The organism is Streptomyces sp. NPDC093598 (genome assembly GCF_044764825.1).
GTDB lineage: Bacteria > Actinomycetota > Actinomycetes > Streptomycetales > Streptomycetaceae > Streptomyces.
In genome coordinates, this window is sequence record NZ_JBIWIV010000021.1 from 57672 (window position 1) to 114730 (window position 57059).

General features: G+C 69.0%; 48 protein-coding genes and 5 pseudogenes (1 of these 53 only partly in view). 15 read left to right on the plus strand and 38 right to left on the minus strand.

Annotated features, from left to right (window positions below; all coding sequences use genetic code 11):
- Positions 1-89: 89 nt before the first annotated feature.
- From ACIRDU_RS35760 to ACIRDU_RS35780, 5 genes are all read right to left on the minus strand, one after another.
- Complete coding sequence (locus ACIRDU_RS35760) at positions 90-842, minus strand: hypothetical protein (RefSeq protein WP_403587771.1); 753 nt, start codon at positions 840-842, stop codon at positions 90-92.
- Positions 843-1481: 639 nt separating this feature from the next.
- Positions 1482-1790: a hypothetical protein gene (locus ACIRDU_RS35765; RefSeq protein WP_403587774.1), complete on the minus strand. Its 309-nt coding sequence runs from the start codon at positions 1788-1790 to the stop codon at positions 1482-1484.
- Positions 1791-1794: 4 nt separating this feature from the next.
- Positions 1795-2712: a RimK family alpha-L-glutamate ligase gene (locus tag ACIRDU_RS35770; RefSeq protein WP_403587776.1), complete on the minus strand. Its 918-nt coding sequence runs from the start codon at positions 2710-2712 to the stop codon at positions 1795-1797.
- Positions 2709-3545, minus strand: a complete 837-nt coding sequence (locus ACIRDU_RS35775) for a hypothetical protein (RefSeq protein ID WP_403587778.1) — start codon at positions 3543-3545, stop codon at positions 2709-2711. The genes ACIRDU_RS35770 and ACIRDU_RS35775 overlap by 4 nt, the downstream gene beginning before the upstream one ends.
- Positions 3542-5296: a M6 family metalloprotease domain-containing protein gene (locus ACIRDU_RS35780; protein ID WP_403587781.1), complete on the minus strand. Its 1755-nt coding sequence runs from the start codon at positions 5294-5296 to the stop codon at positions 3542-3544. Before ACIRDU_RS35780 ends, ACIRDU_RS35775 begins: the two co-directional genes overlap by 4 nt.
- Positions 5297-6571: 1275 nt before the next feature.
- Between ACIRDU_RS35780 and ACIRDU_RS35785 the strand changes: the two genes are divergently transcribed.
- Together ACIRDU_RS35785 and ACIRDU_RS35790 are read left to right on the plus strand one after the other, a co-directional pair.
- Positions 6572-6805, plus strand: a complete 234-nt coding sequence (locus ACIRDU_RS35785) for a hypothetical protein (protein ID WP_403587784.1) — start codon at positions 6572-6574, stop codon at positions 6803-6805.
- Positions 6805-7078, plus strand: a pseudogene (locus tag ACIRDU_RS35790) (hypothetical protein). Before ACIRDU_RS35785 ends, ACIRDU_RS35790 begins: the two are co-directional and overlap by 1 nt.
- A gap of 442 nt (positions 7079-7520) precedes the next feature.
- Here ACIRDU_RS35790 and ACIRDU_RS35795 read toward each other — a convergent pair.
- From ACIRDU_RS35795 to ACIRDU_RS35885, 19 genes and pseudogenes are all read right to left on the minus strand, one after another.
- A pseudogene (locus tag ACIRDU_RS35795) lies at positions 7521-8095 on the minus strand (Tn3 family transposase); the annotation flags it as partial.
- Positions 8096-8152: 57 nt separating this feature from the next.
- A pseudogene (locus ACIRDU_RS35800) lies at positions 8153-8368 on the minus strand (transposase); the annotation flags it as partial.
- A gap of 37 nt (positions 8369-8405) precedes the next feature.
- The gene (locus ACIRDU_RS35805; RefSeq protein WP_403587787.1) at positions 8406-10466 is read right to left on the minus strand and encodes a hypothetical protein; all 2061 of its coding nucleotides are present in this window, start codon (positions 10464-10466) and stop codon (positions 8406-8408) included.
- Positions 10467-10495: 29 nt separating this feature from the next.
- Entirely contained in the window at positions 10496-11065 is a 570-nt protein-coding gene (locus ACIRDU_RS35810) for a hypothetical protein (RefSeq protein WP_403587789.1), read from the minus strand.
- A complete protein-coding gene (locus tag ACIRDU_RS35815) occupies positions 11058-15299 on the minus strand; it encodes a LamG-like jellyroll fold domain-containing protein (protein WP_403587791.1) in 4242 nt (1413 codons plus the stop codon). Before ACIRDU_RS35815 ends, ACIRDU_RS35810 begins: the two co-directional genes overlap by 8 nt.
- Positions 15296-16627 (minus strand): baseplate J/gp47 family protein, encoded by a 1332-nt coding sequence (locus ACIRDU_RS35820; protein WP_403587794.1) that lies wholly within the window; start codon positions 16625-16627, stop codon positions 15296-15298. Before ACIRDU_RS35820 ends, ACIRDU_RS35815 begins: the two co-directional genes overlap by 4 nt.
- Positions 16624-17262 (minus strand): hypothetical protein, encoded by a 639-nt coding sequence (locus ACIRDU_RS35825; RefSeq protein WP_403587797.1) that lies wholly within the window; start codon positions 17260-17262, stop codon positions 16624-16626. Before ACIRDU_RS35825 ends, ACIRDU_RS35820 begins: the two co-directional genes overlap by 4 nt.
- Positions 17262-17621, minus strand: a complete 360-nt coding sequence (locus tag ACIRDU_RS35830) for a hypothetical protein (RefSeq protein ID WP_403587799.1) — start codon at positions 17619-17621, stop codon at positions 17262-17264. The genes ACIRDU_RS35825 and ACIRDU_RS35830 overlap by 1 nt, the downstream gene beginning before the upstream one ends.
- Positions 17621-19369: a hypothetical protein gene (locus tag ACIRDU_RS35835; RefSeq protein WP_403587802.1), complete on the minus strand. Its 1749-nt coding sequence runs from the start codon at positions 19367-19369 to the stop codon at positions 17621-17623. Before ACIRDU_RS35835 ends, ACIRDU_RS35830 begins: the two co-directional genes overlap by 1 nt.
- Positions 19360-19785, minus strand: coding sequence for a hypothetical protein (locus tag ACIRDU_RS35840; protein ID WP_403587804.1), 426 nt, complete (start codon positions 19783-19785; stop codon positions 19360-19362). The genes ACIRDU_RS35835 and ACIRDU_RS35840 overlap by 10 nt, the downstream gene beginning before the upstream one ends.
- Positions 19782-20291, minus strand: coding sequence for a hypothetical protein (locus ACIRDU_RS35845; RefSeq protein WP_403587806.1), 510 nt, complete (start codon positions 20289-20291; stop codon positions 19782-19784). Before ACIRDU_RS35845 ends, ACIRDU_RS35840 begins: the two co-directional genes overlap by 4 nt.
- 22 nt (positions 20292-20313) lie before the next feature.
- Complete coding sequence (locus tag ACIRDU_RS35850) at positions 20314-24492, minus strand: AHH domain-containing protein (RefSeq protein ID WP_403587809.1); 4179 nt, start codon at positions 24490-24492, stop codon at positions 20314-20316.
- The gene (locus ACIRDU_RS35855; RefSeq protein WP_403587812.1) at positions 24489-24689 is read right to left on the minus strand and encodes a hypothetical protein; all 201 of its coding nucleotides are present in this window, start codon (positions 24687-24689) and stop codon (positions 24489-24491) included. The genes ACIRDU_RS35850 and ACIRDU_RS35855 overlap by 4 nt, the downstream gene beginning before the upstream one ends.
- Before the next feature lie 21 nt (positions 24690-24710).
- Positions 24711-24908, minus strand: a complete 198-nt coding sequence (locus tag ACIRDU_RS35860) for a hypothetical protein (RefSeq protein ID WP_403587813.1) — start codon at positions 24906-24908, stop codon at positions 24711-24713.
- A gap of 19 nt (positions 24909-24927) precedes the next feature.
- Positions 24928-25326: a hypothetical protein gene (locus tag ACIRDU_RS35865; RefSeq protein WP_403587814.1), complete on the minus strand. Its 399-nt coding sequence runs from the start codon at positions 25324-25326 to the stop codon at positions 24928-24930.
- Positions 25327-25337: 11 nt separating this feature from the next.
- Complete coding sequence (locus ACIRDU_RS35870) at positions 25338-26657, minus strand: hypothetical protein (RefSeq protein ID WP_403587816.1); 1320 nt, start codon at positions 26655-26657, stop codon at positions 25338-25340.
- Between the two features lie 68 nt (positions 26658-26725).
- The gene (locus tag ACIRDU_RS35875) at positions 26726-27484 is read right to left on the minus strand and encodes a hypothetical protein (protein ID WP_403587818.1); all 759 of its coding nucleotides are present in this window, start codon (positions 27482-27484) and stop codon (positions 26726-26728) included.
- Positions 27485-27534: 50 nt separating this feature from the next.
- Positions 27535-30321 (minus strand): hypothetical protein, encoded by a 2787-nt coding sequence (locus ACIRDU_RS35880; RefSeq protein WP_403587820.1) that lies wholly within the window; start codon positions 30319-30321, stop codon positions 27535-27537.
- Positions 30322-30392: 71 nt separating this feature from the next.
- Positions 30393-30839, minus strand: coding sequence for a hypothetical protein (locus ACIRDU_RS35885; RefSeq protein WP_403587823.1), 447 nt, complete (start codon positions 30837-30839; stop codon positions 30393-30395).
- 173 nt (positions 30840-31012) lie between these two features.
- On the opposite strand from ACIRDU_RS35885, the gene ACIRDU_RS35890 reads away from it, so the two are divergent.
- Positions 31013-31228: a hypothetical protein gene (locus ACIRDU_RS35890; protein WP_403587826.1), complete on the plus strand. Its 216-nt coding sequence runs from the start codon at positions 31013-31015 to the stop codon at positions 31226-31228.
- A gap of 469 nt (positions 31229-31697) precedes the next feature.
- Positions 31698-32102, plus strand: coding sequence for a helix-turn-helix domain-containing protein (locus ACIRDU_RS35895; protein ID WP_403587829.1), 405 nt, complete (start codon positions 31698-31700; stop codon positions 32100-32102).
- A 421-nt stretch (positions 32103-32523) separates the two neighbouring features.
- Here the strand turns inward: ACIRDU_RS35895 and ACIRDU_RS35900 are convergent, their stop codons facing one another.
- The gene (locus ACIRDU_RS35900) at positions 32524-32997 is read right to left on the minus strand and encodes a hypothetical protein (RefSeq protein WP_403587832.1); all 474 of its coding nucleotides are present in this window, start codon (positions 32995-32997) and stop codon (positions 32524-32526) included.
- On the opposite strand from ACIRDU_RS35900, the gene ACIRDU_RS35905 reads away from it, so the two are divergent.
- Both ACIRDU_RS35905 and ACIRDU_RS35910 read left to right on the plus strand, forming a co-directional pair.
- Positions 32987-33202, plus strand: coding sequence for a hypothetical protein (locus tag ACIRDU_RS35905; RefSeq protein WP_403587835.1), 216 nt, complete (start codon positions 32987-32989; stop codon positions 33200-33202). The two genes, ACIRDU_RS35900 and ACIRDU_RS35905, sit on opposite strands and share 11 nt — an antisense overlap.
- Positions 33203-33223: 21 nt before the next feature.
- The gene (locus tag ACIRDU_RS35910; RefSeq protein ID WP_403587838.1) at positions 33224-33430 is read left to right on the plus strand and encodes a hypothetical protein; all 207 of its coding nucleotides are present in this window, start codon (positions 33224-33226) and stop codon (positions 33428-33430) included.
- A 24-nt stretch (positions 33431-33454) separates the two neighbouring features.
- Here the strand turns inward: ACIRDU_RS35910 and ACIRDU_RS35915 are convergent.
- The 5 genes and pseudogenes from ACIRDU_RS35915 to ACIRDU_RS35935 form a co-directional block, all read right to left on the minus strand.
- A pseudogene (locus tag ACIRDU_RS35915) lies at positions 33455-33697 on the minus strand (transposase); the annotation flags it as partial.
- 213 nt (positions 33698-33910) lie between these two features.
- Positions 33911-34123, minus strand: coding sequence for a hypothetical protein (locus tag ACIRDU_RS35920; RefSeq protein WP_403587841.1), 213 nt, complete (start codon positions 34121-34123; stop codon positions 33911-33913).
- The gene (locus ACIRDU_RS35925) at positions 34120-34554 is read right to left on the minus strand and encodes a YncE family protein (RefSeq protein ID WP_403587843.1); all 435 of its coding nucleotides are present in this window, start codon (positions 34552-34554) and stop codon (positions 34120-34122) included. Before ACIRDU_RS35925 ends, ACIRDU_RS35920 begins: the two co-directional genes overlap by 4 nt.
- A 54-nt stretch (positions 34555-34608) precedes the next feature.
- The gene (locus ACIRDU_RS35930; RefSeq protein WP_403587845.1) at positions 34609-35028 is read right to left on the minus strand and encodes a HEAT repeat domain-containing protein; all 420 of its coding nucleotides are present in this window, start codon (positions 35026-35028) and stop codon (positions 34609-34611) included.
- Positions 35029-35048: 20 nt separating this feature from the next.
- Entirely contained in the window at positions 35049-35888 is an 840-nt protein-coding gene (locus ACIRDU_RS35935; RefSeq protein WP_403587848.1) for a tachylectin-related carbohydrate-binding protein, read from the minus strand.
- Positions 35889-36145: 257 nt separating this feature from the next.
- Between ACIRDU_RS35935 and ACIRDU_RS35940 the strand changes: the two genes are divergently transcribed.
- The 3 genes from ACIRDU_RS35940 (at position 36146) to ACIRDU_RS35950 (ending at position 38333) form a co-directional block, all read left to right on the plus strand.
- Positions 36146-36706, plus strand: coding sequence for a hypothetical protein (locus ACIRDU_RS35940; protein ID WP_403587851.1), 561 nt, complete (start codon positions 36146-36148; stop codon positions 36704-36706).
- A gap of 508 nt (positions 36707-37214) precedes the next feature.
- Entirely contained in the window at positions 37215-37718 is a 504-nt protein-coding gene (locus ACIRDU_RS35945) for a hypothetical protein (protein ID WP_403587854.1), read from the plus strand.
- A gap of 330 nt (positions 37719-38048) precedes the next feature.
- On the plus strand, positions 38049-38333 hold the full coding sequence (locus tag ACIRDU_RS35950) for a hypothetical protein (RefSeq protein ID WP_403587857.1): 285 nt from the start codon (positions 38049-38051) through the stop codon (positions 38331-38333).
- A gap of 10 nt (positions 38334-38343) precedes the next feature.
- Here ACIRDU_RS35950 and ACIRDU_RS35955 read toward each other — a convergent pair whose 3' ends face one another.
- The gene (locus ACIRDU_RS35955) at positions 38344-38547 is read right to left on the minus strand and encodes a hypothetical protein (RefSeq protein WP_403587860.1); all 204 of its coding nucleotides are present in this window, start codon (positions 38545-38547) and stop codon (positions 38344-38346) included.
- Positions 38548-39009: 462 nt separating this feature from the next.
- On the opposite strand from ACIRDU_RS35955, the gene ACIRDU_RS35960 reads away from it, so the two are divergent.
- Entirely contained in the window at positions 39010-39171 is a 162-nt protein-coding gene (locus ACIRDU_RS35960; protein WP_403587920.1) for a DUF6233 domain-containing protein, read from the plus strand.
- On the opposite strand, the gene ACIRDU_RS35965 is transcribed toward ACIRDU_RS35960, so the two are convergent.
- Positions 39168-39908 carry a Ku protein gene (locus ACIRDU_RS35965; protein ID WP_403587863.1) on the minus strand — a complete coding sequence of 247 codons (741 nt, stop codon included), beginning with the start codon at positions 39906-39908 and terminating at the stop codon, positions 39168-39170. The genes ACIRDU_RS35960 and ACIRDU_RS35965 overlap by 4 nt on opposite strands.
- 181 nt (positions 39909-40089) lie before the next feature.
- Between ACIRDU_RS35965 and ACIRDU_RS35970 the strand changes: the two genes are divergently transcribed.
- The 3 genes from ACIRDU_RS35970 to ACIRDU_RS35980 all read left to right on the plus strand — a co-directional run bounded on the left by ACIRDU_RS35970 (position 40090) and on the right by ACIRDU_RS35980 (position 44599).
- On the plus strand, positions 40090-42570 hold the full coding sequence (locus tag ACIRDU_RS35970; RefSeq protein WP_403587866.1) for a DUF3376 domain-containing protein: 2481 nt from the start codon (positions 40090-40092) through the stop codon (positions 42568-42570).
- Between the two features lie 1026 nt (positions 42571-43596).
- Complete coding sequence (locus ACIRDU_RS35975) at positions 43597-44157, plus strand: hypothetical protein (RefSeq protein WP_403587869.1); 561 nt, start codon at positions 43597-43599, stop codon at positions 44155-44157.
- A gap of 55 nt (positions 44158-44212) precedes the next feature.
- Positions 44213-44599: a hypothetical protein gene (locus ACIRDU_RS35980; protein WP_403587872.1), complete on the plus strand. Its 387-nt coding sequence runs from the start codon at positions 44213-44215 to the stop codon at positions 44597-44599.
- A gap of 531 nt (positions 44600-45130) precedes the next feature.
- On the opposite strand, the gene ACIRDU_RS35985 is transcribed toward ACIRDU_RS35980, so the two are convergent.
- On the minus strand, positions 45131-45793 hold the full coding sequence (locus tag ACIRDU_RS35985; protein ID WP_403587875.1) for a hypothetical protein: 663 nt from the start codon (positions 45791-45793) through the stop codon (positions 45131-45133).
- 22 nt (positions 45794-45815) lie between these two features.
- On the opposite strand from ACIRDU_RS35985, the pseudogene ACIRDU_RS35990 reads away from it, so the two are divergent.
- A pseudogene (locus ACIRDU_RS35990) lies at positions 45816-46573 on the plus strand (IS5 family transposase); the annotation flags it as partial.
- A 33-nt stretch (positions 46574-46606) separates the two neighbouring features.
- The gene (locus ACIRDU_RS35995) at positions 46607-46864 is read left to right on the plus strand and encodes a DUF6221 family protein (RefSeq protein WP_403587878.1); all 258 of its coding nucleotides are present in this window, start codon (positions 46607-46609) and stop codon (positions 46862-46864) included.
- A gap of 213 nt (positions 46865-47077) precedes the next feature.
- On the opposite strand, the gene ACIRDU_RS36000 is transcribed toward ACIRDU_RS35995, so the two are convergent.
- The 5 genes from ACIRDU_RS36000 to ACIRDU_RS36020 form a co-directional block, all read right to left on the minus strand.
- A complete protein-coding gene (locus tag ACIRDU_RS36000) occupies positions 47078-47965 on the minus strand; it encodes a Dyp-type peroxidase (RefSeq protein ID WP_403587880.1) in 888 nt (295 codons plus the stop codon).
- Between the two features lie 325 nt (positions 47966-48290).
- Positions 48291-48680: a hypothetical protein gene (locus ACIRDU_RS36005; protein ID WP_403587883.1), complete on the minus strand. Its 390-nt coding sequence runs from the start codon at positions 48678-48680 to the stop codon at positions 48291-48293.
- Between the two features lie 41 nt (positions 48681-48721).
- Complete coding sequence (locus tag ACIRDU_RS36010; protein ID WP_403587886.1) at positions 48722-55726, minus strand: polymorphic toxin-type HINT domain-containing protein; 7005 nt, start codon at positions 55724-55726, stop codon at positions 48722-48724.
- A gap of 609 nt (positions 55727-56335) precedes the next feature.
- A complete protein-coding gene (locus ACIRDU_RS36015) occupies positions 56336-56788 on the minus strand; it encodes a lamin tail domain-containing protein (protein WP_403587889.1) in 453 nt (150 codons plus the stop codon).
- A 134-nt stretch (positions 56789-56922) separates the two neighbouring features.
- Positions 56923-57059: the 3' end of an AMP-dependent synthetase/ligase gene (locus ACIRDU_RS36020; RefSeq protein WP_403587892.1), read on the minus strand. It continues 1789 nt past the right edge of the window; the window shows 137 of its 1926 coding nt (coding positions 1790-1926); its start codon lies beyond the right edge, outside the window — the gene reads right to left on this strand; it ends in the stop codon at positions 56923-56925.

Genomic DNA, 57059 nt, shown 5'->3' on the forward strand with positions numbered 1-57059 from the left:
GGCCCCCGTGGGCCCCCAACCAAACGACGGAACCCGATCACCCACCGGCCCGAGGGTGAACCGAGGGGGGATCAGGCGGTGGCGAGAGGTCAGCCCTGCGCGGCGGCCACCAACGCGGTGAGCACGCGATGGGTCTTGCTCTCAGGGACCTCGGACAGCGTCACACCTCGTTCGAGCACCGCCTCTTCGAGTTCGCGCTGCTTCCGCTCGGCCCGTTCCTTGAACTCCTCCTCATCCTCCCCGCGCTTGGGCTTCACGCGGATCGAAGCCTCAAGGAACTCCAGGCCGACGGCTGACCACGCCTCCAGGTCGACCTCCAGGTCGTCGAGCGACACGCCGTCCACCTTGGTCGAGAAGATCGGCCCCAGAGCGACTAGCCCGCCAAACCGGACATTGCGCGCACAGACGTGCAGAAACTGGTCCTGCACGTCGTCGAGCGACGTGGAGGGATCGGCTCCGGGCTCAACGGCGGCGTCCAGCACCCCCGGCACGTGAGTGTGCACCAGGGAGGCCGCCAGCACGCGGCCGCGCCTCGACCAGTCCTCCTCGATCCTGTACGTGAACGGCCCTACTTCGAACGGTGCAGAGAACCGGCCGATCAGCTGCTCCCGGGTGCAGGGACGCAACTTGACGACCAGGTCGTCCGGACCACCACCGATCCTGAGCCGTATGATCACGCCGCCGTCCAGGAGCGGTACCTTCCCCTCTGCCACACCCTCCCCGTCCTCGGCGAACCAAATCAGACGCGACGTCAGCAAGCCCTGCGAGGCGGTGAGAGCCGACAGCGCCCCTGGCACGTCGCCCTCGATGTTGACCTTGATTTCGACCGGCAGCAGGTCCATGACCTCACTCCTGCGCGCGTCTCAGAAGCCCATGAAACGCTCCCTTCCAGGATATCCAAACCGCCTGTGGCACGCAGTCCGGGTCTTTTCCGCGCATACCGCCCTGACCTGCACGGTCACCGGCCAGGCCTCCCCCGCCGCTGGCCGCTGCGACGCTCGCCGACCTCGGCCTCGCGGTCACGTGGCGAGGTCTCACGGTCGGCGACTACTGTCCGCGTGCGTCCTGGAGTTGCCCCTGCACCACCTGCCTCGTGGCGCATCATGGGGCGCGGCGGCCGCCCGTGGAGAGCCTGGCCGCCGCGCGTGGGCTTCTCGAGCGGATCCCCGGCGCGCCCTTTCCGGCCGAGCTGTCGGATACGAACTCGCTGCTCGTGGGGACCGGCGCTCGCGTGCCGAGCGCCGCGGAACGGGCTGCGCCGACCGGGGTTGGGTCAAGATCCCGCTCACGCTCTGCTGAACCGAGCAGATCCGGTGACGGCGGCCCTACCCGTGTGGTCTCCAAGTCCCCGTTGCCCCGTTCCTCGACGACGCCGTCACCCGGACGGTATGCCTCGTCGAAGTGGCGGAGCGCAGCTTCGGGTTGCCGCCGTAGACCTCGATTCAAGGATCTGACGCCACCCGGCGTCTGATCATTTCGGGTCACGGCACCTCGACCCGGAAGTTGCCGGTGGCCGGGTACGGTTCCGCAAGGATGTCACCCGAGGAGCCGAGTCCGGCCCGGAGGTGGAGGGTCGCCCCGAGCGTCACGTCCTGGAGAAGCTCGCGCCGGATGCCGAGGCTCAGCGGGGAGCCTTTGGGTTTGGGTGAGATCAGGTCGGCCATGCCCGGTACGGGGAGTGAGGCGAGTACCTCACAGGTGGCGAGGTCCCATTCGTCGAGCCGTGGGTGGGCGGTCCGGGCAAGGAGCCGGAGGGTGAGTGCGGTGAGGTTTTCGACGGCCTTGACCATGTGTTCATACCCCCATGGGAGCCGCGGCACGGCGGCCGTCGAGGTATGCGACGAGCGCCGAGGAGATGGGCAGGCCGGTGTGCGCCTCGTAATGGCTGTAGGCCGGCATGGGGTTGACCTCGAAGCACACCCACGTGCCGTCGGGTGTGCGGCGCAGGTCGATGCCCGCGAGCGGCAGGCGGAGCGTGGCCGCGAGCTCCACGCACCGTCGCGCCGTTTCCGGAGGCAGTTCGCAGGGGGCGAGCCGGACGGACTCCCCGTCCTGGTGGGCATAGCGGTAGTCGATCGCGTCGCTGTCGACGGCTGTGGCGTAGGTTTCCTCGCCGACGACGTGGACGCGTACGTCCTGGCCCGGCACGTAGGCCTGGAACTGTGTCGGGAGTCCGCGGACGAGGTCGAGACGGCTCTCGTCGGCGTCGGTGTACTCCCTGACGATGGAGCGGATGCCGCTGACCGACTTGTAGACGATCCGGCCGTGCCGGGCGTGGAACGCGAGAATCTCGTCGGGGTCGTCGCTGACGAGGGTCTCCGGTACGGCGAAGCCTGAGCGTCCGATGAGCTGGGCCTGGTACGGCTTGGAGGAGTTGGACTCCATGGCGCGGGGCCGGCTGACCACGACGGCCGGGGTGGTGTCGAGCCAGCCGACGAACCACTCCTGGAAGGCCGTCGCCCGCGCCCGGGCCGCCGGGTCCCCGTGGTCGGGGGGCTCCAGTGGACGGGCGTATACGGCTGACACGTCGCCGAGCGGGACCCGCATCCCCTCTACGGCCAACCGGGCGTCCAGCGCGTCCGTTCCGACGACGAGGTCGTACAGGGCGGTGCGGGCCTGGTCAATCACCAGGTGCCGCAGTTCGGCGTCACGCGCGGCGCTGATCGCGCGGGTGAGGGGCGGGTCGTCGGTACGGCCGAAGAACAGGATCACGCGAGTCTCCTCGTGGGCTGTTCGGCGGTGGCTACCAGGAAGGAGGCGGTGGCCTCGACATGCAGCGGGTCGTGAAGCCGCGGACACAGGTGCACCTCCGTCACGACGGCGCCGGTCGCGCGGGGGGCGAACCGGAGCTCGAAGTGCCGTGTGCTGAGCGCGTCGCCGAGGCGTTGGCAGCGCTCATAGTGGTCGTCGGCACGGGGACCGATCACGCGGTCCCCAGCGACGAGCAGCGTGTCGCGATACGCCGCCGGTACCTGCGGCAGCACGTCGACCGGGACCGGCGATCCGGGGCCGCCCGGCCACGCGAGGCGTGGCACGTGCCGTTCCCCGGGAGCCGGCCGGCCCGCCAGGCCGGCGCGGGTCGCCCCGCCCCGCCGGGCCACCGGCAGACCGCACCGTTCGGCGTGGACGAGGGCCGTCGTCCGGGACACGGTCCCGTGGGCAGTTCCGTACGCGCTGATCAGGCCGATCACCTGGGGTGCGAGGGACAGTAGCCAGCTGGCGACCAGGGCCTGCCGCTCACAGTGTGTGTACAGGGCGTCCTTGGCGCGGGGGCCGTTCACGGCGCCCTCGGCGAGTGGCAGGCCCGGCAGGCGGTGCAGTACCGCGCCGATGCTCAGGTCGTCGAGGACCTGCCCGGTGGGCAGGGTGAGTCGGGTGGAAGCCTCTCCCGCGCCGTTCACCCGATGGCTCCACCGGGCGCGGGCGAGGTCGTCGGGCGTGAGGGTCAGGACGCCTCCGTGGTCGTCCCGCGCCGACAGTTCGCGGGCGACCGCCGCCGCGCCGCCGTCGCCGGGTGCGGCCAGGAGCAGGATCATTCCGCTCATTGCTGCGGAAGAGTGTCGAACGACCGCTTGGCCTGCGCGTCGCCGGCCTCGACGGCCTCCCGCAGTGCGTCGATGCTCCGTCCGAACCGCGGTCCGCCGATCAGGTCGGGGCGCAGGTCGGCGCCGATGAACGGCTCGGTGGGGTCGCCGGTGGCGCCGGGCGCGCCCAAGGCCCGCTCCAGTGCGTTGAGCCGGGTCCGCAGGTCCACGATGTCGGCGGCAGTGGGGGTGCCCTCCCCGCCCATCGGGGCCGTGATCACGTCTGGAGGGTTGTCCCAGTCGTCCTTGACCTCCTTCCGCGGCGTCTTGTCGTTGTCCCGTCGTTCCTTGGCCTCCTTGTTCTCCACGAGCTCCTTGAATTCCTTCTGCTCCTTGGCCGGGTCTTTGCCGCAGGAGACCGCGACGGTGGCCGTCATGGTGGCCGCGGACGGCGAGATCCGGGTGACAGAGATACAGGAAGCGGCCCCGCCGAAGGAGTGAGAGCTTGGTGCGCTGGAGGAGGTGAACGAGGTGTTGCCGCTGGTTCCGGGGTACGGATCCCCGTCGTCGCCGCGGTTCTGGTTCCGTTCGAGGTTGCGTTGGTTGTCGGCCTGCACCAGGCCGACCTTGTAGTGGTTCTCGTCCCGGTTGTTCGGCTGGTTCTCGTCGATGTGCCAGATCAGCAGTCCGCCTCCCGGCAGTGAGGAGTCGTACCCGGTCCGCTGCCGGTTCTCGAGGAGGAAGTACTCGCTGCCGCCCTCGCCGTCCTTCCAGAGCCGATGGACGGTCTGGCTGGACTTGACGTCCGTGAAGGACACGTCGCCGCTGGTGGTGACTACCTTGGTCGTGGCCCAGCCCTGATTGACCTTGCACCAGGCGGACGGGTGCGTGGGTCTGTCTCCGCCGCCGCCCCAGGAGCCGGATCCCATCAGGCACCACAGGCCGACGCCTTCGGAGCTGTCGTCCGTGTCGTAGAGGTCGGGGAAGCCGAAGAGCAGATGTCCGAGTTCGTGCGCGCAGACGCCGATCTTCGCCTCTTCAGAGATGGTCAGATAGCCGTAGACGTTGACGCCGTCGGTCTGGTGCACGTCGGGCAGGTGAGCCTTGTGCGACCAGATGTGGAACGGCTTTCCGGTGCCGTCGGCTGCGGGCCCGGCGTGCACCACGATGAAGGCGTCGACGTAACCGTTCCCGTCGTTGTCGAACGGCGCGAAGTTCACGCTCGGGTCGGCGGCCTCCACGGCGGACATCGCCATCTCCGGCGATCGGAAGGGCCCGCTGGGCCTGCCGATGCCGAAGTTGCCGGCCGCATACCAGTCCATGGTCTCGGGCATGCGGAACGGGCCGTGGACCTCGCCGACGAGGTCCACCATGCCGTTCGTCACCTCGCGGAAGTACTCGCGCACGCTGCCGTGCGGCATCGTACCGAGCGAGAAGAACAGCTGGTCGAGGTCCGCCGTCGACTTCGTCATCGGCGCGTCCGAGAAGTCGACCAGGACGACGACCACCCTGATGGCGCCGCGTAGCGGCGCCCGGTCAGCCGCTGCGGCCGCGATGGTGGCGAGGGGGGTTCCCGCCGGAAACTCCCCCGGTGGGAAAATCGTTCCGTCGTCGAAGCCCAGGCGCGTGGGCGTGCTCGTGAAGCCGAGCAGGGTCGTGAGCTCGTTCGGACCGCTCCTTACATCGTCGAGCTCTTCCATCATGCGCTGCCGCAGTTCCGGGCTGGGGGCGACGGCGCAGAACGAGGATGAAGCGGCCGGGAGGTCAGCCATGTCGACTCCAGACAGTGACAATGCGTTGCCTTCGTGACCACGGTAACCGTCGGCGACCGGGGGCGCGCTGGAGAAACGGGGGTGCCGCATGCGGGCCCTCCTGGAGGTACGAGGATGTCGCCCGGTTCGAGGAGCGGGGCGGGCTGGGGCGCTCAAGGTCGTGCCTGCTTTTCGAGGTGGGGGCAGGCGGGCGGTGCAGGTCAGTTGCGACCGGTTTCAGAACCACCCGCTTGGCTCCCGGCCCTAGTACGACCTCGTAACCGTTCATCGTCACGCCCCGTCCGGTCCGTCAGGCAACTTCTCCGCGAGCCCCCTTCAAGCAAAACGCGCAGTCGGACCCCCCGCCACCTGAGTCTCTTCAGTTCACAGCAGACGCCGCAGAACGTGCACGGTCGGTAGGGTCGGCAGTGCGCGGCCAGGACATGGGTTGGCCGCCCGGGGCAGCGCCCTCGGCGTCCTGCCGCCATCCCGTATTCGCCCAACACCGCGCTCGTGTCCGCGCTCGCCCGCCCGGTCCCGGCGTCGACCAGCTGGCATTCGCGGGCCCGGCTCGCCACCGCCGACCTCGCTGCGTTCCTTACCGGCGCCACCGGCCGGCCGGCCTGTGATCTCACCCTCTGCCATCCCCCAGACCTCCCAGACCTCTCCCGTGCGAGGCCTGTGACAGGCGGGAGATCTGGGGCCGGAATGCCCGGTATGCCTGTGAGCCTGACAGGCCGTTTTCCAGGCAGGCGCATTCCTGAGAGATGACCTGTGACCCTGTGGCATAGCTGGGAGTCGCACCTCCGTGGTGACCCGTCACGCTGTCACGCTCAGCGGTGTCACGCCCCTGATCCAGCTGTCACGCTGGGGTGTCACGCGGCCGGTTTGGCCCGGAAGCACGGGCCCGGACCCCGCCTGATCCGGGCACCTCGCCGATCAGCGTGACACCGGTCCGGGTCCGGTTACCGTCCGCTCCTGAACAGTCCGCCCGATCTGTGTCATCTGTGTCATCCACCCCCTATTTCCCCAGGTGGGCACGCTCATCTGTGTCACTGATCAGCTGATCTGTGACATCGCGCGGGCGGACACCCAGCAACCAGCCCGGAACCTGGGTCCCTGGGTCCCGGGACCGGTGTTTTCCCTGGTGGACACGGAGCGCGCCGGGAGCTGGGTCCACCAGGGTCCCTTGAGTCCGGCCTCCTCGTGTGGGCCGGTTCGTTCGGAGTGGTCCCCAGCGCCGGGGGCGGCCGATACCGTTGGAGGAGACGCCAGTTCTGCCTTCTGGAGCCCTCGATGAGCGAACAGCCGGCCCCCACCGACCACGCCCGTCAGCAGCTGGAGCCCGCGGCCGCCGATGGGTTGCGTGCGTACGCGGCCAGGACCCGCGCCAACGCGGACCAGTTCGCCGCCGTCCTGGAGGACATCGCGGAGAACGGGCTGCCCTCGGAGGAGGACTGCACGCCGTGGGAGGAGCTGCGCGAGACCCACCTCGCCCGGCTTGCTGCCCAGCGCCCGGCCGTCGCCTGATGCCCTCGCAGCAGGGCCCGCGCCGCGCCTGTATCGCCTTCTCCGACGCCGCCGCCAAGCAGCTGGAGAACATCCCCAGCGAAGCGGAGCTCCACGCCCTGGACCGCGCCCTGGTAGTCATCTCCGTCGACCCCGACGTCGGCGAGCCGATCCCCGGCGACACCGCCGGCCCCCCGACTGCGCCAGTACACCGACGAAGTCGAAGCCGTCCGGGGCCTGTACTTTGTCACGGCGCTTCGCACCGTCGTGGTCGTCGCCTACATCGAGGTTTAGCCGCCGGACGTTGATGGGCTTAGCTTGCCGATCCGCGACTCTGGGCAAGCTCACTCAGGGACCGTGAGCTACTGACTCTCGTCCAGCGCTTGAAGGCTGCTGTGAGTGAAGTCTTGCCTCATCGAGTCAAGAGCACCCAGAAGAATCCGACCAGTGCCGCCATTACCCCGAAGACGGCCAGCGCGCCTGCCGTCTTCGGCAACTTCTTCGCAGCATTCGCACTACCCGGGCGCCGCAAGGGTGCTGCACGAACAGCAGGCCAGCCTAGACCGGGCAGCAACGGCCGCGGCGAAGCCCTGCTGCCTGTCCGCTGCAACGGAACTGGCCAACGTCACGCAGCTCTGCTGCAACAAACCGGTATACCTGGTGCTACCGGCTGTTGCTCCCGCTGCCCTGGCTGGCGACCCCCGCGCCACGCACAGCACCGTCCTGTGAGCGCTACCTCCACCGCTGCCCACAGCGCGACCACGTCCACGTCCGCGCCGTGCTCCTCGACCAGCTCTAGCTCTTTCGAACAGCACCTTCGCCGCCCGCGCGAGCGAGCGTGACGCCTTCTCCAACTGGGGCGGCGTGGACAACCGCTCCTTCCGCTTCGGCGTGCCCAGCAGCCGGGTGGCCATGAGGACCTCGAACAGGTCCAAGGCCTCGTCGATCGCCTTCGACCCCAACGCGTACCGGGCGAGCGCGGCCATCCGGTTCGGCCGGATCTGCGACAACTTCAGCCGACCGAGCTGGAATGTGCTGATCTCGACCACCCACGCCAGCGCGCGGGCGAACGCGGTGCCCGTCGTCCGCGTCGGCGGCCGGCACAGCCGTTCCAGCTCCGAGAACCGGGGCCATCCGGCGTCTTCAGAGTCGCCACCAGGTCACCCGACAACGTGGGGTCCGCGCGGCGGGCAAGCCCGCGACGGTGGCACGCAGCCGCTTGTCCGCGAACTTCCGGACCTCCGACACCTGCCGGGCCAGCACGCACACCCCGGGCAGCAGCACGCGGGAGCGGCGCAGCCAGCCCACCGCCCAGTTCAGATCCTCGTCGGCGTCCGCCTGGGCCATCAACGCGGTGAACACCCGCTCGCAGGTGCCGTCGACGGCCCACATGCGCAGCCGGTTGTAGACACCCCGCCAGTTGCCGTACTTCTCCGGCAGGTGAACCCATTGCGATCCGGACTGGAACTTCCAGGCGATCGCATCGATCACCTCTCGATGGTCCCGCCACCGGCCGCCTCGCTTCGGCGTCCGGTCCGAAGGCAACGGCTCGATCCGCGCCCACTGCGCGTCAGTCAACGGCACACCCGGACCGACGACCGGCTGATCCAAACGAGACTGCTTAGGTGCGCGGTCCGGTGTCCGGTGGTGCGGGCGGGGTGTAACGGCGGGTGGAGAGGGACTGGTCCGCCGGCCGGCCGATCAGCTCGGGGTGCACGAAGAGGCCCTTCTCCTCCGGAGGCTTCTCCTCGTCGGCGGTCAGCGGATGTGCCCTGGCCCAGTTGTCGCAGCGGACTCCGGTCACCTGCCAGCAGACCTCGAGCCCCGGCCCGCCGCCCGCGATGGCGAAGGTGTGGTCGGCGAGCGGGTGGCTGACGTGCAGTTCGGGCGCCGGGGCGCCGACGGCGGTGAGCTGGTAGCGGAAGGACTCGTTGAGCGACTCGAACCACTCGGGCAGTTCGACCGTGGCGCAGCCCTCTCCGTCGAGGACCGCCGTGCCGTCGTAGACGTTCTTCAACTCCGGGGACTCGACGGCCGCGTGGACCAGGAAGCGGTCCTCGGGCTCGATCGGGTGGTCGATCCTGATGACGTTTACGCTGTCGAACACCGTCCCGGTGATGACCACGTCACCGTCTAGGAGCGCCGCCTTCTCCGCCCCCGTCGCGTACAGGCCGGTGGCGCCATCGGCGCATACGCCGTAGTACTGGTCGCTCTTGCCCATGACGCCCGGGCCCAGGGTGCATTCGCCGAAGACGCCGGCGTTCTCACGACCACCCTTGCCCTTCACACCGTGGCAATCCGTACTGCTGCCGGCCACACCGGGCCCGTCGGCGGCGGTGCCCAGCACACCGGGCTGCGTGCCGCGGCCCTCTCCGGAGACTCCCACGTTCTTCTCGCTCGTGCCCGAGACGCCGACGCCCTTGGTGCTCGACGCGGAGACGCCGGCCCCGCTCGTGCTCCTGGCCAGGATGCCCGCGCCGCTGCCGCTGACGCCCGAGACGCCGGCGCCGGCACCGTCGTCACGGCCGCCGAGGACGCCGGGGCTCGATCCGCCGCCGGTCCCGGAGAGGCCGGGGCCCCTTTCGCTGCTGCCGGACACGCCCGGACCCGAGGCGCCGGTCCCCTGCACGCCGGGGTGGTCCCCGCCGCCCTTCCCGGTGACACCCACGCCCTGCTCGCTGGTACCGGAGACTCCGGCCCCCTTGGTGCTCGTGCCGAGTACGCCCTTGCCGTCCGAGCCGATGCCCTCGACGCCGACGGACAGCCCTCCGCCCGTCCCGCGGACGCCGACGCCCTGCTCGCTGGTACCGGAGACTCCCGGGCCGCCGGCGGTCGCGTGTCCTGTGACGCCCGCGCCCTCGCCCCCGCCCTTGCCGGTGAGACCGTCGCCGTTCGTGCTGGTGCCCTTGACGCCGGGTCCGTCGGTGCTCGTCCCGGCCACGCCCGGTCCGCCGACGGCCTTCGCCTCGACGCCGGACGCGGTGCCGCCGCAGGCCTCGGCGAAGACGCCCGTGCCCTCCTCGCTCGTACCGGAGAGTCCGGGACCGGCTTTGGAGTCGCCGACGACGCCCGCCCCCTGCCCTTCGCTGGTGCCGGTGACGCCGTCGCCCGCGGTGCTGGTGCCCTGAACCCCGGGGCCGGTCTTGCCCTCGCCCTTGACACCCGGGCCGGAGCCGGAGCTCTCGCCGAACACACCGGCGCCGGGGCCCTCGGTGCTCCCGGCCACCCCCGCGCCCTTCTCGCTCGTCCCCTCCACTCCGGGGCCCTCACCGCCGGTGCCGAGGACTCCGGGCTTCCCGGCCTTGCCCTCACCGGTCACGCCCGGAGCGTCGCTGCTCGTGCCTTTCACCCCCGGCCCTCGGGTGCCGGTGCCGAGCACCCCGGGCTCGTCCCCCTCCCCGAGGCCCGACACGCCGACGCCGGCGGCGCTGATGCCGAGGACTCCCGTGCCGGGGCCTTCGGAGCCGGTGGCAGAGCCCAGGACGCCTACGCCGCCGACCTTCTCGTGGATGCCGAGCACGGCGCCGATCGGCTGCTCCGCCGTGCTCGCCTTCCCACTGCACCCGAGGACACCGCTGCCGTTCGTGCTGTCCCCGAAGACGGCGAACTTGATGTTCTTGTTACCGGGGTCGAATCCGGTGCCGCCGCTTTCCAGTCCTGTGACCGTTCCGTCCTCGGACATGGTCGCCTCCTCCCGGGTGTGCCGGGATGTCACTGGTATGTGATCTGCACACAGAACACCCTGGCCTGGCCCTCGGCGGCGCCTTCGATGTCGATCGTCAGGAAGTGACGATGCGTCGCGTTCTCGATCCGCGCCTCCGCCAGTGGTTCCACGGGAGTCCCCAGCGCATCCGCCGCGACAAGGGTCTGCGACCCTTCCTCATTGCGGATCTGGCGCCGCTTGAGGGCCACCGTCAAGGTCCCGGCCGACTTGTTGCCGGTCACGAGAAGCGACTTCACGCGAACGCCGTCCGGGAGGACGATGTTCATGAAGCCGTGGGCCTCCGCCGGGGCGGTGGGCTTCTCGACCATGTCCACGTTCTGGGTCCAGGCCGGCCTGCCCTTGTCGGGCAGGAGCGCGGGTACCAGGGTGAGGTGCTGGGTCGTCGACCCGCCCAGCTCCTGGATGATCGGGTTGATCTGGTTTCGCGCCAGCCCGGCGAACTCGTCCTCTAGCCGGTGGAACCGGCTGTTGAGGCCGTCTTCGCCGCCTGCCTGGACGCGATGCTGGTGGTCGATCCAGTCCTTGTGGCTGAACGTGGGGACGTAGGGCTCAATCATCACGGCCGTCCTTGCGTAGGCGGATGAAGGGGGACGAGAACGGGTCCGCGACGTGGTACGTCGGGAACGTGTGGAGGCGGGGGTGTTCCGTGTCCTCGTCGTCGAGGCCGGCCAGTGTCCGCAGATGGTCGGTGCGGCACTCGACGCCGATGGGGTGGAACCAGTTGAGGACGTTGAGGATCAGGTCGTACTGCTCCTTCGTGACCGACACGCCGGGCTCGTCGTCGAGTTCGGGCCTGAGGCGGACCTCGCACTGGTAGGGCAGCAGGCCCTCGTCGGGGAGGTACGTGGCCCGGAGCAGGACGCGTCCCGGCGTGAGGCCGGCGACAGTACAGACCGGGGCCTGGGGTGTGGTCGGCTCGGCGGCGCCGGGGCCGTCCGGGGTGGACGACCACACCAGTTCCTCGCCCCGGCCGGTGCCCAGCGGCAGTTCGGCGGCGAGCCGGGGCGGGGCGGGCGGCTCCGCGCCGAGCGGCGAGGGGTCGGCGAGGAGCACGGTGCCGCTGCGGCGCGGGGCCATGACGAGGCAGGGCGGGTACAGGGCGCCGGCGGGGCTCGCGGTGAGGGCGGGCCCGCCGCGGCCGGGGCTGAACACCTGCGGCAGGATGACGTCGGTGGCGACGTCGACGAGGTGGACCCGGCCGACGGCCGAGGACGAGCCGCCGGTCGCCACGTACAGCAGCTTCCCGTCGCCGCTGAGACTCAGCGCCACCGGCACGGTGCCGGCGGGAAAGCCGTCGATGACGGACGTCGGTGCCGTGCCCGGCGGGCGGTAGACCAGGACCCTTCCGCCGCCGTGGGTGCCCGCGCCGGGGCTGATGACGTACAGCTTCCGGCCGTCCGCAGTGACGGCGAGGGAGTGGGCCTTCGGGTCGCCGGTGTCGGGCTTTTCGTGCAGGGTCAGCGTCGTGCCGCGTTCGACGCGGCACCAACGGCCGTCGGCCAGGACGGCGTACAAGGAGGGGCTGTCGGCGGCGACCGCGAGGGACCGGGGGGCGGCGGGCAGGGTCAGCGGGGCGGCCGGCTCGCCGGTCGTCAGGGCGAAGGCCCGCAGCGTCGCGTCGCCGCAGCCGACGTAGAGGCGGTCGGTGTCGGTGGCCAGAGCGGCCGGGCGGGTGCAGACGAGCTCCGGCGGGTTGGCGGGCTCCAGGTCCTCCGGACCGAGGACCGCGACGCGGTCGAGCCGTTCGTGGGCGACGAAGAGACGGCCGCCGCCGAAGGCGAGGGCCCCGGGGAAGGGGGCGACCCTGCGGGAGGCGTTCAGGGCGAGGTCGGGATGGGGTTGCCCCTCCACCTCCGTGAGGGTGAGCGAGGTGATCCGGTGCGAGCCCGGCTCGGCCAGGAAGAGCTGTGACCCGTCGGCGGCGAAGCAGGCCGCGGCCGGCCCGGCGGCGGGGGCGACCTCGAACGGGACGGACTCTCCCACCGTGACCTCGGCCGGGCCGGTGACGGTGAGCTGCTCCCCGGGGCCCACGGCGACGCGTACGGTCTCCGTGCCGCCGGGCGGGGCCGGGTCGACCCGGATGTGGTCGAAGCCCGCCGCGAAGGCCCGCGCCGCGAGGGCCGAAGCGGTCAGCGTGGAGTGACGCAGCCGCAGGGCCCGGCCCTGGGCGTGCAGGGCGGCGTCGGGGTCGGCTGCCGGATCCGGGGGCGGTTCGCCGGCCTCCTGGGCGACGTACGAGGCGAGCACGGTGAGGCGGCCGTCGGTGCGGGCGAGCACGTCGAGCAGCCGGTCGAGGGCTTCGCCGGTGACGCGTTGCATCATCCGGTTCCGGTGCTCCGGGTCGGTGCCGTAGTCGACCGGGCGTGGGGGCCGGGTCAGGTCGTCGGTGCGCAGGTGCAGCATGCGCGGGTCGAAGTCGGAGGTGGGCGGGCCCGCGGCGGCGGCCTCGGTGGCGCCGCTGCGGCCGGTGCCGCTGATGCGCTCTCCGGCGGTGAGGGCGGTGTCGGTCAGCCCGATCCGGATGCGGCGGGTGCCGCTGCCGACGTGGCCGCGGTGCGCGACCTCGACCCGGACCGAGACGTCCCCGGCCGCGAGGGTGTGCAGGATCCCCGGCTCGCTCGGCAGGAAGACGGCGTCGCCCGCATCCGAACGCAGGACGGACCAGCGGATCTCGGCGTCGGCGAGTCGTGAGGGGTCGGGCTCGACGCGGAGGGTGAGCGCGTCGCCTTCGACGACGTCCGGCAGGCCCGGGCCCGCGTCCGGGTCTTGGTCCGGTCCGGTCTCGCTCGTCGTGATGCGGAAGACGTCCCCGCGGGGCTGGGCCGCGTAGACGTGGCCCTCCCTGGTGTGGCGGACCCAGCCGAAGCCGGCCGCGTGCGCGAGGGCGCCGAGGCGTGCCGCGTCCACGGTCGGCGCGTCGGCGAGGGTGAGCAGGACGGCGCGTCCGACGCCGTGCAGGCCGGTGGCGCCGGCGCCGGGGGCGTACGCCTTGAGGACGTGCAGTGTCGGGGCGGTCGGCGCGAGCCGCTCGACGAGGGCGTTCAGGGCCCGGACGACGCCCAGTTGCATCCGGCGGCTGTCCTCGCCGTCCGCGAAGGTCAGTCCGGACCGGCCGCGGTGGTGGAGGAGCCACGCGGGGTCGAAGTCGGGTTCGTCGCGGGCGGCGGTGCCGACGGCCTCCTCCTCGGGTGTGCCGAGCGTTCCGTCGGCGGAGAGGGACTGGCTCACCGGAAGCGTCCTCGGCAGGACGCGTAGGAGCCGGCCCCCGGTGACCACGGGCTCCGTCCGCTCCCGCACCACGAAGGGGGTCGGATCCGCCGAGCCGGCGATCGGCCCGGCCACCTCGTTCACGGCGGCCTGGAGTGCGTCGGGGGTGGGCAGGAGCCAGCGGTGGAAGATGCCGAGCCGGCGGCGGTACTGCTCGTCGGCCTCCCCGGTGACCGGTGCGAAGGTGCCCCGGGCCACGGAGGAGAGGCGCACCTCTTCGAGCAGGCCCCGGTACTGGAGCGTGGTCGTCGTCCCGTCGGCCAGGGTCTTCCTGCCCTGGCCGAGCACGACCGCGGCGTCGCTGGTGAGCGAGCCGAAGGGCTGCTTCCTGACGTGGCGGGCCACTTCCTGGCCGTCGAGGTGGAGTACGGCGGTGGTGGTCGTGCCGGTGCGGGCGAGCGCGCCGGCGATGTGGTGGAAGGAGCCGTCACCGAGGTCGCGGTCGGCGTACAGGTCGAGGTCGGTGCTGCCGTCGGAGAGGGAGAAGCGGAGGTTGCGGTCGATGCCGCGGAAGGTGCCGATGACGAGGGCCCAGCCCTTGCCCCCGGGGGTGTCGAACGGGTCGCGTTTGGTGACCACGGGTCCGTTCGTGACGGCCCGGTCGGGGCGCACGATCGCTTCGACGGTGAAGGGGGCGGTGGCGGGGAGCTCGAAGACGGCGTCGTCCGCGACGCTGATGGCGCTCGTTCCCGGACCGAAGGCGAAGGCGTGGGCGAAGCGGCCGGTCCGGCCGCTGTGGGCGCCCCCGTTGACGCCCCGGCGGGCGTCGGCGTCGGGCGCGGCGGCGTCGACGACGGTGGCCACCTCGGCGCCGAGTACCGGAAGGCCCTTGTCGTCGCGCGGCGGGACGTCGTCGAGGTGGAAGAGCGCGAGGGTGGCGCCGTCGACCGTGTGCGGGCGGGGCGGGAAGCGGGGGGCGCCCAGGTCGAGGCCGAGCAGGTCGAGGCTGGCGCCGTGGGCGGTGTCGGTGTTCCGCTGGGCCGTCACGTCGTGCAGGTGCGCGGCGACGGTCTCGTGTTCGGCGCCGATGACCCAGAGCAGTTTGGCCAGGTTCCCGAGGAGGGCGGTGACCTCCCAGGTGACGGCCGTGACGGGGCCGAGGGGGTCGCGGGGGGTGAGGGAGACGAGGCGCAGCCGGTCGGTGAGGGCGGCGGCGCGGCCGGGGATCGGGATCGTGACGGCGCCGTCGGCCGGGTGGCCGGCCGGGATGCGTACCTCCACCTTCTCCGGGGGCACGCCGCGTTCCCGGCGGAAGGAGACCTCGACGGTGAGGGGCGCGGTGACGTCCTCGCGGGGGGTGAGCAGATAGCGAGGGGAGGCGGGCGGTCTGCGGTAGTGGCGTTCGTAGCCGTCGAAGTCGTAGAGCGGGACGGGGATCGTCCCGTCCCCCTCCTGGGCGCCGAGCGGGACGGTCATGCGTTCCATGCCCCGGTCGTACGGCTCGGGGAGCGCGCCCCGCATCACGGCGAGGGCGCCGCCCGGCAGCGGGTCGCGGAAGCGGAGGCGGCGGGTCGCCGAGCTCATGCGATCACGACCCGGAGGTCGGCCATGGAGGTGTCCACGGAGAAGCGGGCGATCTCGTCGGGGGCGAGGTCCAGGTTCTCGCCCACGGACAGTTCCTGGGCGCCGCCGTACGTGGCTCCGCCGTAGTAGGTCTGGCCGAAGGCGGGGGCGAAGCGGCGCAGCCTCAGGTTCTGCACGTCGACCACGCCGGCGGCGGTGCGGGCGCTGAGGACGATGTCGGAGGAGAGCACGCCGTGTCCGAGGCGGAGTCGGTTGACGGAGGCGCGTACGGCGTCGAGGATCGCGGCCTTGACGGCTTCCTCGTCGTGTCCCGCCTCGATGATGAGCGTGGCGCGGATCCCGACGTCGACCTGGTTGGCCGCGAGGAGGGCGGGGAAGACCGACACCGGCCGCCACTGCCGGACGACGTCGAGGACTTCACCGTACAGGCCGGGGAAGGACGCCTCGCCCTGGGACCAGGGCCAGCCGGGCTCGGGGGCGACGACGATGTCGAAGAAGTAGGGGGAGCCGGTCTGGCGCGCCCGGGAGAAACCGCCGCTGCCGAAGCGGAAGGTTCCGAAGGCGCGCTGGGTGGCCTCGACTCCGCCGAGGGGGTCGAAGATCACCGCGTCGCGCACGCCGTTCACGTCGAGGACTTGGGCGAGCAGCGCCTCCTGGGTCCACACGGTGCGGGGGACGCCGAGGAGCCGGGCCCGGTAGGTGGCGTCGGGCTCGCCGAGCTCGCCGCCCTGGAAGTCCCGTCCCACGACGGCCTTGATCTCGGCGGTGCCCAGGTTGAGGTTGTGCCGGGCCCAATCGGGGTCGAGTCGCAGTTCGCGGCCGATGCGGATGTTCCCTGAGGCGCCGCGCGCGACGGCCTCGACCTCGACCGTGGCCGTCGACGGCTTCTTGGCGAGGGTGACAGCGCCCGTGCTACGGAAGGCGAGTGCGGGGGCGTCGGCCGACGGCACGGTCACCATGACGGTGCCCTGCGGGAGGACGTAGTCGCGGTCGGGTACGGCGTCGGCGTCGGCAAGGGTCAGGGCGACGGGACCGCGGGCGCGCAGTTCGCGGCGGCGCAGGCCGAGGTCGCGGCCGAGCAGGTCCAGGCTGGGGCCCTGGGCGGTGGTGATGAAGGAGCCGTAGTACTGGGATTCCAGGGCCCGCCACAGCTCGTGGGTGTCGACGGCCGCGGCGTCCAGGACCTTGCGCAGGGCGCTGCCGGAGGTCAGGTCGACGTCGTCGCCGAACATGGCCCGGGCGCGGTCCTGCTGGTCGGCGATGATCCGGTCGATGCCCTTGACGACGAACCCATCCTTGGTGACGCCGAATCGTTCCTCGGAGGTCATGGGGTCCCCCTTGCCCGGAGGGTGAGAGCGGTGCTCGCGAGGGTGTCGACGACGGCGAAGACCGCGTGGATGCGGGCCGCGTGCGCGGCGGCCACCTCCCGGCGGTGGGTCTCCTCGTAGAGCCCGGGCCGGAGTTCGAGGTAGCGCGGGTCGTCGTCGAAGAAGACCTCGCGCACGTCGGTGACCCGACGGTCCGAGCTGAGGCAGCGGACGAGTTCCATGGTGAGGAACTCCTTGCGGGTGGGCAGGTCGTGGGCGTAGGCGCTGATGGCGAGGCGGTCGAAGCCGAACGGCGTGTTGAGCCGGTCGCTTCCCGTCTGGGTGGCGACGCCGAGCTCCAGCGCCTGGCGCAGCGCCGCGGCGCCGACGACGAGCGCGAGGTCGAGGGAGCGTCCGTCGAGGACAAGGTCCCCCTCGTCGAGGGCGAGGCTGCGGCCGAGGCTGGGTGCGCCTTCGCGCGGGACCTCGTCGGAGAGGTACGGAAGGACGGCGGCCGCCAGGTCCGGACCGTGCGCCGCCGGGCCCGCGGCGGTCGCGGACGGTGCGGGCCGCGAGGGCCCCGCCGTGGGGGAGCCGCCGGGCCGGCCGCCCGCGGGCGGGTCGCCGCGCGGTTCCCGTGGCTCGTTGCCGGCCATCACCGAGTCTCCAGCACGGTCTGGCCGGGGTCGGCGACCGTCCACCGGCCGGTCGCGGTGACCCCGGCGGCCGTCGCGAGCAGGACCGGGGTGCCGCCGACGGTCAGTTTCTTCGACCATCCGTCGGGGGTCGCCGGGGTGATGACGCAGGGCTGGGGTCCGCTGGGTGTGGTCGCGGTGCAGGGCGAGATCATGCCCGGTACGGGGGTGGCCGCCGAGCCGAACGCGAGGCCGCCCTCCTTGCCGGCGAGGACGACTCCCTTGCCCTTGACGGTGATCCGGGGGTCGCCGGCCATTAGCCTCAGCCTGCCCTGGTGGGTGCATTGGACGATCGCGCCTGCGACGAGTACGAGAGGCATCAGCTGATCGCCACCTTCCCTTTGCCGATCGTGACGGTCACTCCGCCGGACTTGAGCACCACGCCGTGCGATCCGCCGTCGACGGTGACCTTCCCGTCGGCGTCGATCGTGACGGTGGTCCCCGACTTGTGGGTGAGCAGGAAGACCTCGGCGTCCCCCTCCTTGGGCCGCTCGCCGACCGACGTGCAGACCTTTTCGCCGATCGCCACCTTCAGGCCGATCGCCTCCACGACCCGTCGGCCGTCCGCGGCGATCAGGTCGTTGACGCCCTTGCCGGTGGGCAGGGCGATGCCGCTGCCGGTGTCGAGCTCGGTGGGCAGGCAGAGCCACCAGTCGCCCTCCTGGGACTTCGGGCGGTCCGCCTTGGGGTCGTTGGGCCACAGGAAGCCGGTCACCACGGTGTCGTCGGGGTTGTCCCGCACCTGGTTGAGCAGGGCGCGCATACCGGCGTACACGGGGACCGACAGGCCGACCTTGTGCCAGGCGAACGGCGAGGCAACGGGCTTGTCGCGCCGCGTCGGATCTCCTCCGGTGATCGGTATGTCGACGCTGGGCGAGGCCATCGCCTCGTTGGGCCGCTGGCCGCTCAGCACGGTCGCCACCCGCCGGTCCGGCTTGGCGCGGTCGATGAGGCCGACATCGACGGACGGGTTGACGGCGGCGTGCTCCTGGGCCTTGCCGGAGATCAGATCGGCGATCGAGTGGGCGGTGGCCTTGCGGGCCAGTTCACTGAGCCGGCTGTTGCCGCCCTTCATATCGAACTCCACCGCCCGGCCGCCGCAGGTGTATCCACCGCGTGGCGAGAACGTGTGGGTGAGCTGGAGGATCCGGAAGCCCCGGAACGGTTTCTCGTACCCCTCCACGCCCGCCGCCACCATCATTCCGGCCCGGAGCGAGGGGACACCGAGCACCGTGAAGTCGAAGACCTCCACCTCGGCCGGGTCCTTCGGGTCAGTGTCGAGGGGCTGTTTGCCGACTGTGCCCAACTGGGCGGGTTTGAACTCGGCGAGCCGGGCGACGGTCATGGTCTTCGGCAGCACGAGGCACTCCTCGCCGCCCATCGCAGCGGCGAGGGCGGCCACCGAGGGGATGTCGGGGAACCTGCTGGCGGGCGGATGCACGAGGGTCTTGCCGCACTGGACCGTCCCGTCCTGGACGAGGATTTCGTACCCGTACTGGTCGGCGACCGCTCTGAGCAGCGCGAAGGCGTTCTTGCCGGACTTGGTGATCTCGCGGAGGTAGGCGCAGGGTTCCGGCAACCCCCGGACGGTGACCCCGGCGAGCCCGGCGATGTGCTTCGCCGCGTCGTGGGGCGTCGTCTTGGGCAGCGAGAGGCTGGCCCCGGGCGGATCGCTCCCCGGGTCGGTGTGGGCGAGCAGAAGGTAGGCAGCCTCCTCGTAACCGGTGAGGCGGATGGCCAGCGGGGGGTACCGGGTCGTGGACTTGATCGCGTCGACCCTGCCGGACAGGACCACCGTTCGCCCGGAGGGGTCGTCCAGGTAGCCGAGGCGGATGCTGACGCCGACTCCGCCCTTCGGACCGGCCTTCTTCTCCCTGAGCGCGCCGGTCAGCTTCTCGTGCAGGTCGAGCGGCAGATCGGCGAAGGTGATGTCGAACTTTCCCGGTTCGCCGATCTCGTACTTGACGATGATCTCGGCGTCCGCGAGCACCGACCCGCTGTGGACGTCGTTCGAGATCTTCAGCCGCAGGCTCGGGAAGTCGATCAGGTACCAGAGGATCACGCCCATCGCCGCGCCACCCCGATCACGATCCGGGAGCCGTAGTGGCCGCCGCCGTTGAGGTTGCCGCGGGCCACTGTCGCCTCGACGAGCTTGAGCGCCAGCGGGCCCGCCTCGTGGACGAGGTCCGGCTCGGGTACGAGCTTGCTGAGGAAGAGGACGCGCGGGCCGTCGGGGCCGGGACCGGTCACCCGCAGCACCAGGTGGCCGGGGGGCGTGGGCTGCAGGGCGGTCTCCATCGGCTGCGGGACGCGGCTCCACTCCGCGAGGTCGTACAGCGTCTCCGGGGGATCGTCCTCGCCACTCTCGAAGTTGGCGTAGAGGGCGAAGTCGTAGGCGGTGTCCCCGACAGGGCACCGGAAGACCTGGGGAAGCCCGGCATCGGGCTCGACCGGCAAGCGGTGGAAGAGCGGTTCGGCGGTCACAGTCCACCTCCCAGCTGGCGGCCCGGCGGGATCATCTCGCTCACGGTGGGGATTGCGGCGGAGCCGGCGGCGAGCGCGAGGTCCAGGGCCTCCCCGAGGACGGCGGCCAGGCTGGAGCGCGGGACCTGTTCGAGGTTGATGGTGACGTCCAGGGCGTCCCGCTTCTGGTTGGACTGGGTGAAGCGCAGACTGGTGATCTGCATGTCGAGGCTGACGGTCATTCCGCAGACCACGGGCAGCCCGGCCATCTGCATCAAGGGCGCCGTGGAACCCGCCAGCGCGCGCGAGGTCAGCGCCATCGCCTCCAGGCCCTTCTTGGTCAGCAGCCGGGTCCTGCCGACGAGTACGGCTTCGACACTGATCGTCCTGGTCGTCGGCGAGACGAGCTGGGCGAGGCGGCTGCCCGCGATCCGGGCCACCTGATAGCCCTCGCTGAGGGAGAGGCTGGTGACCGTGAACAACGGGACCGCGCCGATCAGGACGGGAACGTTCACACCGGCGGGCATGGTCCGCGCCTTCCTTGCCTGGTCATGTCTCGCCGCCCTCCTTGCGTACGCGCATCTGCTTGCCCGCCCGCTTCGACGGCTCCTCGACGACGTCGTCGAGCACCTCGCCCACGTCGCCCCGTACACGGGGGGCGTCGGGCTCGACGCGGATGCGGGGCGTGTCGGGCTCGACGCGTACGCGGAGGGCGGGCGCGTCGGCCGACTCGGTGGGCGCGGCCGGGGCGGCTCCCTCGGCGGCCACGCGCCGGCGCACTTCGGGCTCGGGCTTCCGCTGCTTCGGCTGCCGCTTCGGCTTCGGCTTCGGTGGCGGCTTCACCTCGGACTTCGGCTTGGGCTCGGGTCGGGGCCGCGCCTTCGGTTCCGGACGCGCCCCGGGTGCGGGCTGGGGCTCGGCCGGGGACGCGGCCTTCGCCGCGGGCCGGGGCTCGGGCTTCGGCGCCGCTTTCGCCGCGGGCGTCGGTCTCGGTTTCGGCTTCGGCTTCGGCGCGGGCTCAGGCTCGGGCCCGGCCTTCCGGGCCGCCTTCCGGGGCGCCGCCGCCTTCCTCCTCCTCGGCGGGGCCGTCACCTTCTTGAGAGCCTCAAGCTGCTCCGCCTCCGTCATCCACTCCAGATTGCGCCGGTACTCGGCGAACCACTGGGCGAAGTTCTGCCGGGCCGCGCCCGTCGCGGGCCCGGGGTCCTTCCACCCGCTGTTGTTGATGAGTTCTTCCTTGATCCTGGACATCTCGTGGATCACCCCCTCCCGGCCGGCCTGCTTCCTGGCCTCGACCAGTCGCCTCGTCATCTCCTTGTAGTAGTTGTCCGTGTGCAGCGTCTGGTGACGCGTGGCGGCCTCGGGGATAATCTTCGGGTCCATGGAAGTACGGGGCAGATAAACGCCGTTGAGAGGGTCGTCACGAGGGGTGATCCCCGCCCATTCAAGGATCTCCCGCGCGGGCCCGGCGCGACGGTCGCTGTACGCGATGATGTGGTGTGCGTCGTGCCCGGGCGGCTGGTGCTGGCCGATTGCCTCCATGCGCGCCGCCAGGCCGAGCGATGCCCGCTGGGCCTCCCCGCTCTTCGACCTGAGCTTGTCGCGGACGCCGAGTCCTTCGGGAGGCACCTCGTCGGGCTCGTGGTGCAGCGCCTTGGCCTCGCGGCCCGCCTTGGCCTCGGCCTCCGCCACGATCTCGGCGACCTGGCCTTCGAGCGTGCCCTCGGCCTTGAGCCCCTCCTCGAACCGCTCCAGGTGCTCCATCGCCCTCACGGGATCGGTCTCGGAGATCCGCCGGATCTCCCGCAGCCCCTGCTCCATCAGCTTCGGGTTCTTGAGCCTGCCCTTCGGGAAGCGCTTGCGCAGCTCCTTGATCCGCTGCAGCACGGGGGCCCGTTCGGCCGCCGAGGCCTTGACGCGGGGTGCTCGTGGCGGCCGGGGTGGCCGGGGCGGCGGATCCACCCTCCGCCACGCCCCCTTCTTCCCCCGCTTGAGGTCGTCCAGGAACGCGCCGAACTCCACCGCCCTGCCGTCGGCGAGCTCCTTCTCCCGGATCCTCTGGAGCCGGGCGAGCATGGTGTCGAGGGCCTCCGGCCCGCCGGCGGCGCGGCCGTGTATCTCGCGGACGATGTCGATTCCGTACCTCTCGACGGCCTCCATGCGCCGGCTCTCCCCGGCGAGCATCGCCAGCAGGCCCGCCTTCACCTCGGCCTTGGCCCCGATCCGGCCGAAGCCAATCCGGTCCAGCATCGCGGTGAACCGGGCGCCCTCACCCTCCGGAACGGCCTCGACGATCCGGGCGACCTCGGCGATCTCGAAGCCGTCCTTCCCGGCCAGCCGTCCGAAGGCGCGCGCCACCTCGGGCGTGAGGCCGCCCGACTTCGCGCCGAGCCGGTGCAGGACAGCGGCCTTCCGTTCCAGGTCGGCGGTGACCGGGCCGAGGCGAGGATGTTCGAGGAACCAGGCCAGGGTGCTGCCCTTTGGCACGTCGACCTCGCTCAGGACCGCGCCGAGGCGGGCGCCGTCCTCCTCGGGCAGCATCAGCAGGAGCTCCGCCAGGGCGTGCTCGTCCTTAAGCCCTTTCAGCGCGGCGCTGCCGGCGTGCAGGGCTTCGGCGAGCCGGGTGAACCGGGCCGCGATCCGCTCGCCCTCCAGCGCGCGCAGCAACTTCAGGAAGCGCAGGACGGCGGCGAGCTTCTCGATCTTGACCAGTGCCTCGACGACGGCCTTGATCTCCGAGATCCAGGTCAGCGCCTCGATGATGACGGCCCACTTGATTCTCGTCACCACGCGCGGGCCGACCCCGAGGAGCGCCGCCCCGCGCAGTCCGTCGACCAGCGCCGCCCCGATGTGGTGGACGAGCGCCTGTATCTCCTTCATCGAGGGCTGGTGGCCCCACCCGGCCAGCTGGCAGACGACCAGGAGACGGACCAGCTGGAAGAGTCCGGAGAGGACTTTCTCCGGCTGGGTCAGCATCATCGTGAGGGATTCGAGCGTCGACAGGACGAATCCCGTCGCCGCTCGGGCGGCTTCCTCGAACTCGATCATCCGCTTGAGGCCGATGACGGCTGTCTCCTCCTCCTCGACCGTCCGCGCGAGCCCGGCGTCGTGCCTCAGCGTCAGGTTGAACGCCTCTTCCACGAGCCCGAGGAACTCCCGCAGGGTGAGGGGCTTGTGGTCGCCGAACCGTTCGCCGACCTTCATGAGCAGCGCCCACAGGTCGGGCCCCATGTCGGCGAAGAGCTGCTCGTACAGGCCCGCCCGGATCAACCGGTCGCGGACGGCCTGCAGTTGGTCGAGGCCCTCCAGCGAGAGCATGATCTGGATGATCGCGTGCCGCTGTTCCTCAAACGTCCACGCCTTGACCAGGATCTCCAGGTACTTCGCCCGGGTCGCGGTGTCCACTAGAGCGAACGCCTCGGCGCTCATGTCGCTCAGCTGGGCGGCGGCCGTCGCGGCGGACGCGTCGTCCCCGGCGAGCCCGGCGTCGACCAGCCGGTCGAGCTCCTGGAAGGTGTGGACCCGCAGTTGCTCGGCCGAGAGCCACGACTCGGTCGGTGACGCGCTCGTCCGGAGCCAGCGTCTGCCCTCCTCCTTGCTGCCGTACAACCAGCCGCGTTCCTTGGTCCACAGCAGGTTCACCCCGTAGCGGTGGCCGTCCAGGGTGGTGACGGAGGGCAGCACGGTGATCCCCTTGAACAGGCTGATCTCCTGGCCCTCCAACTGCGCCTTCCCGACGGCACTGCCGATGGTCTCGTCGGTGACGGTGGGTGAGGTGGCGACGGCCCAGTAGAAGCTCTCCCGGGTGCCGAGGGGGCCTTCGAGAACGGCGAAGGAACGGGCGCCGAAGAGGTGGTCGCCGAGCTGGACCGCGTGGACGAGGCTGCGTGAGTGGGCGTGGCGGGTCGCCTCGCCCAGCATCACGAGCTGGGTGGCGCCGACGACCATCACGGCGCGGCGGTCGACCGGGCTCGGTCCCTGGACGACCTCGCTCAGCGAGCGTTCCTCGGACACCACGGTCACGGCGACGTCCTCCTCGGGGACCTCCCCAGTGGCCTCTCCGGTGGCCTCCTCCCCAAGGGCCTCCCCGGAGGTCCCGCCCTCCTCACTGGGCCCGGCCTGCGCGGGCGCGGGTGCCGGCTGCGGTGCGGTGGCGGAGGTCATGGTGGTGGTCGCCTCGGAGGAAGGCGGCTCGGCCGCCGCGGAGTGCGCGCCCGCGGGTGCGGGAGGCTGTGCGGCGCTCGCCCGCTTCTCGCCCTGGTCCTCCTCCGCGCCGGCCTCCGCCTCCGCCTCGGGTTCGGGCTCGGCGGTGCCTTCGTGTTCTTCCCCTCCGGGATCGGGGACGGCCACCGCGAAGATGACGCTGCTGTGTCCGCTCGCGGTGGTCTCGGCCGGTGGCGCGGGCTCCGCCGTCGGGGGCGCGGCCGTCGTGGCGGGCTCGGCCCGCTCCTCGACCGGACGGCCCCCCTCTACGGCGAGAGGCTGCTCCAGAACGGGCGGTGGCGGCCACCGCGGCGGGCCGGTGGCGGCCCCTTCCAGCCGGTCGTCCTGCTCGACGGCCGCGGCGACCGCGCGCAGCAGGAGCGCAGCCAACTGCCCTTCACAGGCACGCAGTCGCTCGTCCCCGGAGAAGGCGACCGAGGTCGGCAGGTGCAGGCGCCGGTACGCCACGCCGTGTACCGCCGTCTCTCCGGCGGTGCCCGGCATGGCGTCCACGGTCGCGTTCACGGTGCCGCCCGCGACCGGTCCACGGCCTCGGCCGGGACGATGTCGGGGTATCCCGCCTCGGCGACCTTGGCCCGGGCCAGGCGCAGCCGGGCCGCCAGCGCCTTCTCCACCACCGGGCCGAGACGTTCGAGGGCGGCGGGCGTGGGGGTGCCCGTGATCTTCACGGTGATCTCGAAGTGGCAGGTGATCGTGGGCATGGGGAGACTCCGGGCGCGCGCTCAGCTGAGGGCCTCGTGCAGGGCGTCCCAGACCTCGGCGACGAGGTCCCGGCGGGTCTCCTCGGCGATGTCTCCCGCCACCACCACCTCGATCGGGAAGTGGAAGTGGAGCTCCGCCCCCGGGCCGGAGACCACGACGGGGTCCGTCCCCCCGGCCTCGGGCGGCGCGCCCTGCTGTTCGACGTCCTGCTGCGACATGGGGTCCTCCGCACTCCGGTCAGGCGCTGGTGGGGGTGACTTCCAGGCAGACGCAGTTAAAGGTGGTCGTGGGCACTCCGTCGATGACGATCGTGCTGGCGGCGGAGGTGATGTAGCAGTCGTTGAACACGATCTGCTGGAACGTCCAGTCGCTGCCCGAGGCTTCCTGGACCCCGATGTTGAAGCTCTCGTGGTCCAGCGCCATTTGGGTGAGCCTGGCGACCACTGGGCCGATCGCCTTGACGGCCATGGAGAAGGTGAACGCCTTGGGCTGGACGACGTGGGCGACGTTGTCGGCCTCCAGCGAGTGCAGCGGCTGCACCGGACTGTTGAAGGTCGGGTTGAACGAGTCGATGGGGGTGACCACGGTGGTGTCGAGCATCACCGCCAACCTGGTGTCCCACTTGACCTCGGGCATCTCCTCGCTCCTTAACCCTTGAGAGCCAACTTGACGGCGATCTGGTGGATCACGCCCGCGTAGACGACCGACACCTCCATGTCGACCTTTCTGGTGCTCCGTCCGTTCCCGATCTGCTTGACCTCGTCGGCGGTGAGCGTGGCGGGCTCCCGTTCAAGGAGCACCAACAGCGGGATGTGGATGGCGTACTCCTCGATGACGTTCCGGGTCACCAGCGGGGAGAGCACGCTCTGGACGAGCGTGACGACCGTGCGCAGGCCCGGGCGGTCGATGCGGATGTCTCCGATGGCCTCGATCAGCGCGGCCTTGATGCGGAAGCTGATGTCGTCGAGCGTGCGCACGATGTCGAGGTACTTCTTGTTGCCGGCCGAGCTGGCGGTGAGGCCCTCACCCAGGTAGAGGCCGTGGCCGGGAAGCATCACCGGGCTGGCCACCCAGTTGATGGCTTTCTCGTAGTACTTCTCGATCTCGGTGGCAGTGAAGAGCCCGGACATGCCGATGTTGATCGGTTTGAGCAGCAGTGAGATGTGCGGTTCGTGGCCGGCGATCACCCCGGCGACTGCCGCGGCCACGTCATCCGGGGATTCCTTGTGGGCGACCAGCACCATGCGGTCGGTCTTGATCGCTCCGGTGTTCCGTGTCACTTGCACCGCCTGAGAGTCCGCGGGGTCCAACGCGGCCACGCCGATGCGCTCCTTGCCGTCCCCACCGGTGTTGGAGACCGCCACGACGTGTTTCGCCAGAAGTTCGACCGGGTGGTCGGTGGCGGGAGTCCCGTTCAGCGGGGTATCGGCCAGGACGACGATCTGCACCGGCACGTCCTCCGCCACCGTGAATGCGGAGTCCCAGTCCGGCGTGGCGCGGTCCACCTCGATGCCCCAGACCCGCGTGGGGGGCGGAGTCTGCCGGAAGGCGGTGGCGATGGCGACGGCGACGTCGTTGGGGTCCTCCCACACCAGTGGGTCACCGACCGGGTGGGCCGCCGTCAGGGCGCCTTCCAGGGTCCAGGTGAACTTGCTGCCCTCGGCCGCAGCGACGGACTTGATCGTGAGGAACTCGGTGTCCTTGTCCTTCCCGATCCTGACCCGGGTTCTCTCTGGGAAGCTCGCCGGGGCGGTGAGGGTGGTGGCGCCGGCGTCGGCCTTGACCGAGAGCTTCGACACTCCCTTCGGGTACGCCCGCACGGCCTCGCCCGGGTACGTGAAGGGCTGCGCGGTGGTGGCGCCCCTCCCGACGGCCCCCTTGCCGATGACGAGGATGTCCCCGAAGGCTCTGGTGGCGGGCGCGAAGAGTTCACTGCTCGCCGTGACAGTGACGTAGTTGAACGGCATCGACTGCTCCTCACCGTGTGCGCCCGGCCTCCGGGAGGCTGGGGCCGCGGCCGGTGCCCGCCGGGCCTTCAGGGTGCCGTCTCGAAGGCGGCGACGTATCCCTGGGTCGCCAGCAGATCGCCAGCCAGTTGCTCGGTCATCTGTGACGGTTCGTCGGTCGCGGTGGCCGGGAAGACCGCGAGCCACGCGCTGGAGGCGAGCAGGGCGCCGCCGTCTTGGGCCGCCGGCGGGCTCGCCGCGTCGACCGCCCGCTTGGCCTGGCTGAGTCGGCGCAGCGCGTCGGCCAGGTCGAGACGATCGAAGAAGAGCGCCGAGACCCGCAAGGGGAGGCTGCGGGCCGGCGCCGTCGGTTCGAAGGGGGGTGGTTCGGCGTACCGGAGCTGGTAGGGCCGCTCGTACGCGTTCTGCGGTGCCGCGGCGCCGTCGGCCGCCGCCCAGGCGGCCTCCGCCTCCACCGAGGCGAGGAGGCTGTCGGCCGACACCGCCTTCACCACGACCACGGTGTCCAGCGACATGTCGATCCAGTGGACCGGGGGTGTCGCTGGGATATCGACGGTGGCCCGGGCCTGTTCGGCCGTGGGGATCGCCTTGTCCCAGGAACCGTGCACGGCGATCGAGGCGTGGACGCCGCTCTGGAACTCCTGGTGGACGACCTTGACGGACTCCACCGACCTGATGTCGAGGGAGGCGGGGTCGTAGACGGAGACCAACAGCGCCCGTACGCGCTCGCGCTCCGGGTCGGTGTCGGGAACGAGCAGTGACCTCACGTGGTCCGGTGCCAGGTACCGGAGCATCAGGTCGTCCGTGAAGCCGTTCGTCGCTGCCATCTCGCAGTCACCTTCTCCAGTGTACGCCGGGGTGCCGATCTCCGCTCGCGCTAACCGGTGTTGGCCTCCGGGAGGCAGTAGGCACAGCCGTTGTAGCCCTGGGCCCGTGCCTCCTCCAGGCGCGCGAAGGGGAGCCGGTGCGTGAGGGAGAGCTTCTCGAAGAAGCGGCAGGTGCTGATGTGCAGCTCGTGGCTCTTCGGATTGCCGAAGAAGAACTCGTCGAGTTCCTTGACCGCGATGATCTCGATGGTCACGCGTCCGGCCACCTCGTGGTCCTGGATCTGGGTGGCGACGAAGGGGTACCCCTTGAGGTGTTCGGCCTCGTGGGCGAAGTCGAGGACGAGTTCGGCCACCACCTTGTCCTTGGCGTCGAGCCGGAAGCCCTCGATGAGCGCCCTGTCGCCGCCCTTCATCCGGAGTGTGGAGCGGACCTGCCCGAGCTCCGTCACCGCGATGTGGCTGAGGGTGGAGTCCTTCACCAGGCGGCTCAGTGTCCGGATAGTGATCTCGGTGTCCGGGGGCATCTCCCTGGCGTCCAGCTCCCATGCGCCGTCCGTGGCCACCGGCGCGCCGTGGAGCTCGAGGGGCAGCCGGGTCTGACCGCCGAGGACGGACTTCTGGGGGGAGACGTTGCGCTGCCCCACGTTGTTGCTCTGGCGCACGAGTTGGTCGTGTGCCAGTGGTTCGCCGGACATGGCGGCCTTGGCGGGGTCGGCCTTACCGTCGACGACGGCGATCAGGCATTCGTGACCGACGATGGTGGGGGTCCAGGGGAAGGGGCCGACGCGTACCGCCCCGCCGGGCGGAATCGCCTGGTGGATGACCTTCGACCCGATGGAAGTGAAGTGGGTGGGCCACGTCATGCCGGTTCCCGGGTTGCACCGGCGGGTCTCGACCGTGAACCGGTCGGCGTCGGCCTGCGCGGTCCCTCGGTTGCGCACGCGTACGTAAATGTAGTTCGTCCGGTTGACGATGGGGTCCTGGTGCCCGGCCTCCGGATCGTCGCCATCGGTGGTGGTGTTGTTGCGGACCCAGATGTCTGGCGACTGCCAGGTCGGGTCGTTGCCGGTGCCGCTGGGTATCGCGCCGGTGTCTCCGGACCAGTCGGCGATCCACACGTCGACGTTACGTCTCTCCCAGAGTCCCTGGTCGGAGAAGCTGTTGTACAGCAGGCTGTTGTGCAGGCCGTTGTTGAGCGTGCCGTCCGCGGCGATGAAGGCATCGGCCAGGTGGACGGCGTTCTGCTTGCTCTGTGCGGTGTCGGGCCCCAGGCGCGGCACCAGCGCGAGAAGCAGCCGGGTCATCTTGTCGCCGGCCTTCTTCCGCACGGCCCCCTCCTTCGAGGAGCCGCCCATGCCGAGATAGCACCGCCACAGCGCCGAAGCCAGCATGGAGGTGCGCACGTCGGGGGTGTAGTCGTCGAAGTCCGCGTCGTCGAAGCGCTGGGTCAGGTCGAGTCGTCGCCCCTTGCTCCACTCGTCGTGCGGGTTGTTGTCGAAGGGGAACGTCTCGGTCCTGCGGTGCCCGGCGGGGTTGAACCGGTCCCGGAAGATGCCCGCCATGACGTCGCAGATGCTGTGCTCGTACTCCAGGGGGCCGGTCGCGCCGGGTGGACGGAGCCACTGGATGACGCCGTGCGTGTACTCGTGCACGATGACGCCGAGGTCGGCGGCGCCGGGCACGCCCTCCATGTCGAAGCGGATCCGCGGGGGTGTCGTCGTGCCGATCCACTCGCTCAAGTCGGTGGACGCGGCGCCCTGCGGGTCGATCTCGACCTGGACCATGTGGGCGTTGAGCGTCTCGTTGCCGAGGTCGTGGAGGTACTGGGCGAAGGTGTGGGTCCAGTAGTAGGCGTTCGCGCTGAGGAACGCCTTGTCCTGGACGTGGCTGCCGAACCGGAAGACCTTGGTGGTCGAGGCCGGCTGGGGGAATTCCGGGGCGTCCCAGTCGCTGCACCGGCACCACTTGCCGTCCAGGTGGAACAGTCCCTGCTCGTCGGCGTCCGCGATGTCCGTCTGGACCTCACGGACGAACTCCTCCAGGATGCCGTGGGTCGAGAGGGAGCTGGGCGAGCCGTCGGTCGACTGCGTCGCGGGGTCGGGCATGTACACGCCGAGCGTGGCCGTCACGTACCTTCCCGCGATCTCGATCCAGAGGAGTTTCCCGTCGACGGCGTCGACGACGACCCGGAAGTGCTCGAACGGGCCGGTGGTCTCGACGATGAGGTCGTGGACGAGGTGCAGCCTGCCGTCCGGGCGTCGTCTGCCCTTGCGCAGCAGGGCGAGCGAGGCGGTGGGGCGGTCCGCCTCCGGCAGCGGGGGCCGGGTGGTGTCCCGCAGGTAGACGAGCTCGTCGCGGGCGATCGACACGGTCGCGTAGCCCTGGCGGAAGGGTGCGAGGGCGGCCTTCTCGACGAGGCCGGGGTCCTGGGCCGCGGTCGCGTCGGGGGCGTCGGAGACGTCGACCTCCGTCGCGTTCTCGACCTGCACGACGGCCGCCTGCCCGGTGTCGGCCACCACTTGGAGCATGGCGCCCCGGATGGGGACGTCCTTGTGAAACTGCTGGTAGCGGACGTTCAGGGTCCCTGAGTCCCGGTCGGCCCGGATCTCGCGCAGGTCGGCTCCCTCGGTCCCGAGCTCGCTCGCGCGCTCCCGTACGAAGGTGTTGACGGCCCGGCGGGCGGTCGGCGCCCGGTAGAGGGTGGCCCCGGGATCGAGCAGGCGGCGCAGGACGCCGTCGGCGCCCCGGTGCTCACCGACTCCCGGAGACATCCGCAGGGGTTCGCCGGGCACCGGGCCCGGGTCGTTCCGGTGTCTGCGCTCCTCGTTCCGGCCCATGACGTACTCCTCCGCGCACACGGATCGATCCCCCCGGCGGCCCACCCCTCATCGGACGACGGTGGGGTTCGTCAAGGGGCCTCCGCGGGGATACGGGACGGGATGGTCGGCAGCATGACGCGCCGCGGCTCGGCGGCGAGGACGCGGCCGGAGCGCGCGACCGCCAGGAGGTTCGGCAGCGCGTACGGCTCCGCCGCGTCCAGGTCGACGGTGTAGCCGAGGTACTGGAGGCTCGCGACCGTCACCCGGCTCAGGGGGTTGTCGTTGCCGTCGATGCTCGGCGACATCAGTTCGCTGTCGAAGACGGACTCGCGCCAGTGGCTGCCCGCGCTGGGGACGGTTCCGGGCGGTTCGCCGACCAGGGTGCCGAACGCCTTCAAGGCCGCCGGTCCGACGTAGATCGGGTTGTGGCCGGGGAAGTCCTTGCGCAGCCCGAAGTCGTCCCAGAGGGTTCCGACGCCTAGGACGTGGCCCATCTCGTGCGTGATCACGTCGAGGAGGGAGCCGTCGGCCTCCATCTCGGCCAGGTCCCGCGCTGTCGAACCGCATGCGTCCGGTGACGGGGAGTCGGGCCCCGCTGACCGCGTTCGGCCGGCGGAACCGGGTCGGTCCGGCCTGGCCGAGGATGTTCGGGACCTGGTCGGTGCCGTCGATCGGGACGCCCTCGGCGTCGATGAGGACGTCGTCGACGATGACGGCGCCGCTGAAGTCGCGCACGATCGCGGTCTCCAGGTCGCCGACGATCACGCGCGTCCACCGCTCGGCGGCCTCGGCGAAGACGGCTTTCTGTCCTGGTGTCAGCCCTTGGACGAACCGGACCTCGATCTGGAAGGGAGAGGTCATGGCGGCGATCTCCGCCGCGCGGTCGCCGTCGGCGACCGCCGTGTACGTCTCGAAGCTTGCGTAGTTCTGCCTGCCGCCCATGGATCCCGCTCCCATCGCGTGCGGCCGCGTCGTTCCCCCACACCAGCTTAGACACGTCCCCGGTGGTACACCACGCAACCAATCGGCGCCCCCGACACGCGGGGCGTGTACATGAACAACGACCCGCTCGTGCCGGCGCACGCCACTGCCACCACAGCACACGCACCTGCACACATGAATCCGGCAACACGCCTGGTGGGAACTGAGGTTGCGACGTCCCGACGCATCGATTCCTGCCAAATGGCCCGACCCTTCCAAGAACGCACTTCGTTGCAGTCCGCCCCGCACAGCCAACCGCCCCACGAAAGTGGGTCAGCCATCCCCGGACAGAACGTTGCAAGCTCCGCCCTGCGGAGCGGGGCCTCGACCAGACGCCGCCCGGCAGTCGTGCGTGCCGACCCCCCGACTGCCGCGCGCCCCCTCGCATCCCACCCGCGCTGAAGGCCCCGGAGATGAGCAAGCGCGAAATCCGCCGTACCTCGCCGTGGCACTATCAGCGCATACCCAGGAGCAGCAACGACAAGAACCCTGGCCGCTATGTCCTCCGCGGCACCTGGCCCCAGGCCATCCTCATCCACGACGCCCCACTCAGCGCCTACTGCGGCCTGCTTCTGGCCCGCGACCTCGACCACCTCATGACTGCCCGCGGCCAGTCACTGAGAGACATCGCCGGGCGCGCAGGCGTCGCCCACTCCACCGTCGCCCGCGTCCTGACCGGCGAGGTCCTACCCGACATCGGCACCCTCATTCGTCTGGAAGACACTCTCGACCGCCAGCTCTGGCCCGGCCCCCACGCCGTCCGCGCCGCAGCCCAGAGTGCCGAAGGCAGGGACCGGTGCCCTACCCCTCAAGGGTGATCTCCCCATCCGGAATCCAGCCCCCGACATAGCCCTCCATCAGCAGCCTGAACTCCGCGGGAAACAGCTCCACAACCGCCTCGGCCAGACCTTCAACGGGCCACCAGCACGCCTACGCATCGACCAGCCCGGCATCCACGGGTCCGGTCGCCTTCAGGATGGCAACCTCCACCTCATACGGATCGGCGTTTTGCCGCGTCACCCGCAAGCGTCCCGTCACCGAACCCCACCGCACGTCGGCCACGCCAGCGCGCCGAACCCACCGCCGCACCGAGCCCGCGACACTATCCCCGTCACGGACTGCGAGCCGCACGGGCCACCACGCCTCAGCGCCACCCGGACGGTGCAGCAAAACCGCCTTGGGTGCAGTTCCGCCCTGACAGCAGCCGATGCACTGAACCGCTGAGCCAACGAGCAATGCTCAGGAGTTGTGGATCAGCTCCCCGGGAGCGTGCGAAGGGCGTACCTGCGCCGACTTGCACATACGGGGAGGGGCGTACATCAGCACCAGGTCCTCGCACGCGAGGAACAGTCCCTTCTTGTGGAGAAGATCGGTCCCTAGGTGATAGCCGAGGTCGTGCGGGCTGATTGAGCGGCTCTTTTCTCGGGCGAGGGACGGGCGCAGCACGGCGGCCCGGTTCCGAAGGCCGGACACGGAAAGCCACTTCTTCAGTTCATTGGGGGTGGCGAACCCGACGCGATCGGAAGGGCGCACAGGCCCGTTGCGCCCATCGAGCTTTTTCTTCAGGGCCACGATTCCCAGGCCGGAGGCGACCGCCGCCGTACCGAGGAAGCCGGGCAGTCCGCCGAGGGGCAGCCGGATCGGACTGGACGAGGACGGCCGCCCGCCCGCCGGCGCCGACCTCATCTCTAGCGGCACGCCCGTGAAGAGCACGGTGGAGCGCTACACGGGCGACGAGGCCAAGGTCAGCGTCTGGGCCTCATCCACGTTCGGCCTCACGGGCGAGACCGTCGAGGAGATCTCGCCGTCCACCAGCTGGTACACGACGACCGTGGACCTGCGCTGGCAGCAGTGGGGCGGATGGCAGGCCACTGAGCTGCAGATGAGCGACGGACCAGAACCGGCGAGCTCGCGATAACACCGCCCATACGATGGCCCCGTGACAACCCGCCGCATTCTCGGCCCCGGCCCGCACAGCATCCGCACCTCCCAGGCCGACCTCATCGACGCACTGCCCGGCGTCCGCCTCCCCGACCTTGCCCAACTGCGCGAGCGAGGAGTGCTTGGAGGCCCCCCGGTGGCCTCTCGCGCCACGCGGCGGACCCTCGGAGCCGGCGGCCGCACCGACGAGGGTTCGTCGGGCTGACCACAGACATCAACTAGTGCCGCATCAGGCAACGTTCGCCCTGTTCACGACGTCGCGAAGGCGCTCGTCTTGGGCATGCTTGTTCCGCCAGATGATGTAGCGGCGGATCATGCTGCCCTGCTCCTTATGGCTGGCGTGGTCGGTGCCGTCGAGGGTGAAGTAGCGCAGGGCCGTGAACTGGGCCTCGATCCGGTTCAGCCACGAGGAGTTGGTCGGGGTGTAGGCGATCTCGACGTTGTTCGCCTCGGCCCAGTCCGCCACCCGACGGGGAAGGCGCCCCACGGTGTCGCCCTCACCCCGGACGGGCGGTACGCCCATGTCACTAACACCGGGTCGAACACCCTGTCCATGGTGGACCCCTGAGTCACAGATCGACCAGCACCCGCGCGTCGGAGGCGGTGTCGGTGACGAAGGCACGCAGGCCGTCGGCCGACAGGCTCATGTCGTGCGGCACGCCCCCGACAGGAACCGGATCGCCGATCAGCGTCGGCCCCGCGGTGTCGACCCGCGCGCCAGGGACCCTGCCCCGGGGAGGAGCAGGCGCCCGTCCCGGGTGAGCGCCAGCAACCGGGGTGTGGCGGGCAGCGCGATCCGCGTGCCCACCGACAGCGTGGCCGCGTCCACCACCAGGATCGGCCAGTACTGTCGGCCGGCCAGCCGCCGGGATCGTCGTGCCCGGTCGACGTTGATCATGAGGGACAGGGAGGCCGCATTGGCGTACCGCCCGTCCGGGGGCACATGGTGTCCCCGCCCACGGGGAACCGCTCCAGTACGGAACCGGTCCGGGCGTCGAGGGCGGCGAGGGCGCCCGAGTCGAGACAGACGACGTACAGGCGCTCCGCCTTGTCGTCCAGGGCCGCGTCGAAGGGCACTGGGCCGACCCGGAACGCCTCTCCCACGGTGGTCAGCGCGTTGGCGTCGATGACCGTCACGGCGTGCGAGGCACGGCGTGTGACGTCGAGCCAGCCGTCCCGGTGAGCGACGACACAGTCGGGCCCCTTCGACCAGCAGCACGTTCTCCATCTCGAAGGCACGGTGTCCAGCACCGCCACCTTGTCGTCGCCGGGATCGGCCACGAACACGCGACGGCCGTCGGCCGCGACGGCGAGATCGACGGGGTCCACCGCGAGGGAATGGGAAGCCCGGGCGCCTGCGGAAATGGGATACCGCAAAGCAGGTCAAGGGCCCTGGTTCTCCGCCTCTGTGGCTGCGTCCCGGAAACGGCTGACCAACTCGTCGGATGTATCCGGCGGTACGGACGACAGGGCCACTTTGCGCACGCCAGCGTCCCTATCGCCAGCCAGGCCGCCGAGTACATCGGCAGCTGAGGCTGCCGGCAGATTGGACGCTGCGCAAGCTGCTGCCACCCGGAGCACCGGATCATCACTACGCGCTGCTGTGAGGATGACATCCTGCCCTTGGTCGCCTTCCAGGAGGCTGGCGGCGTAGGCGCTCTTGGAAGCGAGCATGGGGTCATCACCCTGAACCAGGGTCCTCAGGTGGGGCAGGCTGTCGGTGCCCAGTTGAGCGATCGCCGCGTAGTCCGGCTCTTCAGGATCGAGCACCCGGCGCACGTCCTGCATCGATACGCTGTTCATAGCGGCGCCTCCCAGATGTCCTAGCTGAACGCACTGTCGACCATGGTTTGCAACTCGTCAGAGACCAGGTCGGGGGGCGGGTTGGTGATGTCCGCCGTCCCGTTGCCCGTCATGAGACGGTCGTTGTTGTCGACATGCAGCAAGTCCAGTACGTGGCCGACCTCATGGCCCAGCGTCCACTGGGTGGCCCCCTGCGCCACAACCGCGCCCGGCCTTCCGGCCGGATGCGCGGCGCAGCCGTTCGACGGCGGGACGGTGGACCGTACAAAGTAGACAACGACGTCGTTGGGGCGCGCGTTGTTGCGGTTGGCGAAGAGCTGGGTCTGCTCCTCTGTGACCGTCCCCATCACGCACTCGCCCATGTCCAGGTCGTTCAGGGCGGGAAGGTCAAGGTTCTCCGTCGAGGCCAGTTCGACCTTGATGCCTGCTGTCGCGTAGACCTCGCTCATCCGGGCGACGGCGTCCGTGACGGCGACGTTGGGTGCGGTGAGGATCTTCGCGTGCAGTCGCACCGTCGGCACGTACGTGTCGCCGCTGAAGACTTTGTCGTAGATGTCCCAGCCGCCGCTGATCCTGTTTCCGCCGGCGCCGGCCGTCCAATGGGCCGTGCCTTTCTTCCATCCGTCGTGGCGGTACCACTGCAAGTCACCGTCTGGCTTGATGCCGTAGATCACGCCTTCGCCGCCGCTGAAGACTTTGTCGTAGATGTCCCAGCCGCCGCTGATCCTGTTTCCGCCGGCGCCGGCCGTCCAATGGGCCGTGCCTTTCTTCCATCCGTCGTGGCGGTACCACTGCAAGTCACCGTCTGGCTTGATGCCGTAGAACGCAAAACGGACACCTGTGACGTGGGTTTCTGGCATGGTGAATCCCTCTTTCGAGGCTGCCCCAAGACGAATTGGGTGTGTATGCATAGGCAAGATGCAGACTGGCTGAGCTGGCCTCGCGACGAAACCTTCACGAGAACACGACCCTGGCGGCTGTCCTGATCTCCGGCATCGGGGGCCATATCCCCTCTCCACTAGACTGCTCGTGCCGGGTGCGTCTCGCAAATGGAAACGCCAGCTGTAGTTCGAGATCGGCGGAGCGGCGTTACAACGGCTAACCACAATGATTCGAGTTGTCGGTAGGCGATCAGGCAGCAGTCGAGTACCTACTGGAGGCATACAAAACGGCCGCAAAACGGGAATGCGGCTACTTCGGGATGCCCGTCCTGGCAGACGACCGCATCATCGGACGCCTCGCGGTACGTGTGAGCAAGAACATGGCCGTCATCAAAGGCCACCAGCTCATCTCGGGCTGCGATCCCGCACACCTCCAGCACGCCCTGAATGTGATCTGCCAGTGGGCTGGGGTCGACGAGACTCACCCCCAGCGCACCGACCGCAGGAGCAACTCCGTGAGCGAAACACCCCTCAACTATCGCACGACCCTCTCCGTACCCCGAGCCAAAGGAGTTCTGGGACTCGGCGTCCTCAGCCGGATACGCGCTGGCGTCCTGCCGTCTGCCGTACCTCTCGGCCCCCTGCCGAGCAGCTGTGATCCCGCACTGGCCGGCCAACTGCAGGCGACAGGATGCGTCCTCTACCAGGAACACGACGCCGTACTCACGCGCCTCCTTGACCCGGCCTCCTCAGAACGGGAAGCCTTGCACCCCGCCCCACGCCAGGTGGGGGAGTGAGACCTGGTGCGCGGATGACGCAGCGTGCCCGTCCTTGTGGCACGCGGTGCTCCCGAGGATCCACGACTCGTCTGCAACGGACTGGCCGACGCATATATTTGACGCAAGGTTCACCTGTTTTCAGTCAATCTGACGAACTAGCCCCATATCTCCTCAGCGAACGCCCTCCCTGCTGTGCACGCACCGTTACGATGACCGCATTAGCCTGACACAGGGTCAGCGGCTGGTATCGGGAAGGCGTTCACGCCGCGAGGAACAACACACATGCGCGTCGGCTCCGACGTGGCGCGGACATGCGGTTGATGCTCAGTCACTGGGCTTCTGCGCAAGGATTCACCGGGTGGGTCATGTCGGGCGAATTCGCTCAACTCGTCGTGGACGAGGCCATCTTTCACCTGGTTCCGCAACGTAAGCGGTCGGATCCAGTACCAGCGGAACTCAAGCTCAGCGAAGCGGTGTGCCAACTCGGCGAGGACGTGCGAGGCAAGATCCAGGCCAACTCCGTGGTGTGCTTGCCAAGCATGGACGCCCGGTCGTAGAAGATCTTGAAGTCGAAAAGTCGACTGTGCCGGACCGCATCTATGAGTACCTCGCCCAACAGCGAGACCTGGTGGATGTTTCCATCGACCTTGCCGAACTGCTCTTCGAGAGCCAAAAGGGGAGAAGCCCTGCCGGGCTTCTCCTCGTGGCTGCCGCCCGTCTTGCCGGCAAGCGGGCGCTGCTCATCGTCAAATTGGAGCAAGAGGGCGGGCTCCGGGCCGAGGACGTGCTTGTCGAGGGCAAGCGCACTTTCGACATGAGCTACTTCGCCGACCTGCTGATGACGGAGCACAACAAGATTTACAAGGCCGCTCTGTTCTGCGTCGACGGCGTCCCCGAGGACGGGCCCATCGAGGGTGGGCGGCTGACAAGCAACTGGTCGGCAAGATGGCACAGTTCCGGCTGCAGGCATTCCTCGGCTGCAGGCAGAAAGAGGACCCCAAACGCCTCACCGAGAAGTTTCACGAGGTAGCAGTCGACTGGGCCGACAGGAGGGTCGACGACCCCGAGAAGAGCGTCGACTATCTGATGGCTGTCCTGGTCGAGCTGCGCTCCAGCACCGCGACCTTGGATCCGACCGCCTTCGCCGCTGATCACCTCGACCTCTATGACCAGGACAGCTTCCTCGCCTACCTGGCCAGCAAGGACGCCCCAACGACCATCTTCGACAAGGACATCGCAAAGGTGGCTCCGCGCCTCAGCGAGCCCGGCACCAGCTCGGGCCGCTGCTTCGATCCCTGGCTCTCGCACGTCCCCGGGGATGAATCCGCCGGGTGCCGAGTGCACCCTAGGATCCCTGCACGTGGCACATACCTTCGAAGAACTCGTGCAGATGCAGCACCTCGCCGATGAGGTACACACCGCGATTGAACAGCTCCAGGACCAGTACGGTCCGCCTGCACAGACCGACTGGACCGTCGAGCAGCAGGCCTCGTGGGACACCGCGTGGCGGACATGGCGCGACCTCGCCGACGACGTCCAGGCCGCGGTCACGGAGCACGCGAAGGAGCAGGGCACGCCCCGCCACCAAATTGAAGCGAACGTGAAGAAGGCCGCACGCCATCCGGCGCTCGTGGCCGGCGGCTGACCTACGAGTCTTACGGCCAGCTCGCGAGCACCCGCTCGCCGTCGTGGGCGCGCTCGGTCAGAACGATCCGAGCGCCGTCGATGCTGCCCCACGAGCCGATCCATGACAGGTACTGGTGCTCGGCCGTGGGCTGCTTGCCCCACCAGCCGTGCATCACCGGACGGCCGCCCGCCGTCAGGAGAAGGTGGAACCGCTCGTCGTCCACGTCACTCACTTTCCCACCCGCTTTCGTCGGTGTAGGTGTGCAGTCTCAGCCGCGCGTCGGCCGCAGCTTCTCGCAGCTCCTCGAGGAACCGCGCCAGCGATACAGGCAGTGTCGGCGGTGTGGCGAGGAAGCAGTCCCGGCATCGGTCGAACCAGCGGGGCCCATGGCTGGCGCATGGATGACGCCACTGGTGCGGGATGGCTGGCCGCAGGCCGAGCAGGGCGGCTCCTGTTGCATCCGCTTCCAGGTCTCCGCAGATCGGGGCGTGGCCGGGGCAGGGGAGAGGGAAGCCGGTTCGACGCCCAGTTTGCGGGCGGCTTCCGCGCTGTTCATAACTGCTCCTGGGGGTGGGGTGGGCTGTGCGGCATCCCGATCATAGAATCGAACGTACGAACGATCCAGAGTCGTCGCGACTCGCGCTGCTCCGCTTCCTGGAGCGCGTGCAGGAGCGCGACCTGATCCGAGCGGGGTCTGGACCGCACCAACATCGTTGCCGTACACACCGGTGAGTGCTGGGACCCGGGCAAGAGGACGAGGCCTGCGACCAGGGCGCAGGCGATCGAGGCACTACGCCAGCAGGTGCCAGCGTGCTCGAAGTGCAGGCCGGACACGGCGCTCGGCATCGAGGTCTAGGCGCTGCGCGGCCGGCGACCGGACGTCTTCTTGGCTGTGGACTTCTTCGCCGTCTTCTTGGCCGGCTGCTTCTTGGTCGCCTTCTTCTTCGGCAGCTCGTGCCCGTCGGCGTCCTCGCCGCGCGAGGCCCTGGCCTGCTGCACGGACTCGTTCAGGGCGGCCATCAGGTCGACGATCTGCCCCGGCTGCGACTCCGGCTCTGCAAGCTCTGGCGGTTCGCGGTCCTCCCGCTTGGCCTCGATGATCTGTGAGAGGGCTTCCGTGTAGGTGTCCTGGAAATCCTCACCCTCAAGCTCCTCGCGGGTCATGCTGTCCATGAGCCCGAGCGCGCCTTCGATCTCCTCGTCGCTCAGCTCGACCGGCGGCGGCAGCAGCTCCTCCGGCGACCTGATCTCGTCAGGCCACCGCATCGCATGCAGAACGATGACGTCCTCGCGGACCCGCAGCAGGCCCAACCTCTCTCTGCCGCTCCAGGCGTACTTCGCCACAGCCACCTTGCTGCTCCGGTCCAGGGCCATGCGCAGCAGCTTGTACGGCTTCGCGGCGACCTGCCCGCTCGGCGCCAGGTAGTAGCCCTCGCTGATCTTCAGAGGGTCGACGGAGTCCAGCGGCACGAACGCGACGATCTCGATGGCCTTCGCCGTCGGCAGCGGCAGGTCCCGCAATTCTTCGTCGCTGATCGGGATGACCCCCGCCATGGCCTGCGCCCTCACCCCGCCAGGCCGGCGCACCGTCATCGCCGACTCCCCCGAGGCCATCACCGCGTTTCCACAGCGGTCCCCCGGAAGGGTGCGACCTGCCGTCCGGACGGCACCCCCCGGTGGCGTCTGCCCCGGGGCGAGGCAAGGCTGGGGGCGGCATCCTCCCCGAAAGGGGGTTCGCTGAGCCGGACAGTTTGGCGCCGTTGGAGGACATCGCATGCCCGACCAGAAGCGTACGGGGCTCTCCGCGAGCGTTCGCCGTGCCCGCGACCGGGCGTTTCGGCACGTCTGCTCCAGCACGACCAGCAAGGATGCCTCGGCCTTGCCCTGCGCCCGGAGCGAGTCACAGTGCGTACCGAAGATCGAGTACCGGATCGCACTGGTGATGAACGGCGGTGTCAGTCTCGCCGTGTGGATGGGCGGCGTTACCCACGAACTCGACCTGCTCCGGCGGGCATCCCGCGGAGATCACTCCGACACCGTCCCGGAGAAGGAGCGCAAGGTCTTCAAGCTGTGGCAGGAGGTGGCGAAGAAGGCCGGGGTCGAGGTGAAGATCGACATTGTCTCCGGCACGTCCGCTGGTGGTCTCAACGGCCTGCTCCTGGCCACCAGCATCGCCCGGGGATCGCAGTCGCTAGAACTTCGCGACTTGTGGCGTGATGTCGCCTCGCTGGACGAGTTGAGCCGCAAGCGCCGTCCGCGCCGGCAGACGCTGCTGGACGGGGACTGGTTCAAGGGCCAGGTGAAGAAGGTTCTCGATGGCATGCTGCGAGGACCGGAAAGCCAGGAGCGCGTCACCCTCTTCGTCACCGCCACCGCCCTGGACGGCCGTCACCGGGACTACGAGGACGACGCCGGCAGCGCCTTCAGCGTGCGGGACCACCGCCGCATGTACATGTTCCGCAATGAACCCGAGGCCTTCCGCTATGTGGACAAGAGGGGCAGGTGGAAGCTCGAAAACCGGGCCATCAGGGAGTTCGCCGAAGCCCATAACGAGGCCCTGGTAACAGCGGCGCGCGCCACGGCCAGCTATCCGATGGCGTTCCAGCCGGTCAGCGAACATCCGCTCCTCGCCTACCGGGTCCACCCGGACAAGGAGCTAGACATCCCCGCGAGTTGCGTGATGGACGGCGGTGTTCTCAACAACGCTCCCTTCACCCCCGTTCTGGACGAAATCACCAAACGCCGTGGCGGCCCGGCCGAGCGTGTCGTCATGTTCGTTGCTCCTTCCGGGGGAGTGCTGGCCGACGAGGCGGTCAAGGACCGCCGGTGCGACGCCGTCGGCATGGGGACGACTGCTTGGAGCGCGTTGAACTACCCCCAGGAGGTCGACTTCCGCTCCGGAATCGAGGACGTGAAATTCCGTCTGGAGATCATCGGCCCGAGATCGCGGGACGAACTGCTCTGTCGGCTTCTGGAGTATGGGCACGATGAGCAGCACCGCATGCAGTTGGCGGCACAGGCACTGTACGCCGAGTACCGAAGGAGCCGACTCCTGGCCGTGCGGAAGCGGCTCGCTGTCACCAATGTGCGGGTGACCGCACTCAAGGCTGCGGACGAGCCTCCGGAAGAGATCCTTAGGGAGGTCCTCGCACGGGAAGACCTGATGTGGCTTCCGCCCACCACGGTGCGGAGCCTCATCGCGCCCCGCTTGGGAGAGTGGCGCTGGGGGATCACCCCAGCGGAACGTCTGCTGCAAAACCTTCTTGCCCTCCTTCATCAGCTGCTCCGTAAAGCCCGGGAGGCCCAGGACAGCACAAGGGCGCGACGGATTTCCGATGCGATCCCGTTCGTCAACGACAGTCTCGTCAAGGTCCTGGCCATCAACGAGGTTGTCCGCAAGAGGACGCACTGGGACGAGTGTCCTCCCGGTCTCTGCGAGGAGGCGATCAAGGTCAATGACGTCTTCAAAGATCTCTCAGTCCCCTCGGAGGTCGGCCGCCTGGTGGGTGCCGCCGCGCGCTGCTTCCTGTCCGCGGCCCGCGGTAGCGACAATCTGAGGCACTGGGAGACCCCGGAGCACGTCGTTGCCGCCATGCTGCTGGTGGAGGTCCTCACGCAGAGCTTCGCCCCACCCGCGCGCGCCATGAAAAAACTCACCCCCGAGTTCCGGTTCCTGCGGCTCGGCCCGGATCACATGGGACCGCTGTTCAATGAGGACTGGTCTGTGGACCTGGGCCCCAAGAAGCTGTATGGACTGCGCTGTTACCACTTCGCCGCGTTCCTGAGCGAGGACTGGCGTCGTCACGACTTCGCATGGGGGCGCCTCGACGCCGCCCATCACCTGCTGTCCCTCCTGGCAGAGCAGCTGGACGGCGGGGAGACGGAACGCAGCCTCCACGCGGCGATCCTCCAGGCGGAGGATGTGCCCGGGGAGGGCGACGACCCCATCGAGCGCATGAGAACTCGTCTGAAACAACTCAGGAACATGACGGACGAGGAGGTTCTGGCACACGACCTGACCGCCAAGTCACGGCGGAATATGCTGCTCCCGCTGGGACGCTGGCGATGGCTTGCCCGGCCCTTGGCCTGGGGATATCAGTGGCATCTGAAGCGGCGGAGCCGCCGACGGTCGAGGCGGGCCCGTCCGCGGACGGAAACGCTCGCGACCTTCGTCGTACTGGCCGTGTACATCATCCTGTCGCTCGCGATCATTGGTTTGGTGTTCGGAGTCCGCTGGCTGATCGAGATTCTGTGAGGTGCACCCGGTGTGCGCACCGGGAGGATGACCAATTGAAAGCCGATTGTGGCTGACGGCCTCACCACCCGCCGAACGGAACCGCCGGGGCGGAACGGAACGGCTCCGCCGCCCTGCAGTGCCCCGCCTTGCGTACCTCCGCCAGGATTGCGAGGTGGAGCGCGCCCGGGAGGTCGCCCTCACGTTCACCCTGCGGGCAGCCCCGCAACTGGCCGCGCTGCTCGACCAAGACACCGCACGGATCAACTAACGAGCTCGTGCACGGTAGGCAGTGCGGCGTCGAGTTCCTGATCGTCACGCGCGGGTGCCGAGCGTCTCCACGACAAGCGCGAGCATCCTCGGGCTGCATGCGCTGATCGGCTACTGACACCACCTACGTCGTCACCAGAGGCGTGGGGCCGGACAGGAACACCCTGTCCGGCCCCACTGCCTGTCGGTACAGCTACGCCCACCGCACCCCGATCGCGGACAGCTGCTCTGCTCCACCCGCTCCGGCGACAGGGTCAAGGCCCGGCTGCGCTGGTTCCCGATCGAGCCGGAGCTCCCGCTCCTCCTGGTCCTCGCCGACGATCCGTTCGACGTGCTTCCGAGGTACCCGCAGGTGCACCCTCGCGCTCGTAGAACTGCTTTGCGGCCTCGTAGTTCATCGCCACCGTGCGCTGACCCGCCGGCTCCCCGAGAAATCCACTGCCGCCCGGGTCGGTTGACCTGCCACCATCAGGTAGGAGCTCATTCAGGCAAGGGAACGATGGCCAACTTTCGATTCGGATCGAACGACTACACCGTCAACATCCGGGCGCAGCAGCACGTCACTCTCTTCCAAGGCTGGGACGTACACCGTCTCGCCCTGACCTTTGAGTTGACTGCCCACGGCGACTACGCCGTGGACGCACCGTTCCGTTCCTTGTCTCCGGCACCCTCTGGACGCACGAGACACCAGGCCCCGCGAGCTGGATCGGCGTCCTTCGCACACCGCGGCCGGTCGGGCTGAAGTCCTTCGCCACGAACCTCACGCTCGAGACGAGCGTGACCGACCAGCAGCTGCGCGGACTGGAAATGACGCGGGCTGGCAACGACTTGGCCCTGCGCGCCGAACTCTCCCTGACCGCACTGGCAGAGACGAAGCACTGGCCCGTCGCCGACGACCAGGAGATCATCCGGGTCCCGCACGCGACGTGGAGCAACGCTCTCACCCAGCTCGATGCCGGCGCCTTCGTCAATGTCCTCATCCCGGTCACCAACGTGGAGGCCCGGGCCACCGGCGCGCGAAGGATCCGCGAGGCGAAGACCGCGATCCGTGACGGACGGTACGAGCACGCCGTTGCCCTCGCCCGAGCAGCCCTCGATCCCGTACGCGAGGCCCGCAACACCCACAAGGTCAACATGGAGGCGTTGAAGAAGAAGCCGGCGGAACGGGACCAGGAGGAGCGCTGGGCGGTGTTCATCCAGAGCGCCTTCAACCTCTTCAGCGGCGCTCCGCACGACGACGCGGGAACCACCGAGAACTTCACCTGGACCCGAGCCGACGCCGTCGCGGCCGTCACCGCCGCCGCAGGCCTGCTCGCCCGGCTGGAAGACCTGCCGTAGCCCGCCAGCGGTCGCTCGTTTCGCGCGGTGCCCGCGAGGGCAGCAGGATGGTGGCATGACACCGGACGAAGAGCGCTGCGCCTTCATTGCCCAGTTCTCGATCACCAGCCACCTCGGTGACCGGCTGACGGCGGCCAAGCGCAACGCCGAGCTGGCGGTCGGCACGCCGGACGCCGGCCAGCGCCAGACGGAGTGGCAGCAGGCCAGCGACAGGCTGACCCGGTGGCTCCAGGAGCAACAACTGGACGAAGACACGGTGGACGAGGTGTCCGCCGCGTTCCTCGAGGCGATGGAGGACGGCTACACGCTGGTTACACACACCGGCGAGAGCGGAGAGGCTGACTCGTACCTCACCCTCCGGCAGCGAGCTGCTGTGACCCGTGAGTGGCTGCGCTACCAGGGCTACGGCGTCCCCAGTTATCCCAAGGAGCCGGGGCTCTGAGCAAGGTCGGACTCCCGGCGTTGGCGGCACTGGCTTGCCCGCCCCTGCTGCTTGGTGCCTATAGGCGATGTCCTCATGCGCGGGGCATTCAGCTACCGAGTCGGCACCGATGTCCCAGCTCATTGGTGTAAATGAAGCCGCAGCGCTGGCACTCTTGCAGCCCATCGACCACGTCTGCGCAACGGAAGCAGAAGTTGATAGGTGTCTCTGGAGCTGCAGCGGTCCGCGCCCCTCGCACCAGGCTGCTCATCTTGCAGACGGGACACCGGTTCGGGGTGTCACCGTCGTACGAGGCGTCAGGTGCGGCGCGGTCGAGAACATGGACGGCGTAGCCCAGCGCCAGGCCCAGAGCGCCATAGCCCTCGACGCAGAGGTGGCAGTACATGGGGGAGAGGTCGGCGTCCGACTGGCACCATTCGGGCACACCTTTGATCATTGTCGGAGTGAGGGCGAACTCCCGGCACTGCGGGCACTGGAGGGTACGCGCTCTGACGGGGCCCAGCACCGGAGCGAGGTCCTTCATACGCTCTGCTACATAGCCCTGGATCGTACGGACTCCTCCGCGGATCCGCTCCATGTCGATCTCCGCGTGGTGCCGTTCCTCTTCATCCTGATGCGCTCCAGAATGTGCTCACCGACGAAACTGATGAGGAAGTTCAGCACTTGGGCAGTGGTGCTCTCCACTTTGCCAGCTTTGGCGTTCTCGCCGACCAAGCCATAGTGCTGCAGAGCGTTGCGGCGTTTGGCCAGGTCGGAGAGGGCATCCTTTTCACGTTGGCTGAACTTGATACCCGCCATGCTGGTGAGCCGCTTACGCGTCTCGTCAGGAGAGCAACTGGTCAGTGTTCCGGTTTCAAGCGCTTCTCGCGTAGCGTCCCCAGGGTTGGCGAACACCAGGCTCCAGTGCACCATCTGCAGACGCGCCTTCAGAAGCACTTCGGCGCCCGCAGCCAGGTGCAGCACGGCGTACTTCATGGCTCTTGCACTCGGTTCGCTTCCACCCTCTAGGTGCTCTGCCACGCTGACCAAGTAGTCCAGACCGTTCTGGACGGGTGGAAAGTGGACATCACCCGCGAGCTCTGCCTGGCGCACCTGGTAGTAGGAACCATTATGTTCGACCAAGCACTGATCCACTGACTGCGGTATCTCCTCAAGTTCATGACTCGACGCAGCATCGAGAGATTGCTCATGCATGGGGGTCCTTCAGGGCGAGTGAACCCTGGAAGCCATCGCGTGGAAGTACCGCACCTGCTCGCCCTGGCGGGACCTGCCAAACCAGCTTGGCTCGTTCCAGACCGCTCACAAACGCCTGATCAGGTGGGCTATGGACGGCACCTGGGAACGCATCCTCGCCGCAGTTCTGGCAGCAGCCGACGCTGATGCCGACATCGGCTGGACCGTCTCGGTGGACTCCACCGTCTGCCGGGCTCACCAGCACGCTGCCGGTGCCAGGAGAATGGGGCGCCAGGCCGGGCCGAACCCGAAGACCACGCCCTCGGACGCTCCCGCGGCGGCCTGAGCACGAACGTTCACCTCGCCAGCGACAGCCGGGCACGTCCCCTGGCCCTTCGCGTCACCGCAGGCCAGGCGGGCGACGCCCCGGCCTTCGAGACCGTCATGGCAGGCATCCGTGTTCTGCGAAGCGGACCCGGCCGACCCAGAACCCGACCCGATACCGTCCTGGCGGACCGGGCGTATTCATCCCGCGTGATCCGCAATCACCTCCGGCGACGTGGAATCCGCGCTGTCATCCCCCAGCCGTCCGACCAGGTCGGCCACCGGCTGCGGCGAGGCCGCGACGGAGGCCGCTCACCAGCCTTCGACGCCGAGACATACAAGCAGCGCAACGCTGTCGAACGGTGCATCAACCGACTCAAGCAATGGCGCGGCCTGGTCATGCGAACGGACAAGCTCGCCATCGCCTACCAGGCCGCACTCCTCCTCGCCGCCATCCTCATCTGGACAGCCGCTTGACCGCCCAACCACCTTGCCCGCGAGGATGGCCACATGGACGATCTTGTGGAGTTTCTCGTCGCACGCATGATGGACGACAACCACGCCTACGCCTACGTGGCCGACACCCTGGGCGGCGAAGCTCTTCTCGACAGCCACCTCCCCATGCTCGACCTGATCGAGCAACTGGCGAATGACTACAAAGCCATGGACCCCTCGGACTCCCGCTCGGCCGGCCTGGCATACGCGCTGCGAGTCCTTGGCCAGTCATACGCCGAACACCCCGCCTACCAGCAGGAATGGCGCCCATAGCCTTTCAAGGAGACAGTCCCTAGTCCGCGCGCGGGTCCTCGACTGTCGGCCCCCCCGGCCCAGACTGAATAAGTTCTGTCTCTTTGGTCAGCGCCGGGTCCAGATGAGGATGCCCGCGAGGTGGAGTGCGGCCTGGTAGCCGATCGCGAGCTTGTCGGGGCCGATGCGGTTCGGCGGCAGCGTGTCCGAAAAAAGATCGCGGCTGACCAGGCGTCATTTCTCCGCTAATCGCTGAAGCCACGCCTCGCCCGGTGGTGGGACGAAGAAGTAGCCGCCTCCCGTAGTGAGGGTGTATTTGGCCATGGCCTCGCCTTGGAGCCTGTGCTGTACCGCCTCGAAGCCCTTCTCCAAGTCGCGCTGGAAGCAGGAAAAGATCAGTCCTCGATCGTCGGGGCCACGGTGGTAGTTGTAGCTGCGCCGGACCATCGGGGGAGGATTGCGCCGGTCTGGTGCTGCTCTGCGTACGTGTGCGTCGAGTGGAGTGGTCTTGCCCTGAGGATCGGTGGCGAAGACGGCCCGTTCAGTGCTGGGTGTGCCGTCCAGCCATCGGCCCTCCCTGCGTCGGCCGATGATGCGCTCTTGCTCCTGGACGGTGTCCCGGTCCCAGAAGTCGGTGGCGAGCCGGATGATCCGGATCACCTGATAGCTACCGCCGACGGCCCAGGACGGCTCACCCTGACCGGTTCTGACGGTTGCGCGTTCGGTGATCTCGGCCGCTGTGGCGGGGTTTCCATGCCCTTCGGTGAAATGGAACGGGTTCCGGGACAGACCCCGTCCGTCCTCGGTGCGGTTCTCGGGACGGGTGCCGTCCGCGCGCCAGCGCACCTGCTGTTGGGACAGCGTACGCAGCGTTTGCTCGGCGGCCTGCCGCACAGCGCGCGCTGAGGATCCGGTGATGTGGAGTAAGAGGTCGCCATGTGATTGGACAGGGTCCAGTACGTCGCCTGCAAACGAGGGCATCCGTTTCATGTGACGCGGCTTGTCAGCGCGCGAGGAAAATGCGCCTTCGCCCAGTGCCAGCCAGGCGGCGACGCTGCCGCCGTCGATCGCCGTGATGGCTTGATGGGCAGCGCGCAGCGCGTCTGCGCGTTCGCTGCCCAAGGTGATGTCGAGTGAGATGAGCCGCGCATACGGCAGCGGCGCTGCTCCGCGGAGGTGGGCTGGTGCTTTGTCTTGCCCATCGGGTGAGCCGTTGGGCAGAGCTGTGAAGCCGACGGCAGTAAGGCCGCCTGCTCCAGCGGCCATTGCAGCCGAGGCGGTTAGGAGTCTGCGTCTACTGGTCATCGTCCTAGGCCATCCTCTGGTCTAGCGGAGCACTGGTGTTCTCACCCTGGTCCGCGTCGAGAACAACCGGGCTCGCTAGCCGGCTGACGGCGACAGATGAACCTGCCACCTCTCGTGATTTCCCGCACCCGCCAGGCTGAGACTACTTTCCTACCTCGAATCGCCAATCCCACAGAGGATCCCTCTGGAATCGTGCCAATACATCTCCATATTCGATGAGTTCACCGTGATTCGTGTCCAGCAATCCTGAAATCCCCTGGATCACTTCACCCAGGAGATCGCGAATGCACGATACTCCGGAGTATTCAAGTGTGATCGCCTGGAATTCGCCGATCTTCTGGCGAATTTCATCCGCTTCTTCTTGATCGAACTCATCAAGGACATCCCCAGACGTGTCTACGCCAAAACTGCATTCCCCTCGATCCAGCCGATCAAAGAATTCCCTTTTGCTGTAGGTGCCGGCCTGCTGTAGACGAGCCACGATGCGCTGATGATCCCCTGGAGGACTGAGGAGAACGATGGTAGGCCGCATGAATCTTCCTGTCGTGACGGCTGCTCAGGCCCAGCCATGGGCTACGGAGTCAAGACGTCCAGCAGGACGTCCTTGTCGCGAGTGACCATGATGCCGGCCTGCTCGATACTTTTGATCACGGTTCCGCGCCCCTGCGGAAGGTAAACGATGACCGGGTAGTCCGTCAGGCCCTGAGTCTTCAAGGCTTGCTTCAGCGCGCCCTTACCCGAACCTGTCTTGACCTGAACCACGGCGTTCCTGGTCACGATATCGAAATCCGTGAGCACTTTTCCGTCTGCCCCGACGATATCGACCCCCTGTGCTCGGACATGACCCGGAAAGCGTGCATTGATGTCGTCAACCAGGTCGGGGACAAGAGGATCGTCTCCCTTTCCGATCACATGTGTCGGACACCGATTGCTGTTGTGGACCAGGACCGGCGTCTCACCCGCCACCACATGGTAGGTGTGGAGATCATCGACGGTGAGGTTATAGACCGAGACGGACTGTGTGCGGTGGCGTACGGCAGAGACCTGCACCCAAGTGCCGTTGCTGGTTTGCAGCCATTGGCCGGACTTCAAATCGCCAGCGTCTATCCATCGGTGAAGGGCGGGAACCCAGAACGGGTGGCCCTCAGTGGCAGTGAGGGTGTTGCTCTCGCCGCCGGTGAGACTGTCAGTGATGGTGAGATCGACGAGTTGTTTACCGCCCTCCCCGTTGATGAGGGCGGTGACCCTGCGTGGTCCGCTCTCGCCGGTTTCGGGGTCGGTGGCGAGGACGGTGTCGCCGACCTGCACGTCCTTGATGGGTTTGCGGGTGCCGTCGGCCATTAGAACGGGGGTGTCGCCGGTGAAGCTGTTGGGGACCATGCAGCGGCCCAGCTTGGAGCCGATGCCGGCGCCGAGCATGCCGCCGAGGCAGCCGATGGCTGCGGATTGGCCGACTTGGCCCCAGTTGACTTTGCGGCCGGACAGGCGCTGTGTGAGCCAGTCGAGTCCGCCGTCGACGACGCCGCCGACGATGCAGCCGGCGATGAGGGGGTTGTTGCCGGAGGGGTCGGTGTAGGTGGTGGGGGAGGACAGGGCGTATTGGTAGAGATTGGTGCCGCCGGCGTGGCCGATGGGGTCTTGGGAGATGAAGCGGCCGGTCTGGGGGTCGTAGTAGCGGTTGCGGTAGTAGAGCAGGCCGGTGCCGTCGTCCTCGCGGCCGGTGAAGGTGTAGGGGTTGGAGGTGGCGGTGCCGGCGGTCGTGGGGGTGCCGTTCGGGTCGTAGGCGTAGGTGGTGGCGATGGTGCCGTCGGCGTTGGCCAGGCCTACGACGGTGCCGAGCGCGTCGGTGAGGTAGACCTGCGTCTTGCCGCCTTCGGTACGGCTGAGGAACTCATCCAGGCCCGAGGTGGCCACGCTGGCTGTCGTTGTCCCGGCAGCGTTCTGTTCGACCAGGGGGTTGGTGCCGTCAGTCAGGTACCGGCGGGTGTCGGTGCCGGTCGTCTTGGAGACGCGGCCGCCGAGCGGGTCGTAGCCGAACGATGCCGCGGTACCTGCCTTGGCCAGGCCGGCGAGTTGCCCGCGGGCGTTCCAGGTGTAGGTTCGAAGACCGTCGCTCTTGAGCTGGCCGACATCGTCGTAGGTGAAGGTGCGGCCGTTGTACGTGGTGATGCGGTTGTCCTTGCCGAACTGCGTGCCGCTCTCCGCGGCGGGCAGAGCCACCTTGGTAAGCGAGCCGGCCAGACCGGCCTGCAGGCCGCGGACGTCCCTGGTGTACGTCAGATCGCCGACGGTCTTGGTGCCTTGGGCGTAGGCGATGGACTTGATGACGCCGGTGGTGTCGTAGCCGGTGGTGCGGGTGATGCCGCCGGGCAGGGAGGCGGTCTTCTCCCGGCCCACGGCGTCCAGGCCGAAGGTGACGTCCTGGGTGCCGGTCTTGACCGACTTGAGGATGCTGGACTTGTCGTAGCCGTAGGTGGTGCTGGTTCCGGCTGCGGTCATCAGTTTGCGGCGGTCGGCGTTGTCGTAGTCGTAGGTGACCTTGCCGGTGGGGCCGGTGGTGGTGGCCAGGCGGTCGTGGACGTCGTAGGTGAAGGCCTGGTTGCCGGCTTTGCTGTCGGTGATCTGCTTGAGCAGGTCCCGGGTGTCGTAGTCGTAGGTGACGGTGGATTCGGCCTGGCCGAGAGAGTCGACGCCGTACTTGGTGCTCTTGGGCCGGCCGAGCAGGTCGTACTCGGCGACGGCGGCGTTGCCGGATCTGCTGGTGGCCTTCTTCAGGAACCCGGCCGCGTCGTACTCGAACAGCGCCTGCGCGCCCAGCGGGTCGGTGGCCGTCTTGGGGCGGTCGGCTTGGTCGTAGTCCCACTTGGTGGTGTTCAGGCGGGCGTCGGTCAGGGTGGTGAGGTTGCCGTTCTCGTCGTAACCGAGCGCGGTGGTGTGCCCCAGCGGGTCGGTGATCTCCCTCGGCTGGTTGAGCGCGTCGAACAGCACCGTGGTCTGTGAGCCCGCCTCGTCGGTGAGGGCGCTGATGCGACCTGCCGTGTCGGTGAACTGCCGGGTGATGCGCCCCTCGGCGTCCTTCATCTGCGTCAGGTCGCCGTGCTGGTAGGTGTATTCGCTGGTCGCGTTCGCGTTGTCGGTGACCGTCTTGACTTGACCGCTTGCGTTGAAGGTGAAGCCTGTCTTGCGGCCTTCGGGGTCGGTGACCGTTTCGAGATCGCCGGTGGTGTTGTAGCCGAAGACGGTGGCGTTGCCCAGCGGGTCGGCGGCTTGGGTCGGCTGGTCGTAGGGGCCGTCGTAGGTCGTCTTGCCCGTGGAGCGGGCATTGGCGGTGCCGGCCAGCTCAAGCGCTGAGGTGATGTGCCCGTTCGTGTCGTAGGACAGTTCGGTGCGGCGGCCGTAGGGGTCCACGACGGCGGCGATGCGGTGCTTAGTGCCGCGCTCGTAGAGCGTCTTACGGGCCAGGGTCGTGCCGTACGCCTGGGTTTCGTTGACGGCGAAGCCGCTGTTGTCGAACTCGACCCTGCGTACCGAGCCGCCCGGCTGCGTGACCTCCGTGGCCGTGACTTGGCCGGCCGGGGTCTTCGTGTAGACGAAGGAGTACTCCTGTCCCTCGGTCAGCGTCTGCTTCTTGACCCGGCCGTCGGCGTAGTAGGTGTTGGTCATGTAGACGATGCCGCGGGCGTCCTTGGCGGTCGCGATCCGGTTGGTCGCGCCGTCGTAGGTGAACGAACTGGCCTTACCCGCGGGGTCGGTGACCGTCTTGAGCCGCCCGGCATCGTCGTAGGTGTAGGACGTGCTGCGGCCGGTGTTGTCCTGCGCCTTGGTGATCCGCTGGGCGCTGTCGTAACTGAAGGAGACCCAGCGTCCGCCGGGGGCGGTGACGGACGTGATGTCGCCCTTGGAGCCGTTGGAGCGCCTGATGCGCACCGCGTTGCCGTGCCGGTCGCGGATCTCCTGCAACGGCCCGTACCAGGGGAAGACGTAGTCGGTGCCGTCCCTCAGACGCAGGTGCCAGCTGCCCGACTCCTGGCTGATCTTGGCGCCGTTCAGGGCGGTGGGTGTGCCTTCGGGTTCGAAGACCGCGTCGGCGTAGCCGCTGCCCGGGGAGGTCCGCACGAAGTGGACCTTCTTGCCGCCCGGCAGATACAGGTCCACCTCTGTGTAGAGGCGTTTGGAGTGCAGGTACATGTTGTAGGACAGGTCGCGGCCGATGCCGAAGGCGCGGGAGCGGGTGTCGCCCTGCCAGTAGGTGCGGGTGACCTCGGACGAGCCCAGCGGTCCGGACACGCCCAGATCGGTGCGGGAGTCGGTCAGCAGGCCGGTCTGCAGGTCGACGGGGTCGCCGGAGAGCCAGTCGACGATGTCCGAGATGGCGGAGAGGTCGAAGGGGATGACGTCGGAGATGCTGAGCATGGCGCCGTGGAAGGCCCATACGCGCGTCTTGTGGTCGGGGACGACCTGTTTGCCGTCGCGGGTGACGGTGCCGTGCCCGTAGGTGTGCCAGCCCTTGCGCGCGGGGTCGTAGGCGAGGAAGTCGATCCGGGTACCGGGAGCTTCGTGCGTGTAGTTCGGGTAGACGATCTGCGCGCCCTTGGGGAACAGGTAGGTGCCGCCCGGCTGAACGGTGAAGTACACCGGCACGGCACTGTTCTCGGGCAGCGGGAAGGGGGGCCGGTCGACGGGGATCGCGGTGATGCCCAGCTCGGTGACCGGCTTGCCGTGCTCGTCGCGCACCACCGACCCCTTGGGGATACGCACCTCAAGGCCCGGGATCTGCGGGGTTGTCAGGGTGACGTCCGACCTGGTCGGGGTGTCGAACGTGACGGTGTGCTTGGTGTCCAGCGGCGTCATCCAGACCGGGAAGCCCAAGTCCGTGCTGCGGCCCGCCACCGGCCGGATCCGGATGTCGTAGCGCCCGTAGCTGCGCTTGCCGGTCTTCGCGTTCGCTCCGTCCACGACCAGGGTGGTGGCCTCGGCATTGATACCGGACAGAAGGAAGCGTCCCCGGCTATCGGTCTTCGTGCTCTTCGCCCCGACCCGGACGGTCACCTTGGGCAGTGGCTTGCCGTCCAGCTTCAGCACGTGCCCGGTCACCGCCGTGCTGCCGGGCGGTGCGCGCAGCGCGGGCGGGGCCTTCGGCCCGGCGCCCCGCCCTGTGAGCCAGTCACGGCCCTTGAGGTTGTGAGCAGCCGGACGCCAAGCGTCGCGCCCCTTCGGCACGACGCCGGCCGCCTTCTTCGCCTTCTCCGCCTTGGCTTTCGCCTGCTGCTCGAGCCGCTCACACTTATCCGCGCGTACTGTGAGCCAGTCCGGCAGCGACAGGGCGAAGGTGCGGGCCAGGCGCTCGGCGTGGCACGCGCTCTTCACCGACATCCGCGGCACGTTGCTGGTGAACGCATGCGTCTTTGCCGCTGCGGTCGCCGCTTTGAGGCTCAGGTTGAGTGAGCCGGTGGCCGCATTGGTGGGGTTGAGCCGCACCTTGTAGGTGCCGGCTTCGGCGAGGTCGGTCAAGGCGATCGAGCCGGAAGCGCCGGCCGAGATCAGCCGGGAGCTGACCACCGCGGTGCCCGAGGGGGCCAGCACCTCCGCCCAGAGGCTGCTGGTGAAGGTGTTCGCCGCCACCTCCAGCGACAGGTCATCACCCGCCTTGGCGGTGAACGAGGCATGGATGTTCTGTCCGGCCCGGGCCGCCGTTGCCTTCACCGCGGCACCGCCACGCGCGAGCACGCCCACGTCGGCCGGCTTGGACAGGGTTAACGTCACCTTGCCGACGTCCAGCCTGCGGTCCGCCACCCGCACCGTGTAGGTGCCGGCCGCCAGCGCCCCGCTGTCCCAGGCGTCGTTACGGCCGGGCGATGCGGTGATGCTGGAGATGTGCTTACCGTCCGGCCCGGTGATCGTGACGGTCGCGTACGACGGCATCGTCGCCCCCGTCGCGGCAAGGCTGACGAAGTCCCCGGCCTGAGCGGTGAAGGTGGCGATGCCGTCCTGGCCGGGACGGGTGATACTCAGGGTCGGCGACGCTCCGGTCGCGCTGAGCGCCCCGCCCTGGGCGTAGTGGGAAATGGCGATCTTGACCGTTCCGGTGCCGCCGCCATCGGGGTCGCAGCGCAGCGTGTACTGGCCGCTCTGCGGCAGCGAGTCGATGTCCAGGGAGTTGCTGTCTCCGTTGGGAACGGGCAGATACTCACCTTGCATGCCGTCCGGCCGGTAGACGTAGCAGCGCAGATAGCCGCCCATCGCCTTGGCATCCACGCCGACGCTCAGCGATTCGCCCTTGGCCGCGGTGAAGGTCCAGTTGCCGTCCTGCCCGATCCGGGACAAAGCCGTGGACACCGTCGGCCCGTCGAAGGACACGGCCGCGTTGACCGGCTTGGACAGCATCACCGCCACGGAGCCGATGTCGCTGGAGCGCGGGTCGATCACGAACTGATAGGTCCCCGACTCCGGCAGGCCGGTGACCTCCCAGTCGGCCGCCGTGCCACCGAAGCTGTTGGAAGCAACCGTCGCGCCCTGGGGCGAGACGAGACTGATCGAAGTCTGGGAGGTGAACGAGCCTCCCTGCAGACCGAACCCGACCGCGTCACCCCGCTCGGCGTCGAACAGGATCCGCGCCTTGTGCTCGGCCGTCACCACCGCCACCTGCGAGGGGTCAGCATCGGTGAACGAGGCCCGCATCGTCGTGTCGTACAGGGCCCCCTCACCGTCGGCGGTGACGGTGAAGTCACCCGGCGCCGCAGTTGAACCAGCAGGGGTGTCCACCTCCACCCGCCCGGTACGGGCATGCGGCGGCACCTCGACGGTCAGCGAGGAACCGGAAGCCTTCTTCACCTGCGCGACCAAGCCGTTGAACCGCACCACGTTGTCGGTGACCGCGGAGGCGAACCCGGCACCGGACAGGGTGACTTCGCTGCCTGGTGCGCCGGAGGCCGGCTCGACCTTCGCCACGCTCGGCCCGGACGGCGCCACGATAAACGCCTCCACCGCGTCGGCGGACGCACCGCCCGCGCTCACGGTGACTTTTCCGTTGACGGCCCCGGAGGGGACGGCGACGACGAGACGGGTGGCGGAGGCGGAGATGACGGCCGCGGCCTTGCCGCCGATCGTCACGGTATTGTCGCCGGCAGTGGGGGAGAAGCCGGTACCTGACAGCGTGATCTTCGCTCCGGGGGCTGCCCGGACAGGAACCACCGACAGCACCGACAGCGTGCTGGAGGCGAAGCGGTCGATGCCCAGCCGGTTGCCGGCCTCGTCGTAGCGATAACGCGCCGTCTGACCGCCCGGATCGGTGACACCGACTAATCGCCCTGCCGCGTCGTATGCGTAGACGGCGTTGTTCGTAGTGGGCTCGGCGGCAGCCGACGCCTTCGGCTTCGCCGCGGGTTGGGTCGGCGCCTGGTCTCCAGGCTGCGAAGGAGTAGCGCTGGCTGGCGGCACGGTCTTGGCGGGCGGAGGGTCCGGCGGCAAGGCATCGGCCGATACCGTCCCCGCAGCCAGCGCCAGGACAAGCGCACCCACCGTCACCAGCCGCTGCCGACCACGTCTGATCACACCAAAAACCCCGACCCGCGGCCGCATGCGCCCTCCCCAGAGCACTGCACAGGGCACCCAAGCCCCGTGAACCCCACCCACATCGCACGAGCCGTCACACCATAACCACACTGCGTCATGTACGTGACAGAGGACGTTGCATGTGGCTGAGATTGGGCAGTCACACGTGTCGCACGGCGGAGACGCGCGGCTGGAAGCAGTCACGATCAGGTGGGGCTAGGGGCCCTCGATCCAGCGGCTGATGCGCCACCGCACGGGACCCGGTTGGAACGCGAAACCCGCAGCGGGCGCCTCCACCTCCATCGGATTTCAACGGCAACCGCACCATGACGGCTCCGCACGGTGAGGTCGGTGCGCACCCTCGTCTGTTCGCCATTCCGATTCAACTGAAGGAGCCCGCCAGCAAGCCGACGGGCCCTCATGCACCATCGAGCTAGCGGTGAGCGCTATACGGGGGCGCGGTTGGTGCGGACCGCGATCGAGGAGTTCCGCTAGCTCCGGGTCCCGCAGTGGGCAGCCGCCTCCCTCGTCAGCGGGATGCGGAGAGTGGCCGCTCCTGTCGGCGGCACCCCCTTCCTGAGGGCGCGCGCCGAAGCGAGCAGCGGCGCTACCGCTCCAGGGCATCTCAGATTGCAGTTAGCCGTGGAAGTTGATGTAGCCGTTGCCGTCGGGGTCGCCGCTGGACTTGGTGTAGGCGTGGACGTCGGCGCGGCTTCCTGAGGGCTTGTACAGGTAGATGGTGTCCTTGTCGTTGTTCCACAGGAAGTTGCAGTTGTCGCGGTAGACGACGTTGTGGGTGTCGGAGTCGGTGCCGTGGCCGCCGCGCAGCTTCACATAGTCACCGGGCTGCAGGTAGTGGTTGGCGGTGAAGGCGAAGCGGTTACCGGTGGCGTCCTTGACGACGTAGCCCTTGAGGTTGATCGTCGAGCGGGTCGAGTAGTTCTTCACCGTCAGGTACTCCTCGTCGGTGTTGCCCGAGGAGCAGCTGTTGGAGTCCCGGCCCGGCGCGTCGTATTGCACTCCGCGGATCTTCAACGCCGAGCTGTACTCGGCGGCGTGTGCGGGAACAAAGGAAGGGCGGAGAGGCACTTCGCCTCGGCGACCCCGACTACAGCGACACCCCCGACACGGTCGACCTCATCGGGACCGTCAAGATCGACTTTGATGCCCAGCGCTTCCTGGATCAGCACTGGCCCGACGAGAACTGCACGTTGACGAGCAGTTCAGGACTTGTTCGCGTACAGGGCCTCGATGACGTCCGCGTACGCCGCCGTCGCCGCCTTCCTCTTGACCTTCAGGGACGGGGTCAGCAGCCCGTTCTCCTCGGTGAAGTCGCCCTCGACGAGGGCGAAGGCGCGGA

Excerpts from the sequence above, each read along its gene's own strand:
- ACIRDU_RS35865 (WP_403587814.1), bottom strand. The coding sequence starts at position 25,326 with ATGCCCGAGGTCAAGTGGGACACCAGGTTGGCGGTGATGCTCGACACC.
- ACIRDU_RS35880 (WP_403587820.1), bottom strand. The coding sequence starts at position 30,321 with ATGGGCCGGAACGAGGAGCGCAGACACCGGAACGACCCGGGCCCGGTG.
- ACIRDU_RS35805 (WP_403587787.1), bottom strand. The coding sequence starts at position 10,466 with ATGTCCGAGGACGGAACGGTCACAGGACTGGAAAGCGGCGGCACCGGA.
- ACIRDU_RS35935 (WP_403587848.1), bottom strand. The coding sequence starts at position 35,888 with ATGCCAGAAACCCACGTCACAGGTGTCCGTTTTGCGTTCTACGGCATC.
- ACIRDU_RS35810 (WP_403587789.1), bottom strand. The coding sequence starts at position 11,065 with ATGATTGAGCCCTACGTCCCCACGTTCAGCCACAAGGACTGGATCGAC.
- ACIRDU_RS35930 (WP_403587845.1), bottom strand. The coding sequence starts at position 35,028 with ATGAACAGCGTATCGATGCAGGACGTGCGCCGGGTGCTCGATCCTGAA.
- ACIRDU_RS36005 (WP_403587883.1), bottom strand. The coding sequence starts at position 48,680 with ATGCGGCCTACCATCGTTCTCCTCAGTCCTCCAGGGGATCATCAGCGC.
- ACIRDU_RS35785 (WP_403587784.1), top strand. The coding sequence starts at position 6,572 with ATGAGCGAACAGCCGGCCCCCACCGACCACGCCCGTCAGCAGCTGGAG.
- ACIRDU_RS35775 (WP_403587778.1), bottom strand. The coding sequence starts at position 3,545 with ATGAGCGGAATGATCCTGCTCCTGGCCGCACCCGGCGACGGCGGCGCG.
- ACIRDU_RS35765 (WP_403587774.1), bottom strand. The coding sequence starts at position 1,790 with ATGGTCAAGGCCGTCGAAAACCTCACCGCACTCACCCTCCGGCTCCTT.
- ACIRDU_RS35825 (WP_403587797.1), bottom strand. The coding sequence starts at position 17,262 with ATGGCCGGCAACGAGCCACGGGAACCGCGCGGCGACCCGCCCGCGGGC.
- ACIRDU_RS35890 (WP_403587826.1), top strand. The coding sequence starts at position 31,013 with ATGACGGCGCCGCTGAAGTCGCGCACGATCGCGGTCTCCAGGTCGCCG.
- ACIRDU_RS36010 (WP_403587886.1), bottom strand. The coding sequence starts at position 55,726 with ATGCGGCCGCGGGTCGGGGTTTTTGGTGTGATCAGACGTGGTCGGCAG.
- ACIRDU_RS35995 (WP_403587878.1), top strand. The coding sequence starts at position 46,607 with ATGGACGATCTTGTGGAGTTTCTCGTCGCACGCATGATGGACGACAAC.
- ACIRDU_RS35980 (WP_403587872.1), top strand. The coding sequence starts at position 44,213 with ATGACACCGGACGAAGAGCGCTGCGCCTTCATTGCCCAGTTCTCGATC.
- ACIRDU_RS35875 (WP_403587818.1), bottom strand. The coding sequence starts at position 27,484 with ATGGCAGCGACGAACGGCTTCACGGACGACCTGATGCTCCGGTACCTG.
- ACIRDU_RS35985 (WP_403587875.1), bottom strand. The coding sequence starts at position 45,793 with ATGCATGAGCAATCTCTCGATGCTGCGTCGAGTCATGAACTTGAGGAG.
- ACIRDU_RS35920 (WP_403587841.1), bottom strand. The coding sequence starts at position 34,123 with ATGATCAACGTCGACCGGGCACGACGATCCCGGCGGCTGGCCGGCCGA.
- ACIRDU_RS35885 (WP_403587823.1), bottom strand. The coding sequence starts at position 30,839 with ATGGAGGCCGACGGCTCCCTCCTCGACGTGATCACGCACGAGATGGGC.
- ACIRDU_RS35965 (WP_403587863.1), bottom strand. The coding sequence starts at position 39,908 with ATGACGGTGCGCCGGCCTGGCGGGGTGAGGGCGCAGGCCATGGCGGGG.
- ACIRDU_RS35870 (WP_403587816.1), bottom strand. The coding sequence starts at position 26,657 with ATGCCGTTCAACTACGTCACTGTCACGGCGAGCAGTGAACTCTTCGCG.
- ACIRDU_RS35815 (WP_403587791.1), bottom strand. The coding sequence starts at position 15,299 with ATGAGCTCGGCGACCCGCCGCCTCCGCTTCCGCGACCCGCTGCCGGGC.
- ACIRDU_RS35760 (WP_403587771.1), bottom strand. The coding sequence starts at position 842 with ATGGACCTGCTGCCGGTCGAAATCAAGGTCAACATCGAGGGCGACGTG.
- ACIRDU_RS35820 (WP_403587794.1), bottom strand. The coding sequence starts at position 16,627 with ATGACCTCCGAGGAACGATTCGGCGTCACCAAGGATGGGTTCGTCGTC.
- ACIRDU_RS35895 (WP_403587829.1), top strand. The coding sequence starts at position 31,698 with ATGAGCAAGCGCGAAATCCGCCGTACCTCGCCGTGGCACTATCAGCGC.
- ACIRDU_RS35845 (WP_403587806.1), bottom strand. The coding sequence starts at position 20,291 with ATGCCCGCCGGTGTGAACGTTCCCGTCCTGATCGGCGCGGTCCCGTTG.
- ACIRDU_RS35970 (WP_403587866.1), top strand. The coding sequence starts at position 40,090 with ATGCCCGACCAGAAGCGTACGGGGCTCTCCGCGAGCGTTCGCCGTGCC.
- ACIRDU_RS35830 (WP_403587799.1), bottom strand. The coding sequence starts at position 17,621 with ATGCCTCTCGTACTCGTCGCAGGCGCGATCGTCCAATGCACCCACCAG.
- ACIRDU_RS35860 (WP_403587813.1), bottom strand. The coding sequence starts at position 24,908 with ATGTCGCAGCAGGACGTCGAACAGCAGGGCGCGCCGCCCGAGGCCGGG.
- ACIRDU_RS35835 (WP_403587802.1), bottom strand. The coding sequence starts at position 19,369 with ATGGGCGTGATCCTCTGGTACCTGATCGACTTCCCGAGCCTGCGGCTG.
- ACIRDU_RS35780 (WP_403587781.1), bottom strand. The coding sequence starts at position 5,296 with ATGGCTGACCTCCCGGCCGCTTCATCCTCGTTCTGCGCCGTCGCCCCC.
- ACIRDU_RS35855 (WP_403587812.1), bottom strand. The coding sequence starts at position 24,689 with ATGCCCACGATCACCTGCCACTTCGAGATCACCGTGAAGATCACGGGC.